Source organism: Saccharopolyspora montiporae (assembly GCF_015209505.1).
Classification (GTDB): Bacteria; Actinomycetota; Actinomycetes; order Mycobacteriales; family Pseudonocardiaceae; genus Saccharopolyspora; species Saccharopolyspora montiporae.
The window spans coordinates 1-54,046 of record NZ_JADEYC010000003.1; the positions used below are offsets into that span (position 1 = coordinate 1).

Annotated in this window: 53 protein-coding genes; 26 read left to right on the top strand and 27 right to left on the bottom strand. The window is 71.2% G+C overall.

The features are described 5' to 3' along the window. Window positions 1-45: 45 nt before the first annotated feature. Both IQ251_RS01645 and IQ251_RS01650 read right to left on the bottom strand, forming a co-directional pair. The gene (locus IQ251_RS01645) at window positions 46-489 is read right to left on the bottom strand and encodes an SRPBCC family protein (RefSeq protein WP_193926604.1); all 444 of its coding nucleotides are present in this window, start codon (window positions 487-489) and stop codon (window positions 46-48) included. Window positions 490-554: 65 nt separating this feature from the next. Beyond that, entirely contained in the window at window positions 555-1,343 is a 789-nt protein-coding gene (locus IQ251_RS01650) for a metallophosphoesterase family protein (protein ID WP_193926605.1), read from the bottom strand. 258 nt (window positions 1,344-1,601) lie between these two features. Here IQ251_RS01650 and IQ251_RS01655 point away from each other — a divergent pair, with 258 nt between their 5' ends. Further along, window positions 1,602-3,407 carry an AMP-dependent synthetase/ligase gene (locus IQ251_RS01655; RefSeq protein WP_193926606.1) on the top strand — a complete coding sequence of 602 codons (1,806 nt, stop codon included), beginning with the start codon at window positions 1,602-1,604 and terminating at the stop codon, window positions 3,405-3,407. Window positions 3,408-3,451: 44 nt separating this feature from the next. Here IQ251_RS01655 and IQ251_RS01660 read toward each other — a convergent pair whose 3' ends face one another. From IQ251_RS01660 to IQ251_RS01670, 3 genes are all read right to left on the bottom strand, one after another. Beyond that, window positions 3,452-4,759 carry a peptidase MA family metallohydrolase gene (locus tag IQ251_RS01660; RefSeq protein WP_370591140.1) on the bottom strand — a complete coding sequence of 436 codons (1,308 nt, stop codon included), beginning with the start codon at window positions 4,757-4,759 and terminating at the stop codon, window positions 3,452-3,454. Between the two features lie 153 nt (window positions 4,760-4,912). Beyond that, the gene (locus IQ251_RS01665) at window positions 4,913-5,917 is read right to left on the bottom strand and encodes a C40 family peptidase (RefSeq protein WP_193926608.1); all 1,005 of its coding nucleotides are present in this window, start codon (window positions 5,915-5,917) and stop codon (window positions 4,913-4,915) included. Between the two features lie 411 nt (window positions 5,918-6,328). Further along, window positions 6,329-7,696, bottom strand: coding sequence for an NYN domain-containing protein (locus tag IQ251_RS01670; RefSeq protein WP_370591141.1), 1,368 nt, complete (start codon window positions 7,694-7,696; stop codon window positions 6,329-6,331). A 102-nt stretch (window positions 7,697-7,798) separates the two neighbouring features. Between IQ251_RS01670 and IQ251_RS01675 the strand changes: the two genes are divergently transcribed. Next, window positions 7,799-9,517 carry a DEDD exonuclease domain-containing protein gene (locus IQ251_RS01675; RefSeq protein WP_193926609.1) on the top strand — a complete coding sequence of 573 codons (1,719 nt, stop codon included), beginning with the start codon at window positions 7,799-7,801 and terminating at the stop codon, window positions 9,515-9,517. A 4-nt stretch (window positions 9,518-9,521) separates the two neighbouring features. Here the strand turns inward: IQ251_RS01675 and IQ251_RS01680 are convergent, their stop codons facing one another. The 5 genes from IQ251_RS01680 to ctaE all read right to left on the bottom strand — a co-directional run bounded on the left by IQ251_RS01680 (window position 9,522) and on the right by ctaE (window position 14,334). After that, window positions 9,522-9,947, bottom strand: a complete 426-nt coding sequence (locus tag IQ251_RS01680) for a PPOX class F420-dependent oxidoreductase (protein WP_193926610.1) — start codon at window positions 9,945-9,947, stop codon at window positions 9,522-9,524. Between the two features lie 116 nt (window positions 9,948-10,063). Next, window positions 10,064-11,716 carry a cytochrome bc1 complex cytochrome b subunit gene (qcrB, locus tag IQ251_RS01685; RefSeq protein ID WP_193926611.1) on the bottom strand — a complete coding sequence of 551 codons (1,653 nt, stop codon included), beginning with the start codon at window positions 11,714-11,716 and terminating at the stop codon, window positions 10,064-10,066. Continuing rightward, window positions 11,713-12,858: a cytochrome bc1 complex Rieske iron-sulfur subunit gene (gene qcrA, locus IQ251_RS01690; protein ID WP_193926612.1), complete on the bottom strand. Its 1,146-nt coding sequence runs from the start codon at window positions 12,856-12,858 to the stop codon at window positions 11,713-11,715. The genes qcrB and qcrA overlap by 4 nt, the downstream gene beginning before the upstream one ends. Then, window positions 12,855-13,661: a cytochrome bc1 complex diheme cytochrome c subunit gene (qcrC, locus tag IQ251_RS01695; protein WP_193926613.1), complete on the bottom strand. Its 807-nt coding sequence runs from the start codon at window positions 13,659-13,661 to the stop codon at window positions 12,855-12,857. Before qcrC ends, qcrA begins: the two co-directional genes overlap by 4 nt. 64 nt (window positions 13,662-13,725) lie before the next feature. Then, window positions 13,726-14,334, bottom strand: coding sequence for an aa3-type cytochrome oxidase subunit III (ctaE, locus tag IQ251_RS01700; RefSeq protein ID WP_193926614.1), 609 nt, complete (start codon window positions 14,332-14,334; stop codon window positions 13,726-13,728). Between the two features lie 118 nt (window positions 14,335-14,452). Here ctaE and IQ251_RS01705 point away from each other — a divergent pair, with 118 nt between their 5' ends. The 4 genes from IQ251_RS01705 to IQ251_RS01720 all read left to right on the top strand — a co-directional run bounded on the left by IQ251_RS01705 (window position 14,453) and on the right by IQ251_RS01720 (window position 17,294). Beyond that, window positions 14,453-14,857 (top strand): hypothetical protein, encoded by a 405-nt coding sequence (locus IQ251_RS01705; RefSeq protein WP_370591142.1) that lies wholly within the window; start codon window positions 14,453-14,455, stop codon window positions 14,855-14,857. A 139-nt stretch (window positions 14,858-14,996) separates the two neighbouring features. Further along, a complete protein-coding gene (locus tag IQ251_RS01710) occupies window positions 14,997-15,404 on the top strand; it encodes a response regulator (protein ID WP_193926615.1) in 408 nt (135 codons plus the stop codon). 93 nt (window positions 15,405-15,497) lie between these two features. Then, entirely contained in the window at window positions 15,498-16,553 is a 1,056-nt protein-coding gene (gene trpD / locus IQ251_RS01715) for an anthranilate phosphoribosyltransferase (RefSeq protein ID WP_193926616.1), read from the top strand. 108 nt (window positions 16,554-16,661) lie between these two features. Further along, complete coding sequence (locus IQ251_RS01720) at window positions 16,662-17,294, top strand: acetate uptake transporter (protein ID WP_193926617.1); 633 nt, start codon at window positions 16,662-16,664, stop codon at window positions 17,292-17,294. Window positions 17,295-17,304: 10 nt separating this feature from the next. Here IQ251_RS01720 and IQ251_RS01725 read toward each other — a convergent pair whose 3' ends face one another. From IQ251_RS01725 to ctaC, 3 genes are all read right to left on the bottom strand, one after another. Continuing rightward, window positions 17,305-17,589, bottom strand: coding sequence for an Lrp/AsnC family transcriptional regulator (locus tag IQ251_RS01725; protein WP_193926618.1), 285 nt, complete (start codon window positions 17,587-17,589; stop codon window positions 17,305-17,307). A 142-nt stretch (window positions 17,590-17,731) separates the two neighbouring features. Further along, window positions 17,732-18,130, bottom strand: a complete 399-nt coding sequence (locus tag IQ251_RS01730; protein WP_193926619.1) for a cytochrome c oxidase subunit 4 — start codon at window positions 18,128-18,130, stop codon at window positions 17,732-17,734. A gap of 62 nt (window positions 18,131-18,192) precedes the next feature. Continuing rightward, a complete protein-coding gene (gene ctaC, locus IQ251_RS01735; protein ID WP_193926620.1) occupies window positions 18,193-19,107 on the bottom strand; it encodes an aa3-type cytochrome oxidase subunit II in 915 nt (304 codons plus the stop codon). A 268-nt stretch (window positions 19,108-19,375) separates the two neighbouring features. Here ctaC and asnB point away from each other — a divergent pair, with 268 nt between their 5' ends. Together asnB and mmuM are read left to right on the top strand one after the other, a co-directional pair. Beyond that, complete coding sequence (asnB, locus tag IQ251_RS01740; protein ID WP_193926621.1) at window positions 19,376-21,304, top strand: asparagine synthase (glutamine-hydrolyzing); 1,929 nt, start codon at window positions 19,376-19,378, stop codon at window positions 21,302-21,304. 114 nt (window positions 21,305-21,418) lie between these two features. Beyond that, a complete protein-coding gene (mmuM, locus tag IQ251_RS01745; protein ID WP_193926622.1) occupies window positions 21,419-22,318 on the top strand; it encodes a homocysteine S-methyltransferase in 900 nt (299 codons plus the stop codon). 13 nt (window positions 22,319-22,331) lie between these two features. On the opposite strand, the gene IQ251_RS01750 is transcribed toward mmuM, so the two are convergent. After that, window positions 22,332-23,267 (bottom strand): carbohydrate kinase family protein, encoded by a 936-nt coding sequence (locus tag IQ251_RS01750; RefSeq protein WP_193926655.1) that lies wholly within the window; start codon window positions 23,265-23,267, stop codon window positions 22,332-22,334. Window positions 23,268-23,406: 139 nt separating this feature from the next. Here IQ251_RS01750 and IQ251_RS01755 point away from each other — a divergent pair, with 139 nt between their 5' ends. Next, window positions 23,407-23,619 carry an RNA-binding S4 domain-containing protein gene (locus IQ251_RS01755; RefSeq protein WP_193926623.1) on the top strand — a complete coding sequence of 71 codons (213 nt, stop codon included), beginning with the start codon at window positions 23,407-23,409 and terminating at the stop codon, window positions 23,617-23,619. 79 nt (window positions 23,620-23,698) lie between these two features. Here the strand turns inward: IQ251_RS01755 and IQ251_RS01760 are convergent, their stop codons facing one another. Then, the gene (locus tag IQ251_RS01760) at window positions 23,699-24,064 is read right to left on the bottom strand and encodes a HesB/IscA family protein (protein WP_193926624.1); all 366 of its coding nucleotides are present in this window, start codon (window positions 24,062-24,064) and stop codon (window positions 23,699-23,701) included. Between the two features lie 225 nt (window positions 24,065-24,289). Between IQ251_RS01760 and IQ251_RS01765 the strand changes: the two genes are divergently transcribed. From IQ251_RS01765 to cobS, 5 genes are all read left to right on the top strand, one after another. Continuing rightward, window positions 24,290-24,925: a DUF3043 domain-containing protein gene (locus IQ251_RS01765; protein WP_193926625.1), complete on the top strand. Its 636-nt coding sequence runs from the start codon at window positions 24,290-24,292 to the stop codon at window positions 24,923-24,925. A gap of 49 nt (window positions 24,926-24,974) precedes the next feature. Next, window positions 24,975-25,961 carry an aldo/keto reductase family protein gene (locus IQ251_RS01770; protein WP_193926626.1) on the top strand — a complete coding sequence of 329 codons (987 nt, stop codon included), beginning with the start codon at window positions 24,975-24,977 and terminating at the stop codon, window positions 25,959-25,961. A gap of 64 nt (window positions 25,962-26,025) precedes the next feature. Continuing rightward, on the top strand, window positions 26,026-26,571 hold the full coding sequence (gene cobU, locus IQ251_RS01775; RefSeq protein ID WP_370591145.1) for a bifunctional adenosylcobinamide kinase/adenosylcobinamide-phosphate guanylyltransferase: 546 nt from the start codon (window positions 26,026-26,028) through the stop codon (window positions 26,569-26,571). A 19-nt stretch (window positions 26,572-26,590) separates the two neighbouring features. After that, window positions 26,591-27,724, top strand: coding sequence for a nicotinate-nucleotide--dimethylbenzimidazole phosphoribosyltransferase (cobT, locus tag IQ251_RS01780; RefSeq protein ID WP_228045964.1), 1,134 nt, complete (start codon window positions 26,591-26,593; stop codon window positions 27,722-27,724). Further along, window positions 27,721-28,458 (top strand): adenosylcobinamide-GDP ribazoletransferase, encoded by a 738-nt coding sequence (cobS, locus tag IQ251_RS01785; RefSeq protein WP_193926629.1) that lies wholly within the window; start codon window positions 27,721-27,723, stop codon window positions 28,456-28,458. The genes cobT and cobS overlap by 4 nt, the downstream gene beginning before the upstream one ends. A gap of 44 nt (window positions 28,459-28,502) precedes the next feature. Here the strand turns inward: cobS and IQ251_RS01790 are convergent, their stop codons facing one another. The 3 genes from IQ251_RS01790 to IQ251_RS01800 all read right to left on the bottom strand — a co-directional run bounded on the left by IQ251_RS01790 (window position 28,503) and on the right by IQ251_RS01800 (window position 31,135). Next, entirely contained in the window at window positions 28,503-28,781 is a 279-nt protein-coding gene (locus tag IQ251_RS01790; protein ID WP_193926630.1) for a MoaD/ThiS family protein, read from the bottom strand. 20 nt (window positions 28,782-28,801) lie between these two features. Next, window positions 28,802-29,890 carry a WD40/YVTN/BNR-like repeat-containing protein gene (locus IQ251_RS01795; protein ID WP_193926631.1) on the bottom strand — a complete coding sequence of 363 codons (1,089 nt, stop codon included), beginning with the start codon at window positions 29,888-29,890 and terminating at the stop codon, window positions 28,802-28,804. A 141-nt stretch (window positions 29,891-30,031) separates the two neighbouring features. Then, window positions 30,032-31,135 carry a branched-chain amino acid aminotransferase gene (locus IQ251_RS01800; RefSeq protein ID WP_193926632.1) on the bottom strand — a complete coding sequence of 368 codons (1,104 nt, stop codon included), beginning with the start codon at window positions 31,133-31,135 and terminating at the stop codon, window positions 30,032-30,034. A 157-nt stretch (window positions 31,136-31,292) separates the two neighbouring features. Here IQ251_RS01800 and IQ251_RS01805 point away from each other — a divergent pair, with 157 nt between their 5' ends. Further along, window positions 31,293-31,604, top strand: coding sequence for a hypothetical protein (locus IQ251_RS01805; RefSeq protein ID WP_193926633.1), 312 nt, complete (start codon window positions 31,293-31,295; stop codon window positions 31,602-31,604). 7 nt (window positions 31,605-31,611) lie between these two features. Here IQ251_RS01805 and IQ251_RS01810 read toward each other — a convergent pair whose 3' ends face one another. Then, window positions 31,612-32,247: a ribonuclease FAU-1 family protein gene (locus IQ251_RS01810; protein WP_193926634.1), complete on the bottom strand. Its 636-nt coding sequence runs from the start codon at window positions 32,245-32,247 to the stop codon at window positions 31,612-31,614. After that, window positions 32,244-33,512: an APC family permease gene (locus IQ251_RS01815; protein WP_193926635.1), complete on the bottom strand. Its 1,269-nt coding sequence runs from the start codon at window positions 33,510-33,512 to the stop codon at window positions 32,244-32,246. The genes IQ251_RS01810 and IQ251_RS01815 overlap by 4 nt, the downstream gene beginning before the upstream one ends. A gap of 216 nt (window positions 33,513-33,728) precedes the next feature. Between IQ251_RS01815 and IQ251_RS01820 the strand changes: the two genes are divergently transcribed. Together IQ251_RS01820 and IQ251_RS01825 are read left to right on the top strand one after the other, a co-directional pair. Then, a complete protein-coding gene (locus tag IQ251_RS01820) occupies window positions 33,729-35,222 on the top strand; it encodes a leucyl aminopeptidase (protein WP_193926636.1) in 1,494 nt (497 codons plus the stop codon). A gap of 94 nt (window positions 35,223-35,316) precedes the next feature. After that, the gene (locus IQ251_RS01825; protein WP_193926637.1) at window positions 35,317-35,835 is read left to right on the top strand and encodes an OsmC family protein; all 519 of its coding nucleotides are present in this window, start codon (window positions 35,317-35,319) and stop codon (window positions 35,833-35,835) included. Window positions 35,836-35,862: 27 nt separating this feature from the next. Here IQ251_RS01825 and IQ251_RS01830 read toward each other — a convergent pair whose 3' ends face one another. Continuing rightward, on the bottom strand, window positions 35,863-36,222 hold the full coding sequence (locus IQ251_RS01830) for an oxidoreductase (protein WP_193926638.1): 360 nt from the start codon (window positions 36,220-36,222) through the stop codon (window positions 35,863-35,865). A gap of 252 nt (window positions 36,223-36,474) precedes the next feature. Here IQ251_RS01830 and lpdA point away from each other — a divergent pair, with 252 nt between their 5' ends. From lpdA to lipB, 4 genes are all read left to right on the top strand, one after another. Next, window positions 36,475-37,845 (top strand): dihydrolipoyl dehydrogenase, encoded by a 1,371-nt coding sequence (lpdA, locus tag IQ251_RS01835; RefSeq protein ID WP_193926639.1) that lies wholly within the window; start codon window positions 36,475-36,477, stop codon window positions 37,843-37,845. Window positions 37,846-37,901: 56 nt separating this feature from the next. Beyond that, a complete protein-coding gene (gene sucB, locus IQ251_RS01840; protein ID WP_193926640.1) occupies window positions 37,902-39,686 on the top strand; it encodes a 2-oxoglutarate dehydrogenase, E2 component, dihydrolipoamide succinyltransferase in 1,785 nt (594 codons plus the stop codon). A gap of 116 nt (window positions 39,687-39,802) precedes the next feature. Then, window positions 39,803-40,690, top strand: a complete 888-nt coding sequence (locus IQ251_RS01845; protein WP_193926641.1) for a TIGR01777 family oxidoreductase — start codon at window positions 39,803-39,805, stop codon at window positions 40,688-40,690. A gap of 28 nt (window positions 40,691-40,718) precedes the next feature. After that, window positions 40,719-41,465, top strand: coding sequence for a lipoyl(octanoyl) transferase LipB (gene lipB / locus IQ251_RS01850; RefSeq protein ID WP_193926642.1), 747 nt, complete (start codon window positions 40,719-40,721; stop codon window positions 41,463-41,465). A gap of 62 nt (window positions 41,466-41,527) precedes the next feature. Here the strand turns inward: lipB and IQ251_RS01855 are convergent, their stop codons facing one another. Both IQ251_RS01855 and IQ251_RS01860 read right to left on the bottom strand, forming a co-directional pair. After that, the gene (locus IQ251_RS01855; RefSeq protein ID WP_193926643.1) at window positions 41,528-42,472 is read right to left on the bottom strand and encodes an LLM class F420-dependent oxidoreductase; all 945 of its coding nucleotides are present in this window, start codon (window positions 42,470-42,472) and stop codon (window positions 41,528-41,530) included. 62 nt (window positions 42,473-42,534) lie between these two features. After that, window positions 42,535-43,134: a TetR/AcrR family transcriptional regulator gene (locus tag IQ251_RS01860; protein ID WP_193926644.1), complete on the bottom strand. Its 600-nt coding sequence runs from the start codon at window positions 43,132-43,134 to the stop codon at window positions 42,535-42,537. A 114-nt stretch (window positions 43,135-43,248) separates the two neighbouring features. Between IQ251_RS01860 and IQ251_RS01865 the strand changes: the two genes are divergently transcribed. The 4 genes from IQ251_RS01865 to IQ251_RS01880 all read left to right on the top strand — a co-directional run bounded on the left by IQ251_RS01865 (window position 43,249) and on the right by IQ251_RS01880 (window position 46,668). Then, the gene (locus IQ251_RS01865) at window positions 43,249-43,746 is read left to right on the top strand and encodes a hypothetical protein (RefSeq protein ID WP_193926645.1); all 498 of its coding nucleotides are present in this window, start codon (window positions 43,249-43,251) and stop codon (window positions 43,744-43,746) included. A 52-nt stretch (window positions 43,747-43,798) separates the two neighbouring features. Then, the gene (locus tag IQ251_RS01870; protein ID WP_193926646.1) at window positions 43,799-44,737 is read left to right on the top strand and encodes an oxidoreductase; all 939 of its coding nucleotides are present in this window, start codon (window positions 43,799-43,801) and stop codon (window positions 44,735-44,737) included. 74 nt (window positions 44,738-44,811) lie between these two features. Continuing rightward, complete coding sequence (lipA, locus tag IQ251_RS01875) at window positions 44,812-45,813, top strand: lipoyl synthase (protein ID WP_193926647.1); 1,002 nt, start codon at window positions 44,812-44,814, stop codon at window positions 45,811-45,813. A gap of 126 nt (window positions 45,814-45,939) precedes the next feature. Beyond that, window positions 45,940-46,668: a DUF4191 domain-containing protein gene (locus IQ251_RS01880; RefSeq protein WP_193926648.1), complete on the top strand. Its 729-nt coding sequence runs from the start codon at window positions 45,940-45,942 to the stop codon at window positions 46,666-46,668. Window positions 46,669-46,803: 135 nt separating this feature from the next. Here IQ251_RS01880 and IQ251_RS19570 read toward each other — a convergent pair whose 3' ends face one another. Then, window positions 46,804-47,274, bottom strand: a complete 471-nt coding sequence (locus IQ251_RS19570; protein ID WP_370591143.1) for an RDD family protein — start codon at window positions 47,272-47,274, stop codon at window positions 46,804-46,806. Window positions 47,275-47,473: 199 nt separating this feature from the next. Between IQ251_RS19570 and glnA the strand changes: the two genes are divergently transcribed. Then, entirely contained in the window at window positions 47,474-48,898 is a 1,425-nt protein-coding gene (gene glnA / locus IQ251_RS01890; protein ID WP_193926650.1) for a type I glutamate--ammonia ligase, read from the top strand. A 114-nt stretch (window positions 48,899-49,012) separates the two neighbouring features. On the opposite strand, the gene IQ251_RS01895 is transcribed toward glnA, so the two are convergent. The 3 genes from IQ251_RS01895 to IQ251_RS01905 all read right to left on the bottom strand — a co-directional run bounded on the left by IQ251_RS01895 (window position 49,013) and on the right by IQ251_RS01905 (window position 53,918). Then, on the bottom strand, window positions 49,013-49,900 hold the full coding sequence (locus IQ251_RS01895; protein ID WP_370591144.1) for an SMP-30/gluconolactonase/LRE family protein: 888 nt from the start codon (window positions 49,898-49,900) through the stop codon (window positions 49,013-49,015). Between the two features lie 157 nt (window positions 49,901-50,057). After that, window positions 50,058-53,099: a bifunctional [glutamine synthetase] adenylyltransferase/[glutamine synthetase]-adenylyl-L-tyrosine phosphorylase gene (locus IQ251_RS01900; protein ID WP_193926651.1), complete on the bottom strand. Its 3,042-nt coding sequence runs from the start codon at window positions 53,097-53,099 to the stop codon at window positions 50,058-50,060. Window positions 53,100-53,153: 54 nt separating this feature from the next. Further along, on the bottom strand, window positions 53,154-53,918 hold the full coding sequence (locus tag IQ251_RS01905; RefSeq protein ID WP_193926652.1) for a type 1 glutamine amidotransferase: 765 nt from the start codon (window positions 53,916-53,918) through the stop codon (window positions 53,154-53,156). Window positions 53,919-54,046: the final 128 nt, after the last annotated feature.

The following is a 54,046-nucleotide window of genomic DNA, read 5'->3' on the forward strand; positions in this document are numbered from 1 at the left end:
CTCCCTTTCCGGTGAACAGCAGAATGCGCAACGGGCTCCGTTCGGCTAGCGGTTGCCTTCGACCTGGCGCTTGAGCTCCTTGAGCGCCGTGTCCATGATCATCTTCTCCGCCTTGCGCTTGAACATCCCGATCATCGGGATGGCCAGGTCGACCGCGAGGCTGTAGGTGACCTCGGTGCGCTCGTCGGACAACGGCTGCAGGCGGTAGCTGCCCTCCTGCGCCTTCTGCACCTGCCCTTCCACGAGCGACCAGCTCACCGACAGACCGTCACCGGCCCAGTCGTAGACGTTGGTGTAGGTGTCCTTGACCACACCGGCATCCAGCACGAAGCGCACCTTTTCGGCCGCACCGGAGTCGGTGTGCTCCAGCACCTCCGTCTCCTTCACCGCGTCCGCCCACTCCGGATAGGCGGAGAAGTCGGCGATCACGGACATGATCCGCTCCGCGGGGGCCTCGATCACGATGGACTGGGTGGACTGATCGACCATGTGCGGCAGGTTACCGCTTCCCCTCGCCCAGGTGGGCGCAGGAGCCGCGGCACGAAGAACGGCGCTCACCAGCTGATCGCGTACGGGCGCCCGGTGCGTTGGAAATGCCCGACGTTGACGCATTCGGTGCCGCCGACGCGCACCCGCTGGGACAGCGGCTGGTGCACGTGCCCGAACAGCGACCACCGGGGCCGATCGGTGCGGATCCGCTGCAGCGCGCCCGCCGAGCCGTACTCGGAACGGCGCGCCACGACGTCGTAGGTCAGCTCGGGCACCGCGGGCGGCAGGTGCGTGCACAGCACGTCCAGCGGCGGCAGCGCGGCCAGCGCCTCGTCGTACCGCTCCTCCTGGCGCAGGTAGGGCACCCAGGCAGCGTGCTTGCGCAGGGTCGCGCCGGGCGGCAGCAGCGTTCCGCCGAGGAAGCCGAACCGCAGCCCGCCGATCTCGGCGCTGTCCCCGTCGAGGATGTGGATGCCCGCGCGGGCGAACTCCGGCCACAGGTGCGGCGCGTCGACGTTGCCCGGGGTCGCGTAGGTCGGGGCGGTCAGCGCGCCGAACAGCTCCGCGTACTGCTCGCGCACCGCGTCGTCGACCACCTTCGCCGGATCGGACAGGCTCTCCCACAGCGACCGCGCGTAGGCGCCGAACTCGGGTCCGCGCTGCCCGCGCCGCAGTTCGGCGAACCGGGCCACCTTCTCCGGCCCGAAGATCCGCCCGAGGATGCCGCGCCCGTGGTCGTGATAATCGACGAAGTCGACGAGGTCGCCGAGCACCACGAGCGCGTCGGCCCCGTCACCGGCCCGCTTGAGGTCCTCGACGTTGCCGTGGACGTCCGAGACGACGTGGACGCGCAAACCGACTCCCAACCGCTGTGCGAATTCTTCCCATCCTCGAACCTAATGCCACGTGGACGCCGGAACGCACCGCCCGTCGGACGCCGCGGTGTGCGCTGGCCGCGGGGCGGATGTGACGCACGGGACGGCCCGCACAGGCACTAGCAGGAGGAGAATTAGGCTCAAGACGATTGCGGCGGGCCGACAGGGACTACCGCTCGGTAACTATCAGCGTTACGTTATGGCCCACTCAACGGCGTGTTTTCGGAGGTTTCGAACGTGCGAGAGTTCAGCGCACCCGCCACCACGGCGGTGGCCGAGGACGAGAACCTCACCGACATGGTGTGGGCCAACGCGGAGAGGTTCGGAAGCACAGTGAGCTTCCGGCGCCGCGTCGAGGGCACCTGGGTGGACGTGACCGCCGCGGAATTCGCCGCGCAGGTACTCGGGGTGGCCAAGGGGCTCATCGCGGCCGGGTTGCAGCCCGGCGACCGGGTCGGGCTGATGTCCCGGACGCGCTACGAGTGGAGCCTGTTCGACTTCGCCATCTGGACGGCCGGATGCGCGACGGTGCCGGTGTACGAGACCTCCTCCGCCGATCAGGCCGAGTGGATCCTCGGCGATTCCGGGGCCAAGGCCGTCATCGTGGAGAGCGATGCCAACCGCGCCGAAGTGGACAAGGTCCGCGACCGGCTCGACGAACTGGGCAACGTCTGGCAGATCGACGCGCCCGAGGGCGAGAAGGGCGCCGTCGACGAGCTCACCGGACTCGGCGCGGGCGTGGAGGACCACGAGGCGCACGAGCGGCGCCGCGGGGTCGGGGCCGACGACCTGGCGACCCTGATCTACACCTCGGGCACCACCGGGCGACCGAAGGGCTGCGTGCTCACGCACCGCAACGTGCTCGCCGAGGTACGCGCGGACATCGAGGCTTTCCCGCAGCTGACCCAGCAGGGCAACTCGATGCTGATGTTCCTGCCCATGGCACACGTGCTGGCCCGGGCCATCGCGGTGATGTCGGTGTACGCGCGGGTCACCCTGGGCCACACCAGCGACATCAAGGACCTGGTCGAGGACCTGGGTTCGTTCCGCCCGACGTTCGTGCTCGCGGTGCCGCGCGTGTTCGAGAAGGTCTACAACACGGCCAAGCAGAAGGCGCACGCGGACAGCAAGACCAAGGTGATCTTCGACAAGGCCGAGGACACCGCCGTGGCCTACAGCAAGGCGCAGGACGAAGGCGGTCCCGGGCTGGGCCTGAAGGTCAAACACGCGGTGTTCGACAAGCTCGTCTACCACAAGCTGCGTTCCGCGCTCGGCGGCCGCTGCATCGCGGCCGTCTCCGGCGGTGCACCGCTGGGCGAGCGGCTGGCGCACTTCTTCCGCGGCGTCGGCGTCCCGGTCCTGGAGGGCTACGGGCTGACCGAGACCACCGCCGCCGCCGCGGTGAACGTGCAGGACGGCTTCAAGATCGGCACCGTCGGCAAACCGCTGGCCGGCACCACCGTCCGCATCGCCGACGACAACGAGGTGCTGGTCAAGGGCGATGTCGTGTTCAACCGGTACTGGAACAACGACGACGCCACCGCCACGTCGCTGGAGGACGGCTGGTTCCACACCGGCGACCTCGGCTCGCTGGACGACGAGGGCTTCCTGCGGATCACCGGCCGCAAGAAGGAGATCATCGTGACCGCGGGCGGCAAGAACGTCGCCCCGGCGGTACTGGAGGACAGCCTGCGCTCGCACCCGCTGATCAGCCAGTGCATGGTCGTCGGCGACCAGAAGCCGTTCATCGGCGCCCTGGTCACCCTCGACCCGGAGTTCCTCCCGTCCTGGCTGGCCAACAAGGGCCGCGACCAGAACACCACGGCGGCGGCGCTGGTCGACGATCCCGAGCTGCGCGCCGAGGTGCAGGCCGCCGTCGACGACGCCAACGAGGCGGTGTCCAAGGCCGAGCGGATCAAGCAGTTCCGCATCCTGCCCGAGGACTTCACCGAGGCCACCGGGGAGATGACCCCGAGCATGAAGCTCAAGCGGAACAAGGTCGCGGAGAACCACTCGGCAGAGATCGAGGCCATCTACTCCTGATGCGCCCGTCCCGGCGGGCTCGGCGCCCGCCGGGACGGAGCGGATCAGCCGAACTCCCGTTCCAGCGCAGCACCCCAGTCCGCGAGCAGCCGGCCCCGGTCGGTGCCGAGCACCTCGCGCAGCGCGGTTTCGACCTCGTCGGCATCGCCGGTCGCGGCGATCCGGCGGTAGAGCTGCACCACCCGCTCCGGGCCGAAGCGCTGCGCGAGGTAGTCCACGAACGACCAGGACTGCTGGTAGGCGAGGTCCAGATTCCGCCCGGCGCTGTGGAAATCGCCGTCGTCCGGCAGGGCGCCCGGCGGGCCCGAGATGCGGACCTGGCGGGCGAGGTCCGGCGCCAGGTGCGCCCCGGAACCGGGATTGTCCCGATAGCCCACGTAGTCGGCGAACCCCTCCAGCAGCCACATCGGGGATCCGTCCACGGTGTCCGGTCGCGCCGCGATGTGCGTGACCTCGTGGACCAGCACCGAGCGCAGCGAGCTCTCCGAAAGACGTTGCGCCGTGCGCGGATTGAGCACCACGCGCTGCCCCTCCACTCGGCGCTGCGCGTGGTCGACCCGGTCGGCGATGGCCACCGCCGCGATCCCGTCCACCGAGAACTCCGGCCCGACCAGCTCGCTGAGCTCCTGCGGCGACTCCGGCAGCAGCACCCCGACCCGCTGCGGCCACCGCACGCCCCAGACCCGGTTCACCTCGGCGACCGCCTCGTCCAGGTGCGCGGCGACCCGCTCCGTCTGCGCCCGGTTCTCCCGGTGCCCGATGACCAGACCGCTGCGGGTGGCGACCGGGTGCAGCTCCGAGAAGTCCCACGGCCCGCGCCAGGTCCGGCGGGCCGGCTCGTCCGGCACCTCATCGGCCGCCAGGTACCAGTCCGCCCCGCGCCGCACGAACACGTAGCCGAGCCCGCGAGTGGTCGGCGCGCTGTCCACCCCGTGCAGCGCGTAGCGCAGCGACACCCGCGGCGACCAGGTCTCCGCCGCCCCGGCCGTCTCCGGCACGTCCACCACCGAGCGGCCGTCGACCCGGTAGTCCCAGGCGGCGAACGGCACCATCGCGAGGTTGCGGTACAGCCGCCGCTGCCCCTCGCGGAACTCGGCGGGCGCGGCGGGATCCACCGAGGCGAGGAACGCGGCCTCGTCACGCTGGCGCACCGCCTGCGCGCGCTGGTCCAACACCGCCCGCACCGCGGCTTCCCGCGATTCGGGCGCCGCAGCATTCCCGGCGGGCCCCACCGCCTGCTGAACCCGCTCGGACGAGCGCTGCTCGGGCAGCGACACGACCGCCAGCCCGACCAGCACCGCCGCAGCGGCGGCCGCGGCGAGCCACCCGCGGAACCCCCTGGAACCCGGCACGCGGGGAATCGTAGGGCGGCACCGCAGCGCGCACCGGCTGGACATCACCCGGTGCGGCGGGCACCGCGCGCACGCGAGCGGGGACGGCACACGATGGTGCCGCCCCCGCTCGGGCGTGCGATCGACCGGTACCGGACGGCACCGGTCGCCGGATCAGCCCGCGACCCGCCGGATGTCGGTCACGTCGCCGATGCTGTCGTAGTCGGTGACCTTGACGACGTCACCGGAGGTCGGGGCGTGCACGGCCTTGCCGTCGCCCACGTACATCGACACGTGGCTGACCGGGCTGTAGTAGAAGATCATGTCGCCCGGCTTGAGCTCGCTGGCCGACACGCTCTCACCCTCGGTCACCTGGGACTTCGTCGAACCGCCGATGCTGACACCGGCCTGCTCGTAGGCCCAGTACATGAGCCCGGAGCAGTCGAACTCGCTCGGGCCCTTGGCGCCCCAGACGTACGGTGCGCCCTGCACGCTCAGCGCCGCGTTGACCGCCTCCACGGCAGCACCCGCGCCGGCGATGGTGCCCACATCGGTGGAACCGTCGCTGACCAGCGAGTCCTGCTCATCGGCGCTGAGCTCCTCGTAGCGCTGCTCGACCTGGGCGATCTGCTGGTCCATCGCCGCGGTCTTGTCCTTCAGCTCGCCGGCGATGCGCGCCGAATCGGCCTCGGCACGGGCCGCTTGCGCCCGCGCCTCCTTGGCCTGCTTCTCGGAGGACTCGGCCTGGTTGGTGGCATTGGCCAGGCTGGTGATCGCCTCGTTGTTGTCCCGGGAGAGCACGTCCAGCGCCGCCGCGCGGTCGAGGTACTCCTGCGGCTGCTCGCTGACCAGCAGCGCCGAGAGCTTGTTCAGCCGCGCGCCCTGGTACGAAGCGGTGGTGAGCTGGTCGACGCGGCCGCGGAACCGATCCTCCTCGGTGCGCGCCTGCTCGGCCACCTGCTCGGACTGGACGGCCTTCGCGGTGGCCCGGTCGAGCTCCTCGCGCTTGGCCTGGTGGTCTTCCTCGGCCTTCTTCTTCTCCTCGGTGAGCTGCTCCGCCCGATGCGAGAGGTCGCGCACCTGCTGAGCCGCGTCCGAGGCGTTGTCGGGAAGGGGTGGGTCTGCGAAAGCCTGTCCGGAGGTGACGCCGACGACGGCGGCGACCGCCGTAGCGGCCATGGCTCCACGCAGAGAACGCTTGAGGTCGTGCGACGCCACGTCGCGCACTGCTCCTTCTGCTTCTCCGACCGCTCACCGGGACCGAGCGCTCCGCTCGCTCCGGCGCGGCTCCCCGACAAGCCGATCCAGCGGTGCCCCGCGGGCCGCCCGGTTCAGGCGGCTGATCACCGCGAAGTCCGAGCCAGATTACGAAAGGTGAGCCGATGCGTCCAGAAGCGGGGGTCGGTTTTTCCTCCGCAGCGGCCGGAGGTCTCTCACGGAGGAGAGTCGTGCGCTCACCGTGATCGGAGAGCGGTCCTGGCACGTCCGTTTCAGCGAGGCCCGAACGCCACCCGGGCGGAGACGCAGCGCACCCGGGTTACCGGTTATGAGATCGGCCACCGGGATGAATCGGCCACGTTCCCGCGGCGGTCAGACCCGAGCCATCCGCTCCAGCAGCACCGGAGAGGGCACCGCGTAGGCCCCCCGGTGCCGCACCGAGGTCGCCACCGCCCGGTCCGAGGTCACCACCACCAGCTGCCGACCGGGCGGCTCCGCCGACACCAGGTCGCGGATGACGTCGTCCGCCTGCACACCCGGCTCGCTGAACAGCACCCGCACCCCGCGCGGGCCCGCGGACGGCACCGCGAGCACGTCGGCCCCGTCGAAGACGACCGTCACCTCCGCGCCGGTGCGCGCCGCCAGCGCCGCCATCTGGTGCGCCAACCGCTCGCGCTGGTCGGCCAGCGGCAGCTCCGGATAACCGCTCTTGGTGACGTTGTAGCCGTCGACGATGAGGTGCACCGCGGGCAAGGCCAGCAACCTGTCCAGCGCGGCGGCATCCGGCACTTCACCGGTCGTCCCGGAGTCCGCCCGCACCCGCTGCACCACATCGCCCGGGCGCGGTCCCGCGCCGCCCGCGGCCAGTTCGCGCCGCAACCCGCCGACCGCGCCTTCCACCGTCTCCAGCAACAGCGCCAACCGGACCTCGTCGCCCTGCCTGGCCTCCCGCGCCGACTGCCGCGCGACCTCGACCTCGGCCCCGGCGCGCTCGGCCCGGCGCTGCTGCTCGTCGGCGCGCTGCTTGTCCCGGTCCCGCTCGGCGGCCATCTCCGCGATCCGCGCGTCCGCGTCGGTGCGCGCCTGCTGCGCCTCGTCCGCGGCCCGCGCCGCCGCGTCTTTGGCCTCCTTGAGCCGCACGCCCTGGTCGCGCAACCGCTTGCGCAACCGGTCGGCCTCGGCGCGGTCGCCCTCCCCGGCGCGGTCGAGCGCCTCCCGCTCGCGCGCCAGCTCCGCGCGCAGCCGCTCGGTCTCAGCGGCGAGGCGCTCGGCCCGGGCCACCGCCGAATCCCGCTCACCCCGCAGACCGCCCTGCTCGGAGCGGTGGCCGATCAGCTCGGTGTAGTGCGCGGCGACCGGCGACTCCAGCAGCAGCGCGGCCGCGGCCACGACCACGGCGTCCGGATCGTCCAGGGCCAAGGCCTCGGGGCGGTGCTTGCGGCACCACTCCGCCACCGCAGCGCGGAACACACCGGAATCGCGCAGCGCGCCGAGCAACGCGGACATCCCCAGCTTCGCGCGCTTGGTCGGTGCGAAGCGCACCACCGGGCGCAGCGATACCGGCACGTCACCGGCGCGCATGTCACCGAGCGCCGCAGCGGCCAGCTCGGCCAACCGGGTGCGGATCGGCGCGGGCAGCTGCGCCCAGTCCGCACGTCCCGGACCGGTCCGCCGGACACCGTCCACAGCGGACTCGTCGGGGTGCGCGGAATCGTCCCGCTCCGGTGTCGGTGGTACCACCCCCACAGGCTAATCCGTCACCGCCGGAGCGGTCGCCCACCCGGCGAAGCGCGCGTGTGCCGGGCCGCCGGCTGTCAGGGGACCGCCGTAGCGTCACCGCCGATGTCGCACCCCCAGCTCTCCTTCGACGCGATCGCCACCGACGAAGACATCCCGCTGCACGAGGTCACCTTCGTCGTGGTCGACCTGGAGACCACCGGCGGCGACCGCGAGCAGGACCGGATCACCGAGATCGGCGCGGTGAAGATGCGCGGCGGCGAGATCCTCGGCGAGTTCGGCACGCTCGTCGACCCCGGCTGCCCGATCCCGCCCGCGGTCGTGTCCATCACCGGCATCACCGAGGCGATGGTCACCGGTGCACCGAGCCTGGACACCGTGCTACCGGCCTTCCTGGAGTTCTGCCGGGGAACCGTGCTCGTCGCGCACAACGCGAGCTTCGACACCGGTTTCCTGCGCGCCGGCTGCGCCCAATCGGGCCTGGACTGGCCGAAACCCCGCGTTGTGGACACCGTTCGGCTCTCCCGCCGGGTGCTCACCAAGGACGAGACACCGAACCACAAGCTCGGCACGCTGGCCCGGGTACTGCACGCGCGCACCGAGCCAGTGCACCGCGCGCTGGACGACGCCCGCGCGACCGGCGACGTGCTGCACGCGCTGCTGGAACGGCTCGGGCCGCTCGGCGTGCGCACCCTGGAGGACCTGCTCGGCCACCTGCCGGACGTCACCCCGCAACAGCGGGGAAAGCGGCACCTGGCCGACGAGCTGCCCAACGCGCCCGGCGTGTACCTGTTCCGCGGTCCCGGCGACGAAGTGCTCTACGTCGGCACGGCGACGGATCTGCGCAGGCGGGTGCGCCAGTACTTCACCGCGGGCGAGCGGCGCAGCCGGATCAAGGAGATGGTCGCCCTCGCCGACCGGGTCGACCACGTGCGCTGCGCGCATCCGCTGGAGGCGCACGTCCGCGAGCTCCGGCTGCTCGACGCGCACCAACCCCGCTACAACCGCCGCGCCAAGTTCCCGCGGCGCACCTGGTGGGTGGCGCTCACCGATGAACCATTCCCCCGGCTATCGGTGGTGCGCACTCCGCGCGCTGACGCGTTCGGCCCGTTCAGCTCGCGCCGCGCGGCCGCCGACGCGGTGGACACCCTGCACGCCGGATCCCCGGTGCGCCGCTGCACCGAGCGCATCCCGGCCGCGAACCCGAGCGGACGCCCCTGCGCGCTGCACGAACTGGGCAGGTGCGCCGCGCCCTGCGCAGGACTGCAGGGCACCGAGGACTACGCGGGCACGCTGCTCCCGCTGCGCGAGGTCGTGCGCGGACGTTCGGACGCGCTGCTGCAGCGGCTCGACGACGACCTGACCCGGATGGCGTCGGAACAGCGCTTCGAGGACGCCGCCGCGCAACGGGACCGCCTAGCCGCGCTGGTGCGCTCGCTGGACCGCGCACACCGGCTCCGCGCGCTGACCGCGGTGCCGGAACTGGTGGCCGCCCGCCCGGACGGCGCCGGTGGCTGGCACCTCGCGGTGGTGCGACACGGCAAGCTCGCCGCGGCGGGCACCGCTGCCGCCGGGCGCCCGCCGATGCCCGTGGTGGGCGCGCTGCGGGAATCCGCCGAGACCGTGCTCCCCGCCGCAGGCGATCCGCTGCACGGGACGACGGCCGACGAGGCCCAGGCCGTGTACCGGTGGCTCACCACCGGCGGCAGCAGGATCGTGCGCTGCGACGACCCGTGGTCAGAACCGGCGGGAGCGGCGGGATCCTGGCTTCCGTGGCTGGAGCGGGCCACCGGCGCGCGCAGCCCGTACGCCGCAGCCGACTGAGCCCTCAGGCCACCATGTCGAACGCGGCGAGCACCTTCGACGGGCGCAGCCGCACCACCAGCTCGCCCGGAACCCCGTTGCGGCGCCCGAATTCCTCGGCCCGATCCCGGCCCATGTACCGCTCGGCGATCCTGGTCGCGGTGCGCAGCAGCTCGTCCGGATCCGCCGACATGCGCACCGAACCCTGCACCTGGACGAAGGCGTAAGGCGGTTCGGGCAGGTCCACGGCTACCGAGATCCGCGGATCACGCGCGAGGGAACGGCCCTTCGCGGTGTCCTCGCCCGTGTTGAACACGAGCTCGTCGCCGTCCAGCACGAACCACACCGGGGCGGCCAACGGGCGGCCGTCGGTTCCGGTGTAGGCCACCGTCCCGGTGCGGGTGCCTGCTTCGAGGAATTCGCGGACCTGCGGATCTGCGATCGTCGTCATGGCCACCACCGTAGGGCGCACCGGGCACGGCGGCGATTCCGCACACGCGCGAAAACCGGGCCCCGGCATCGCGCGGATGCTCGGGGCCCGGTTTCAACAGCCTGCGGCCAGCGGGTTCACTCCCGGTCGGAGTCCTTCCCGCTGAGCTCGGCCCGTTCGTCCTGCTCGCCGTGCTCGGCCTGCTCGTGGCGGGCCCGTTCGAGCGCAGCGGTCTCCTCCGGCGGGTCCGGGGTGAGCAGGCTGCCTGGAACCGGCTGGCCCGCCGCGCCGAGCTTGTTCATCTTCTTCGGCACCGGAGCACCCTGGTAGGGCAGCTCCTCCGGGTGGCCGTGGTCGTCGACCGGGCCGAGCGGCTGGTGCACCTCGATGAACTCGCCGTGCGGCAGCCGCTTGATGATGCCGGTCTCCACACCGTGGTCCAGCACCTCCCGGTCGCTGTGCTGCAAGCCCAGGCAGAGCCGGTAGGTGAAGTAGTAGGCGATCGGCGGCAGCAGCAGCAGCCCGATCCGGCCACCCCAGGTCATCGCGTTCAACGAGATGTCGAACTGGAACGCGACGATGTCGTTGACACCCGAGATCATCAGGATCATGAAGAAGGTGATCGCCATGACCCCGAGCGAGGTGCGCACCGGAACGTCCCGCGGCCGCTGCAGCAGGTTGTGGTGCGCATCGTCCTTGGACAGCTTCCGCTCGATCATCGGATACATGGCCGCGACCGTGAAGATCATGCCCATGAACAAGACCGTCGGGAAGAACACGGCCGGGATGGTGAACGGCCCGAGGTAGACCTCCCACGCCGGCCACAACCGGCTGGAACCGTCCGTCCAGATCATGTACCAGTCCGGCTGCGAGGCCGCGGAGACCTGCGAAGCGATGTAGGGCCCGAGGTTCCAGATCGGGTTGATCTGGAAGACGCCGGCCATGATCGCGCACACGCCGGTGACCATCGCGAAGAAACCGCCGGCCTTGACCGCGAACACCGGCATGATGCGCACACCGACGACGTTGGTCTCCTTGCGCCGCACGCCCGGGAACTGGGTGTGCTTCTGGTACCAGACCAGTGCCAGGTGCACCGCCACCAAGCCGAGGATCAGCCCCGGCAGCAGGAACACGTGGAACATGTAGAACCGCGGGATCAGGTCGGTACCGGGGAATTCGGCACCGAACAGGATCCAGTGGACCCAGGTGCCCACCACGGGGATGGACATCGCGATGCCGGAGGCGATCCGGACACCGGTGCCGGACAGCAGGTCGTCCGGCAGCGAGTAGCCGGTGAAGCCCTCGAACATGCCGAGCACGAACAGCCCGATGCCGATCGTCCAGTTCGTCTCCCGCGGGCGCCGGAACGCACCGGTGAAGAAGATCCGGAACATGTGGGCGACCATCGCCGCCATGAACAGCAGGGCCGCCCAGTGGTGCAGCTGACGGGCGAACATGCCGCCGCGGACTTCGAACGAGATGTCCAGCGCGCTCTCGAAGGCCCGGGACATCTCCACACCGCGGAGGTTCTCGTAAGCGCCCTGGTACTCGACCTCGGTCATCGACGGGTCGAAGAAGAACGCCAGGTAGGTCCCGGTGACCAGCAGCAGGATGAACGTGTACAGCGCGATCTCGCCGAGCAGGAAGGACCAGTGCGTCGGGAAGACCTTGTTCAGCTGCCGCCGGATGCCCGGGGCCATCCGGTACCGCGAGTCGAGTTCGTCGGCCGCGGTCGCGGCCCTGGTGTACAGGGCGCTTTCTCCCTTCGTGGGAGTTGTGATTGAACTCATGACCTACGCTCCCAGTACGCCGGTCCGACGGGCTCGATGAAGTCGCGTGTCGCCACGAAGTAGCCGTCCTCGTCCACCGTGATCGGCAGCTGGGGCAGCGCGCGCGTGGCCGGACCGAACACGGGCTTGGCGTACGTGTTGATCACGTCGAACTGCGACTGGTGGCAGGGGCACAGCAGCCGACCCGTCTGCTGCTCGAACAACGAGGTCGGGCAGCCCAGGTGGGTGCAGATCTTCGAGTAGGCGTAGAAGTCGCCGTAGTTGAAGTCCTCCTGGCCCTTGCGCTTGACCGGCATGGCATCCGGCCGCAACCGGATCAGCATGACCGGGGCGTCGCCCTTGCGCATCGAGCTGATCAGCTCTTCCTCGTCGTGGCGCATGGACTCCCGGAACGGGAACACGGTCTCGAAACCACCCGCGTCGATGTCCTCGGGACGCACCAGCGAGACGTCGTGCGCGTCGCCGGTGTCCCGGCGCAGGTAGGTCTTCTCGCCTTGCTCCGGCGCCCACCCGGTGTGCAGCAGCGACTCCTGGCCCTCTTCGCCCCACGGGTCGCGCACCAGACCGCCGAGCGCGTACACGCCCGCACCGGCACCGAAAGCGCCCACGCCGAAGCCGGCCGTGCGCTTGATCATCGACCGGCGGGCGATCCCGCTGCGCGAACCGGCGTCGGCCAGCAGCGCCGCGGTGGTCTGCCGGTCCACCTCGTCCGACCCGTGCCCGTCGTGCCGCTGCTGGACGGCGACTTCCTCCGGGATGAACTTCTTCTGGTACAGCACCACGCCGACACCGACCGCGAGGATCGACAGCCCCAGGAAGAAGCCGATCAGCGGGTTGTACAGCGAGTAGATGAAGTGCGCCTGCTCGTCGTCCGGCGACTGGTACTCCCAGGGCCAGAAGAGGAACACCGCGATGAACGCCAGCGCCGACAGGCCGGCCAGCGCGAACCAGGCGGCCACCGCCCGCTCGGCCCGGCGTTCGGCGCGGGTGCCCTCGACCGGCCAGCGGTCGTGGTACTCGGCCAGCTCGACGTCGTCCAGGGCCAACCCCAGCCGCATCTTCTCGTCGCGGCTCATCTCCGCGAGTTCGGCCTCGGTGTACTCGCGGCGCGGCTCGTGGTTCTCGTTGTTCTGCTCACTCATGCCCTGGCTCCGATCCACAGGGTGAGGCCGATCAGCGCGCCGAGCCCGACGACCCACACGATGACCGTCTCCGGACCCGGTCCGTAGCCGCCGAGGTTGTTGCCGCCCGGGTTGTTGTTGCCATCGGTGACCGACTTGACGTACGCGACGATGTCCTGCTTCTCCTCCGGGGTCAGCTGCCGGTCGGAGAACTTCGGCATGTTCTGCGGGCCGGTCTGCATGGCCTCGTAGATCTGCTGCTCGGAAGCCTCGTCGAGTTCCGGCGCGTACTTGCCGGAGGACATCGCGATGCCGCGGCCGGTGAAGTTGTGGCAGGACGCGCAGTTGAGCCGGTAGAGCTCGCCGCCCCGGGCCGGGTCCTCACCGCGCAGTGCCTGACCGGACTGCTCCGGCGACTCCGGCCCGCCGCCGTAGGTCGCCACGTAGGCGGCGAGCGCGTCGGTCTGCTCCGCGTCGAACTTCGGCGGCTTGCGCGACGCCTGGGCCTCCTGCCGCACCATCGGCATGCGGCCGGAGGAGACCTGGAAGTGCGTGGACGCCTCGCCGACACCCACCAGGCTCGGCCCGCGGTCGTCGACGCCCTGCAGGTTCGAGCCGTGGCACGAGATGCAGGCGTTGTTGTAGAGCTGTTCGCCCTGCCTCACCAGAGCCGGGTCCGCACTGGCGTGCGCGGTCTGCGGCTCTGGGGTCAGCGCGGTGTAGAGCGCACCGGCCCCCACCAGCGCGACGCCCAGCGCCAATGCACCGGAGAGCCGCCGCCGAAGCTTCGAGCCCGCGCGGTTCCGTTTCTTGTTGGTGGTCATGAGTGCGGCAACCCTTGCTGTCCGGTTCGGGATGTTCGGGTACGACCTCGGCTACCGAAGCCGATCATGGGATGAGGTAGATCACGGCGAACAAGCCGATCCACACGATGTCCACGAAGTGCCAGTAGTAGGACACCACGATTGCTGCGATGGCCTGCGATGGCGTGAACTTGCTGAGCTTCGTCCGGATGATCAGGAAGATGAAGGCGATCAACCCGCCGATGACGTGCAGCCCGTGGAAGCCCGTCGTCATGAAGAAGACCGTGCCGTAGGCCGACGAGGCGATGGTGGTGCCGCTGGTGATCAGCTCGACGTACTCCCCGGCCTGACCCGCGACGAAGATCGTTCCCATGATCAGGGTGACGATGTACCACCGGCGCAAGCCGTAGACATCTCCGCGCTCGGCCGCGAACACGCCCCACTGGCAGGCGAACGAGGACGCCACCAGGATGACCGTGAACGGGAGTGCGTACGGGAGGTTCAGATGCGTGGGCGGTGGGGGCCACTCGCCCTCGTTCTGTGCCTTCACCGTGAAGAACATGGCGAAGAGCCCAGCGAAGAACATCAGCTCGCTGGCCAACCAAACGATGGTGCCCACGCTGACCATGTTGGGCCGGTTCAGCGAGTGCACGCGTTGACTGATTGAGGGCGCTGCCGTTGTCACGCGACGCATTATGTCTTGCGAGTTTTCCGCTCGCGCCCTCGGGTCCGGAGGTCAGCCCGGAGGTGATCAGATCGCGATCTGGAGGTAACGCAGGGTGAGAAGTTTTGCGTCGCGATGGCTTTCCCGAGTGATCGGCCGCGCCCGACCGAACGAACCGCTGATCAGCGCGAACGACCCGGATCTGGAGGTGGTGGTGACCGCTTTCGACGAGGCGGAGGCCGCATCGGCCGCCCTGGACCGCAGCGGTACGTGGCGACCGGATCAACCTGCGGTGTTGCGCCAGCACCTCGCGCTGCCGCCGGCAGCCGTCGAGCCCGCGCGCGACGTGCTCGCCGAGGACGGATGGCACGTGGAGCCCGGCGGCCGCGGCAGCGAGCACGCGCGCCCGGAGCTGACCGCGCTGATCGCGCACCGTGTTCAGAAACTCGATGCGTTGCATTGCTCACAGGAAGCGTCCCGGATGGCCGGACTGGCGCAGCGCCGCGACGGGCAGGTCTTCGGTTGGGACGCCCTGCAGAGCCCGCCGGGCTGACCGACCACCGACCGGACCGCCGACCGCGGAAACGGGGGCGAATCGGGCGGGCCGCTACTGTTCACCCCCTCGGGCCGGATAGCATGCGGGGTCATCCGGCGTCCACCCGCCGTCCGCGCCGACCAGCGAGGAGCCTGGAATGAGCACACCGGCCACGAACGTCCTGGTGTTCAGTCACCGCCCCGAGGTCCGTGAGGCGATCATCACAGCGATCGGCAGGCGTCCCGCGCCCGACCTCGGCCGGGTGCACTACACCGAGGCCGACAACGTCGCCGACGTGCTCACCGATCTCGACGCCGGCCGGGTGGACCTGGCGATCCTGGACGGCGAAGCGCAACCCACCGGCGGGATGGGCGTGTGCCGCCAAGTGAAGGACGAGCTGGCCGACTGCCCACCCATCGTGGTGACCGTCCGCCGCAAGGACGACCGATGGCTCGCGACGTGGTCGCAGGCCGAGGCGGTGCTGGTGCATCCGCTGGACCCGCTGACCGCGGCGGAGACGGTCGCCGAGGTGCTCCGGGCCGGCAGGCCCGCGATCCCGGCGTAGCAGGGCAGTGCCGGGTGCGGCTCGCCGACGGCGGGCCGCGGACGAACGCGCGCCGCACCGACGAGCCGCGCGCAGTGGACGGAGCGAAAGATCGTGGAGACCGTGGCGGGAAGCTGGGCCGGACTACTGGGCAGCCTGGTGGCGGGCAACGACCTGTCCGCCGAGGACACCGCCTGGGCGATGGACCTCATCATGGCCGGGGAGGCGACCCCGGCCCGCGTCGCGGCCTTCGTCGTCGCGCTGCGGGCCAAGGGCGAGACGCCCGAAGAGATCCGCGGGATGGCCGACGCGATGCTGGCGCATGCCGTGCCGCTGGACATCGACCGCCCCGCGGTGGACATCGTCGGCACCGGTGGCGACCGCACCGGCAGCGTGAACATCTCCACGATGGCATCGGTCGTGCTGGCGGCATCCGGGGTGGCCGTGGTCAAGCACGGCAACCGCGCGGCCTCGTCCAAGTGCGGCACGGCTGACGTGCTCGAATACCTCGGCGTGGCCATCGACCTGCCTCCGGAGCACGTCGAGCGCTGCGTGTCCGAACTGGACATCGGGTTCTGCTTCGCGCCGACCTTCCACCCCGCGATGAAGCACGCAGCGGCCCCGCGCCGCGAGATCGGCATCCCCACGGCGTTCAATGTGCTGGGCCCGCTCACCAACCCCGCCCGGCCGTCCGCGGGGCTCATCGGGTGCGCGGACGAGCGGATGGCCCCGGTGATGGCCGAGGTCTTCGCCGCCCGGGGCGGTTCGGCCCTGATCGTGCGCGGCGACGACGGGATGGACGAGATCACCACCGTCGGCGACACGGCGGTGTGGGCGGTGCACGACGGGCAGGTCCGCGGCGACCGGATCCGGCTGGCCGACCACGGCGTGCCGCGCAGCACGGCCGAGGACCTGCGCGGTGGGGACGCCGCGGTCAACGCCGAGGCGGTGCACCGGCTGCTGGCCGGCCGGCACGGGCCGGTGCGGGACGCGGTCCTGCTCAACGCAGCCGGCGCCGTGGTCGCGCACGAAGGACCCGGTGAGGACCTGCGCGCCCAACTGGACTCCGCGTTGGAGCGCGTCGCCCGCACGGTCGATTCCGGTGCGGCCGCCGACCTGCTGCAGCGGTGGGCCGCGCGGTCGGCCCAGCTGCGCGCCGCGCACACCTGACGGACTCCCGGCGCGCGCTGCCGCGCCGCCCCGCCGCGCGCTCGATGTGCGGGCGAGCCCTCCCGGATGGAAAGTCGTCGCAAGACGACCGAGGACCGAGGAGGAGACATGACCACGGTGTCGAGAGATTCCGACCTGGACGGACCTGGCAACGGCGCGCCCGCCGAACCGGCCTCCGCACCGGCATTCGGGGATCCCGCTCCGCTCGGCATGGGGGCGTTCGCCATGACCACGTTCGTGCTGAGCGTGTTCAACGCGGGCCTGATGAACATCGAGCTGCAGACGGTCGTGCTCCCGCTGGCCCTGTTCTACGGTGGACTGTCCCAAGTGCTCGCCGGGATGTGGGCGTTCCGCGTGGGTAACACGTTCGGCGGGCTGGCGTTCACCTCTTTCGGTGCGTTCTGGCTGTCCTACGCCACCTACGCGCAGTTCTTCGTCGAAGCGCTCGGCGCCGGGGCGGACGCCGCAACCTCGCTGTTCCTGTTCGCCTGGGCGATCTTCAGCGCGTACATGACGGTGGCCGCGGTGCGCACCACTCCGGTCGTGCTCGGGGTGTTCGTCCTGCTGACCATCACCCTCGTGCTGCTCGGCGCGGCCTCGGCCAGCGGGGCCGGAGCGCTCACCATGGCGGGCGGCTGGGCCGGTCTGCTCACCGCGCTGGTCGCCTGGTACGGCTCGGCCGGCGGGGTGATCAACCTCGTGTGGGGACGCGACCTCCTGCCGGGCAACGCACCCCGCTGAGCCGGCGGGCTCACCCCTCGTCGAGACCGAGCGAGAAGGTGGCTTCGGTGTCCTTGCGGGAGTACGAGCGGAACGCGATGTGCGTGTCGGTGTCCAGGACGCCGTCCACCTTGTTGATGCGGGCGGGAACGATGTCGGCCAGCTCGTCGTGCCGCGAGACGCGCAGCAGGGCGATCAGGTCGACGTCCCCGGCGCACGAGTACACCTCGTCGACGCCGTCCAGATCGGCGATCTCCTGCGCGGCCTCGGTGAGCCGGTCGGCTGCGGTCTTGATCAGCACGATGGCGGTGATCACGGGAACCTCCTGGTCGATCCTGCGCGAACGGTGAAAATACCCGGCAACCGGCGGCTTCGGGTCGGCGCCGCACCGGAGAAGCGAAACAGGCCCCGGGTCCGGCTGGAAAGCTCGGACCCGGGGCCTGTTCGATGCGCGGTTCTCAGTGCTGGCTCGGACCGGTGTGGTACTCGAAGACCAGGCCCGCCACGGTGATCAGCACGAGCGCGGTCGCGATGACGATCATCCACACGTGGAAGAAGGCCAGGGACACACCGGCGAACGCGCACGCCGCGGCCACACCGACCGGCCAGTAGCTGCCCGGGCTGAAGAAACCGAGCTCGCCGGCACCGTCGCTGACCTCGGCGTCCGGGTTGTCCTCCGGGCGCTCCTCGATCCGCCGCGCGACGAACTGGAAGTACGTGCCGATCAGCAGCGACAGCCCCCCGACCAGGGTCAACGCCACCGTGCCGACCGGTTCCCGCGCCCAAAGCCCGTACACGACCGCGGATAGGAAGAAGAAGATGGTGATGTAGTTGAAGATCTTCGCTTCGACCTTCATGGAGTCCTCGCTCTCACGCCCTGCGCCCCGTCGAGGGCACCACTACTCGTTGCCCCGCTGGTTCACGACGGAACGCCGCCGGTGCGTTCGGTGCTGAACTGCTCGCTGGTCACCGCCGTGGGGCTGCACAGCTCACCGCAGTCCATCGCGCTGAGCGCTTCGGCAGCGTTGTTGGGCTCGCCGGTCCGCGGGTTGATCTGCGTGCGCAGCTGCATGTACTGATCGAACTTGTCCGGCGAGAGCGCCCGAACTTCGAAGTTCATCATCGCGTGGTAGGTGCCGCACAGCTCGGCGCAGCGACCGATGAACGAGCCCTCGCGATCGATGACGTTCTCGAAGACGTTGTCCTGGTTGTTCTTGTCCGGGTGCGGGAAGGTGTCCCGCTTGAAGTGGAACTCGGGGACGAAGAACGAGTGGATCACGTCGGTGGAGCTCAGGTTGTACTGCACCGTCTCGCCCACCGGCAGGACCAGCAGCGGCACCTCGTTGCTGGTACCGACCGTGCGGACCGGTTCCCCGTCCGGGGTGCGGTAATCGGGGTAGTTGAACTCCCAGTTCCACTGGAAGGACACCACGTTCACCGTCTCGTCGGGTTCCTCCGACTTGGCGAGCACGTAGTTCTGGCTCACCGCAGTGAAGTAGAACAGCACGACCACCAGCACGAACGGGATCGCCGTGTAGACGAGTTCGAGCGGGACGTTGTATTGGAACTGACGCGGCAGCTCCTCGCTCTTCTTCCGGTGGAAGGCGACCGACCAGAAGATCAGCCCCCACACGAGCACACCGACCGCGAGTGCCGCGATCACCGACCAAGTCCACAGCTGCCGCATTGATTCGGCCTGCGGGGTGACACCTTCCGGCCAGCCGAACCGCAGGACCTCGTCGGTCGTGCAGCCCGTTGCCGCGACACCAACCAGGCCGATCAGCCCAGCGACCTTGACCAGCCGTGGCACTCGGGTCCCCTCCTTCAGGCCCACTCCGCGACGCCTCCTCGCGCAAAACTCACCGCTGCGGCTTCCCCGACCCGATCACCCACCCCTGTTCGGGTGAGCCGCCGGATCTACCGCCGGAATCCTGCGCAGAGCCTAGCCCAGGTGTAGCCACGATACTGTTTCGGGGGCTGCCTATCCGGGCGAACTTCTCCCCGACGGTGGTCACGCCACCCGCGCGTGCACGTCGACCGGCGAGCCGGGGCATACTGGACCGACCCAGACGACACCGCCGATCGAGAGGTGCACGAGACGCGTGTGCGGCCTACTTGGACTGATCAGTCCCACTGAACACGACGCCGGATCCGCGGTGAACGCGGTGGCCGACGCGCTGCCGTGCCAACGGCACCGCGGCCCCGACGAGAGCGACACCTGGCACGGCGGCGAGGTGGTCTTCGGCTTCAACCGGCTGTCGATCATCGACTTGGAGCACTCCCACCAGCCGTTGCACTGGGGCCCGCCGGAATCGCCGGAGCGCTACACCGTCCTGTTCAACGGCGAGATCTACAACTACCTCGAACTGCGCGCCGAGCTCATCGAGAAGTTCGGTGCGACCTTCGCCACGGATGGCGACACCGAAGTGATCGTCGCCGCCTACCACTACCTCGGCAGCTCGATGGTCGGCCGGCTGCGGGGCATGTTCGCGTTCCTGGTCTGGGACAGCGAGCGCAAGGTCGTCTTCGGCGCGCGCGACCCGTTCGGTATCAAGCCGCTGTTCTACGCGACCGGACCCGGCGGTGTGGCCTTCGCCAGCGAGAAGAAGAGCCTGCTGGCCCTGGGCAGCACGCTGCGCATGAACGACGAGCTCGACCACCGCGCGTTCCAGCACTACCTGGTGCTGCAGTACGTGCCCGAGCCGGAATCGCTGCACCGGGCCGTGCGGCGGATCGAATCCGGCACCTCGTTCACCGTCTCCCCCGGCGGCGAGGTCGTCACCGAGCGCTACTTCCACCCGACGTTCACCGCCCGCCAGGTCAGCAGCGACGGCGAGGCCAAGCGGCTGCAGGACGAGATCGCCGACGTCATGCGGGACTCGGTGGCCAAGCACATGCGCGCGGACGTCACGGTGGGCGCCTTCCTGTCCGGCGGCATCGACTCCACGGCGATCGCCGCGCTGGCCAAGGAGCACAACCCGAACCTGATCACCTTCACGACCGGGTTCGAGCGGCAGGGCTACTCCGAGGTCGACGTGGCCGCCGAGTCCGCCGCGGCGATCGGGGTCAAGCACGTGGTCCGCACCGTCTCCGCCGAGGAGATGATGGAGACGCTGCCGCTGATCGTCTGGTACCTCGACGATCCGGTGGCCGACCCGGCGCTGGTCCCGCTGTGGTTCATCGCCCGCGAAGCGCGCCAGCACGTGAAGGTGGTGCTGTCCGGCGAGGGCGCCGACGAGCTGTTCGGCGGGTACTCGATCTACCGGGAACCGCTGTCGCTGGCCGGTTTCGAGCGGGTCCCCGGCGCCGTGCGCAAGGCCATGGGCAAGGTCTCCACCGCGATCCCGGAAGGCGTGCGCGGCAAGGATCTGCTGCGGCGCGGTGCGCTGAACCTGGAGGAGCGCTACTACGGCAACGCGCGGATCTTCCGGGACGACCAGCTCAACAGCGTGATGCGCGGGTTCGACCCCGGGGTGTCGCACCAGGACGTCACCGCCGAGGCGTACCGCCGCTCGCAGGGCTGGGACCCGGTGACCCGCATGCAGCACGTCGACCTGTTCACCTGGCTGCGCGGCGACATCCTGGTCAAGGCGGACAAGACCACGATGGCCAACTCGCTGGAACTGCGGGTGCCGTTCCTGGACCCCGAGGTGTTCCGGGTGGCCAGCACGGTCCCGCAGGACCAGAAGATCACCCGGGAGACGACGAAGTACGCGCTGCGCCAGGCGCTGCACCAGATCGTTCCCGAACACGTGATCAACCGCCGCAAGCTCGGCTTCCCGGTGCCGATCAAGCACTGGCTGCGCGACGAGATGCACGACTGGGCGCGCAACATCATCCAGCAGTCGCAGACCGACCACCTGCTCGACCGGTCCGGTGTGCTGCAGCTGCTGGAGGAGCACCGCTCCGGCGTGCTCGACCACAGCCGCAGGCTCTGGGCGCTGCTGGTGTTCATGATCTGGCACGCGATCTTCGTCGAGGGCCGGATCACCCCGCAGGTCCCCGAACCGCAGTACCCGGTCCGCCTCTGACCGTCCCGGGCGGGGCGGTCGCAGCCGCGGCCGCCCCACCCGCGTGCGTGCCCCCGGGTGATCGTGGGCCCGCAGCACGAGACGGATGGACCTCCGTGCCCTTACCCTGACCACGTGGACGGGACCGCATTCGGTACCGGACCGGTCGTGCTCGACGGCGGTCTGGCCACCGAACTTGAGGCGCAGGGGCACGAGCTTACCGACCGGCTCTGGTCCGCGCGCCTGCTCGAAACCGCTCCCGAGGAGATCGTGGCCGCGCACGCCGCGTTCTTCCGGGCCGGCGCCGCGGTGGCGACCACGGCCAGCTACCAGGCCAGCTTCGAAGGTTTCGCCGCGCACGGCATCGAGCGCGGCGACGCGGAGCGCCTGATGCGCCGCAGCGTGGAACTCGCGCGGCTGGCGGCCGACATCGAGTCCGGCGACCGCCGCTGGGTCGCCGCGTCGATCGGCCCCTACGGCGCCGTGCTGGCCGACGGGTCGGAATACCACGGTCGCTACGGGCTGTCCCGCAAGCAGCTGCACGACTTCCACCGCCCGCGGATGGAGGCGCTGGCCGCGTCCGGTCCCGACCTGTTCGCGCTGGAGACGGTGCCGGACGTGGCCGAGGCCGAGGCCATGCTGGACGCGCTGGAGGGCGTGGGGATCCCGGCCTGGCTGTCCTACACGATTTCCGGCCGGCACACCCGGGCCGGGCAGCCGTTGGACGAGGCGTTCGCACTGGCCCGGGACAACGACGCGGTCCTGGCCGTCGGAGTCAACTGCGCCGATCCGGACGAAGTCACCGAGGCGGTCACGACCGCCCGGGAAGTCTCCGGCAAACCGGTGATCGCCTACCCGAACAGCGGCGAGGACTGGGATCCGGCGACGCGGCGCTGGGCCGGCCCGAGCAGATTGTCGATGTCGCAGGCCGCACAGTGGCGGTCGGCAGGAGCCCGGTTCATAGGCGGATGCTGCCGGGTCGGCCCCGCCGACATCTCCGCGCTGGCCGCGGCGCTGGCCGAACTCGACTCCTGAGCGCCGGGCGGGTTCAGCGCTCCGGCAGCAGCGCCCCGATCTCGGCGGCCGAATCCGCACCGCAGGCGCGCCGCAGCCGGTCCAGCGCCCGGTCGCGATCCAGGGTCCACTCCTGCGTCCCGGTCACCTCCAGCACGTGCGCCGCCACCAGCGCGCCCAGCTCGGCCGCGCGCCTGCTGGACAGCCCGCCGTGCACCCCCGCGAGGAATCCGGCGCGGAACCCGTCCCCCACGCCGGTCGGGTCGAGTTCCCGCAGCGCGGGCACCGCCGGAACCCGCAGCCGCGTCCCGTCCGGTTCGACCACCAGCGCCCCTTCCGCGCCCGACGTGGTCACCCGGGTACCGACGCGCCGGGCCACGTCCTGCTCGGTCCAGCCGGTCTTGTGCAGCAGCAGTCCCCACTCGTAGTCGTTGCTGAACAGGTATTCGGCCCCGTCGACCAGAGTGCGGATCTCCGCGCCGGTCAGCCGGGCCAGCTGCTGGGAGGGGTCGGCGGCGAACCCGAACCCGCGCTGCCGGCACTCCGCGGCGTGCCGCAGCATCGCCGGCGGGTCGTTCGGGCTGATCAGCACCAGGTCGCAGCCGGTGGCACGCACCACCGGGGCCAGCTCGATGTTGCGCGCCTCGGCCATCGCCCCGGTGTAGAACGAGGCGATCTGGTTGAGGTCTTCGTCGGTGGTGCACACGAACCGGGCCGTGCGCCGCATCTCGGACTCGTGCACGCCCGCGCAGTCCACACCGCTGCGCTCCAGCCAGGCGCGGTAGTCGGCGAAATCGGCACCGACCGCGCCCACCAGGACCGGGTGCGCACCGAGCCGGGCCATCGCGAACGCGATGTTGGCGGCCACCCCGCCGCGACGCACCACCAGGTCGTCGACCAGGAAGCTCAGCGACACGCGGGCGAGGTTCTCGGCGACCAGTTGGTCACCGATCCGCCCTGGGAAGTGCATCAGGTGGTCGGTGGCGATGCTTCCGGTGACGGCGACGGGCACGGCTGCGCTCCTGACCCCTGGGTGTCCTGCCGATCACCGAGCGTACCGCCGGTGCGGGCCCGCGACCCGCCCGCGACGGCGGGCGGACAATGGCGGGATGCGCGATGTGGAGATCCGGGACGCGACGATCCGACTGGGCCAGCTGCTGAAGCTGGCCGGGCTGGCCGAGCACGGCGCGGAGGCCAAGGAACTGCTGGCCGAGGGCGAAGTGCTGGTCAACGGCGAGGTCGAATCCCGGCGGGGCAGGCAGCTCACCGACGGCGACCAGGTCGAACTCGGTGACGAAGTGGTCACCGTCGTGACCGGGTGACCGGTGCTCAGGAGCGCACCCGGACAGCAGAACGGCCGGTGCCCGCGGGCACCGGCCGTCGGTCGGATCGGCGACCGCGTCAGTGGAAGGAGTCGCCGCAGGCGCAGGACCCGCCCGCGTTCGGGTTGTCGATCGTGAAGCCCTGCTTCTCGATCGAGTCCACGAAGTCGATGACGGCGCCCTGCACGTAGGGAGCGCTCATCCGGTCGACGACCACGCCGAGGCCGTCGAAATCACGGCGCGCGTCGCCGTCGAGCGCGCGCTCGTCGAAGAACAGCTGGTAGCGCAGGCCGGCGCAGCCACCCGGCTGCACGGCGATGCGCAGGTGCATGTCATCGCGACCCTCCTGGTCCAGCAGGGCCTTGGCCTTCGAAGCCGCCGAGTCGGTCAGCGTGACACCGTGGGCGGGCGCCTCGCTCTCGGTCGTGGTGTTCGGCGCGGTCATGGACTCTCCCTAGAGGTCTCGCTCATCCGATTCCGGCGCGCGGTACAACCCGCGCGCGGCCCCGGTCTATTCCCGCCGGCCCCCGCGCTCCGAGTGCGGGCCCGTCGGGCACATCCATCGTCCATGGTGGCACACCTGCGCGCCGAACTGGTGTGATGTGCCCGCCCCGCACTCCGGCGACCGGTCGCTTCCGGCGGCGCTCGCGGCGTCGAATACCCTGGAGGTGTGAGGTTCCTTCGTCGCAACAGCGCTGAGCAGACCGCTACCACCGATCAGGACGAGCAGGCGGGTCTGCACGAGGAGCATGCTGCCGGCCACACGCCGAAGAAGGGCAAACCGACCCCGTCGCGCCGCGATGCCGAGGGCCGCCGCCGCGGCCCGGTACCGCCGCCGCCGAAGACGCAGCGCGAGGCCGTCAAGCGTGCCCGCGGCAACAAGGAGGAGCGGCGCAGCGCGGCCAAGGAACGCCGGGAGCGGATGATGGCCGGTGACGACCGGTACCTCATGCCCCGCGACCAGGGGCCGGTCCGGGCGATGGTGCGAGACATCGTCGACACCCGCCGCAACCTGATGGGCCTGTTCATGCCGCTGGTCCTGGTCGTGTTCGGCGGCACGATCGTGCAGAACATCGTGGTGCAGCAGTACGTGACGCTGCTGTGCCTGGTGGTGCTGGTGACCATGATGATCGAGGGCGTGCTGCTGGGCAGGCACGTGAACAAGCGGGTGCGCGCGAAGTACCCGGAGGCGAAGGACCGCCCGCTGGCACTGGGCTGGTACGCGTTCACCCGCGCCATGCAGATCCGCAAGTTGCGCGTCCCGCGTCCCCGGTACACGCCCAAGGACGCCCACCGCATCGGCTGAGCCCGCGCGGGTCTCGGCAACCGCCGCCGCCCGAGCATAGAGTCGGGCCATGGAGTTCCGGCGCCTCGGCCACAGCGGCCTGTCCATCAGCGAGATCGCCTACGGCAACTGGCTCACGCACGGTTCGCAGATCGAGGAAGACCGGGCGCACGAGTGCGTCCGGGCCGCGCTGGACGCCGGGATCACCACCTTCGACACCGCCGACGTCTACGCGGGCACCCGGGCGGAATCGGTCCTGGGCCGGGCGCTGGCGGGTATCCGCCGGGAGAGCCTGGAGATCTTCACCAAGGTCTACTTCCCCACCGGGCAGGGACCCAACGACCGCGGACTGGGCCGCAAGCACGTCATGGAGTCCTGCACCGCCTCGCTGCGCAGGCTCGGCACCGACTACGTGGACCTTTACCAGGCGCACCGGTTCGACGACACCGTGCCGCTGGAGGAAACCATGTCGGCCTTCGCGGACCTCGTGCGCCAGGGCAAGGCCCTCTACATCGGGGTCTCGGAGTGGACCGCCGAACAGATCACCCGCGGCGCCGAGCTGGCCCGCGAACTGTCCGTACCCCTGATCTCCAACCAGCCGCAGTACTCGATGCTGTGGCGGGTGATCGAGTCCCAGGTGGTGCCCGCCTGCGAGCGGGAGGGGCTGAGCCAGATCGTCTGGTCGCCGATCGCGCAGGGCGTGTTGACCGGCAAGTACCTGCCCGGTCAGCAGCCCCCCGAGGGCTCGCGGGCCACCGATGCGGGCGGCGGTGCCGACACGATCGCGCACCTGATGCGCGATGAGGTGCTGCGCGCCGTGCAGCAGTTGGAGCCGATCGCCGCCGACCTCGGGCTGAGCCGGGCCCAGCTGGCCGTGGCCTGGGTGCTGCAGAACCCGAACGTCTCGGCGGCCATCATCGGCGCCTCGCGCCCCGAGCAGGTGGCCGACAACGCGGCCGCGGCCGGGGTGCAGCTGCCGCAGGACGTGCTGACCCGCATCGACGAGATCCTCGGCGGCACCGTGACCGGCGATCCCCGTCACACCGCCTCGCACTGACCGGTCGCCGCGATCCGGGCGCCGGGTAGCGTCACGGCCGCACGACGACCGGCGGAGGTGGATGGTGGCTGCCCGCACGCTCGTCCTCGGCGGGGCCCGCTCCGGCAAGTCCGCGCACGCCGAGGGCCTGATCGCCAGGGCCGACCCGGTGACCTACGTCGCCACCGCGCGCCGCGATCCGGACGACGCGGAATGGGCCGAGCGCATCGCCGCGCACGTCGCTCGCCGCCCCGCGCACTGGCGCACCGCCGAAGCCCCCGCCCCGGAGCAGCTGCCCGCGGTCCTGACCGGCGCCGACCCGGCCGAGTCGGTGCTCGTCGACGACATCGCCACCTGGCTGACCGGGCTGCTCGACGACACCGGGGCCTGGGACCGCGACCCGGCCGCGCTGCAGCGCACCCGCGAGCACCGCGAGCGGCTGGCCGAAGCCACCCGCCGCTGCGGCTCGCGGCTGGTGCTGGTGTCCGCCGAGGTCGGCCTCGGGATCGTGCCCTCGACGAGGTCTGGAAGACTTTTCCGCGACGAGCTCGGGGCGCTCAATGCGCAGCTGGCCGAGGAGTGCGACGAGGTCGTGCTGCTCGTCGCCGGGGTGGCGCTGCAGCTGCGCTGAACGAACACGGAGGTATCGCTTGTCCACCGACCCGAACCCGGCGACCGGGCACGGCTCCGCAGACGGCGCGGTCGCGTTCCCGGCCGTCGCCAAGCCCGACGAGCAGTCCCGCAGGCTGGCCGTGGCCAGGCAGGACCTGCTCACCAAACCCGCGGGATCGCTCGGCCGGTTGGAGGAGCTCGGCGTCTGGGCGGCATCCCGGCAGGCGGCCTGCCCGCCGCGGCCGTTCCACCGAGCCCGCGCGGTCGTGTTCGCCGGGGACCACGGCGTCGCCGGGCGCGGCGTGTCGGCCTACCCGCCCGAGGTCACCGGGCAGATGGTGCGCAACTTCCTCAACGGCGGCGCCGCGGTGAACGTGCTCGCGGCCAATGCCGGGGCCACCGTCCGGGTCGTGGACATGGCCGTGGACGCCGAGACCCCGTCGGTGGTCGGTACGCACAAGGTGCGGCGCAGCTCGGAACCGATCGACCTGCGGGACGCGCTGACCGCCGAACAGGCCCGCACCGCGCTCGAAGCCGGCCGCACCATCGCCGACGAGGAGATCGACTCCGGGGCGGACCTGCTCATCGCCGGGGACATGGGCATCGGCAACACCACCCCGGCCGCCGTGCTCATCGCCGCGCTCACCGGGGCCGAACCGGTCGCCGTGGTCGGCCGGGGCACCGGCATCGACGACAACACCTGGATGCGCAAGACGACCACCATCCGCGATGCGCTGCGCCGGGCGCGGGCGGTCGTCGGGGATCCGGAAGCGCTGCTGCGCACCGCGGCCGGAGCCGACATCGCCGCGCTGGCCGGATTCCTCGCCCAAGCCGCCGCCCGCCGGACCCCGGTCCTGCTGGACGGGGTCGTGGTGGGTGCGGCCGCGCTGGTCGCCGAGGAACTGGCCCCCGGCGCCCGGCAGTGGTGGCTGGCCGGGCACCGCTCGGCCGAACCGGCGGGGGCCCTGGTGCTCGATTCGCTGGACCTGCAGCCGGTGCTGGACCTGGAGATGCGGCTCGGCGAAGCGTCCGGGGCGCTCACGGCGCTGCCGGTGCTCAACGCCGCGGTCCGGCTGCTGGCGGAGGTGGCGACGTTCGAGGAGGCCGGAGTGGGTGGCCCCACGGCGGACGAGGCCACCGGTCCGGCCACCGACTCCGCCGCCCGGCTGTGAGCGCACCGGACGGACTGCGGCTGGCCGTCTCCTGGCTGACCGTGCTGCCCTGGCACGCGCGCACCGTGGACGAGCGCACCTGCCGGCAGGCGATCGGCTTCGCGCCGCTGGTCGGCGCGCTGGTCGGCGCGTTCGGGGCGGTGCTGCTGTGGGCGCTGACCGCGCTCGGCGCACCCGGGCTGCTGGCCGGGCTGCTGGTGGTCGGCGCGTTCACCCTGGTCACGCGGGGCATGCACGTGGACGGGCTGGCCGACGCCGTCGACGGGCTGGGCTGCTACGGACCACCGGAGCGCGCGCTGGGCGTGATGCGGGACGGCTCCACCGGACCGTTCGCGGTCACCGCGCTGGTGCTGGTACTCGGGATCCAGGCCGCCTCGCTGGCCGAACTGGCGCAGTCCCCGCTCGCGGTGGTGCTGGCTTGCGCAGCAGGCCGGGCCGGATTCGTGCTGTGCTGCCGGGCCGGGGTCCCCGCGGCCCGCCCGGAGGGGATGGGAGCGCTGGTCGCCGGGACGCAGCCGCGGTGGCGGGTCGCGACCTGGTGGGCGGTGCTCGCGGCGGCCGGACTGCTCGTCGCCGGCTGGTACGGGCTCGGCGGCGTGTTGGCGACCGGGCTGGTGCTGCTGGTGCTCACCCGGCACGTGCGGCGCCGGTTCGGCGGGATCACCGGCGACGTGCTCGGCGCCGCGTCCGAGTTCGGCACGACGATCGTGCTGGCCTGCTGTGCCCTGGCGTAAGCAATCCGGGCGCCTGGCGTGAGCAACCCGGGCACCCGGCGGGATCACCCGCCCGCCACGGACGGGATGATGCGGACCTCGGTCCCCGCCCGCACCTGCGCACCGGCCCCGCCGAGACCGCGGCACTCCTCGTCACCGAGGTAGAAGTTCACGTGCCTGCGCAGCACGCGCTGCTCGTCGCGCAGCCTGCGGTCCAGCCCGGGGTGTTCGGCGGCCACGACGTCGAGCACGTCGGCGAGGGTGGCCCCGTCGGGGACGTCGACGAACAGCAGCGACCGGCCGCCGGCATCGGCGCGCAGGACCTGCGGCAACCGCACGGTCACCGGGCCCCCTCCGGCGGCGGTCACGGCAGGCTCGCAGCGCGCACCGCGAGCACGTCGGGCAGGTGCGAAGCCACCTGCTGCCAGGTGCCGCCCTCGTCCGCGCTCGCGTACACCTCGCCGGACCGCGAGCCGAAGTAGACACCGGCGGGTTCGGCATCGTCGAGCCACAACGCGTCGCGCAGCACCGCTGACCAGAACCCGTCCGGGAGCCCGGATTCCAGCGCCGTCCAGGTGTCCCCCGCGTCTTCGCTGCGGTAGACGCGGCAGCGGCCGTCCGGCGGGTAACGGCGCATGTCGGCGTCCAGCGGAAAGGCGTACACGACCTCGGGACGGTGCGGGTGCACCGCGATCGGGAAGCCGAAATCGCTGGGCAAGCCGTCGGCGATGGACCGCCAGGTGCCTCCGCCGTCGGTGCTTCGGTACACGCCGTGGTGGTTCTGCAGGAACATCCGCTCCGGGACCTGCGGGTGGCGGGCGATCTTGTGCACGCACTGCCCCCACTCCGGCGCCGGATCAGGCAGGAAGTGCGCGCCGACCCCGGTGTTGGCCGGGTTCCACGAGGCACCGCCGTCCACGGTCCGGTACACGCCCCCGGTGGAGACCCCGACCGCCAACCGCTGGTGATCACGCGGGTGCGGGATCACGGTGTGCAGCGCCTGGCCACCGCCTCCCGGCGGCCACTGGGCCCGGTGCGGGTGCTCCCACAGGCCGCGCACCAGCTGGAAACTGCGCCCCGCGTCCTCGGAGCGGAACAGCGCGGCTGGTTCAGTCCCGGCGTAGACGACGTCCGGCTGGTCCGCCGGTCCCGGGGTCAGCTGCCAGACCCGCTGCAGAGCGGCCGCGGTGTCCTCCGGGAACGCGATGGGCGGCACAGCGGGCTCCTGCCAGGTCTGCCCGAGGTCGTCGCTGGTCACCACGCTGGGCCCGAAGTGCGAACTGGACGCGCCGACCAGCAGGCGGGGGCGCCCGCCGCGGGTGTCGATTGCCGCGGCGCAGACCTCGGCCATGGGCAGGTGTGGACCGGTCACCTCCCAGCTGCTCCCGCCGCGTCCGCTGGCCAGCCACAGCCCCTTGCGCGTGCCGATCAACAGCAGCACTCGATCCGTCATCTCGCCCTCCCGGGTTCGGCCATTCCCCAGCATCGACCCGCCGCAGGCGAGAAGGGCACCGGCGACGCCACCGAGTTCACCCGGATGAGCGAAAGAAGCAGCGCCGGTGCCCCACGGGAGCACCGGCGCTTGCGGGACAGATCAGATCAGCGTCGACATCCAGCCGTGCGTGTCCTCGACCGCGCCCTTCTGCAGGCCGGTGAGCCGCTCGCGCAGCCGCATGGTGACCTCGCCCGGCTCGCCGCCGGCGATGTCGAACTCGCCGTCCCGGTGCTTGACGTGGCCGACCGGGGTGATCACGGCAGCCGTGCCGCACGCGAAGACCTCGGTCAGCTCACCGCTGCGCGCCTTCTTCTCCCACTCGTCGGTCGTGATCCGGCGCTCCTCGACCTGCATGCCCAGCTCCGCGCCGAGCTCCAGCAGCGACGAGCGGGTCACCCCCGGCAGCAGGCTGCCACTGAGCTCCGGGGTCACCAGCTTGGCCTCGGAACCCGAGCCGAAGACGAAGAACAGGTTCATCCCACCCATCTCCTCGACCGCGCGGCGCTCGACGCCGTCCAGCCACACGACCTGGTCGCAGCCCTGCTCCACGGCCTCGGCCTGGGCGACGAAGGAGGCCGCGTAATTGCCGGCGAACTTGGCGGCACCCGTCCCGCCCGGAGCGGCGCGCACGTAGTCCTGGCTCCACCACACCGACACCGGCTTGACGCCACCGGCGAAATACGACCCGGCCGGGGAAGCGATCAGCACGTACAGGTAGGCGTCGGCCGGGTGGTTGACCCCGAGCCCCACCTGCGTGGAGATCATGAACGGCCGCAGGTACAGCGAGCTCTCCGCACCGTTCGGGGTCCACGCCGCGTCGACGGCCAGCAGCTCGCGCAGCGAAGCCAGGAACAACTCGTCCGGTAGTTCCGGCATCGCGATGCGCTGCGCCGAACGCCGGAACCGCGCGGCGTTGGCCTCCGGCCGGAACGCAGCGATCGACCCGTCGGGCTGCCGGTACGCCTTGAGGCCCTCGAAGATCGCCTGCGCGTAGTGCAGCACCGAGGTGGCCGGGTCGAACTGCAGCGGGGCGTAGGGCTCGACGCGCGCATCGTGCCAACCGCGGTCCGCGGACCAGCGGATGGTCACCATGTGATCGGTGAAGTGCTGCCCGAAGCCCGGGTTCGCCAGTACCTCCGCGCGGCGCTCGTCATCGGCCGGTCGCGGGTTCTGGGTCCGGGTGAAGGACAGCGCTTCGTTCATGCGCACACCGTATCGCGCGGCGCAGAGCAGTAGAAACCGGATCTGCGGAGGTCGGTCGTCCGAGTATCGCAGCGCGTCGGGCCGGCCACGCACCGCGAATCCGCGGACTGGGCGAAGAGCCCACCACCGCGCGGGGGCCTGCCCTTATGATGTCGACATGGCTCACCTCGACAACTCCGCCGGAGCGCAGCCCGCGCCGAGCGGCCCGACCACCAAGTCGCAGGACGTGCTCGCGGGCGTGTTCGCCGGACTGCTCCCGCTCGGCGGCGGGCTGCTGGTGCTGGCGGGGTGGGCTCTGCTGCAGAGCGCGTTCGGCGCGATCCTCGGCGGCATCGGTGCGATCGCCTGGGCCGTGTGGTGGCGCAACAAGCACCAGTCGTTCTTCCCGACCCACCTGCAGGGCGGGTCGGTGGGCGGTGTCGCGGCGCTGACCGTGCTGGCAGGCCTGGTGTTCTGGCTGTCGCTCTGACCGCCGATCAGCCGAGCAGTTCCGCGGGCAGCTGCGGCAGCGGCCAACCCGGATCGGGGCGCGCATCGCAGTAGCTGCCGTCGAACGGGAACTCCCCCGCGGCTGCCAGCGCGATCATCCGCTCGCCCTCGTCCCGGAGCCTGCGCAGCTGCGGTTCGCGCAACCGGCCTGCGGACAAGGCCGGGACGAGCTCGTCCTCGTCCTTCCAGGACCACCGGCCGTCCGGGAACACCTCCACGTCGAGGACGCCGTCGATGCGCTCCACGCCGCAATCGGTGCGTCCGCCGGGTACCTCCAGGTTCACGTACCAGTTGCGGAACCGGCCCTGCGCGTCGAAGAACCACCACACCGACGACCAGCGGCGCTCGTGCACCAACCGCAGCGTCGAGGTCCCGCGCCAGGTCGAGCGGGCCGGGATCCGCCCCAGCGCGAACCGCTCGTCCAGCGGCATCTCGCGCGGCATCCGGCCCCGAACGTCGGTGGTGACCCGGATGTCCGTGCCCGCCAGCACCCAGCACAGCAACCGGTCGCCGTCGTCGGAGACCACCCGCGCCGGATGCACCGTGCCCAGCGAGCCGTCCGTCCGGCGGAACCGGTACTGGATCTCCTCACCGGGCGAGAACCGCCGCGCGGACCGGCTCATCGGGACTCCGCGGCCGTCCGCGCGCCGAACGTCGCGATGCCGGTCAGCCCGGCCGCCGCCAGCGCGACCACCGCGAGCGCGCCCAGCATCGCCGGCACCGGCATGCTCACCACCAGCACCACCGACAGGCCGGTGCCCAGGCAGGCCAGCTTCGGCGACCAGGTGCGATCGCCGTCGAACAGCGAACGCGTCGCCGCGTTGGCCAGGATGAAGTGGATGAGCACCGCGCAGGCGGCGAACGCCAGCGCGGGCAGCGGTTCGACCAGCAAGACCACCACCACGGCCGCGAGCCCGGTACCCAGGTCGAGCAGGTAGGCAGTACCGCCCCCGCCCGTACGTCCGAGCGCCCGCGGCAGCTCGCCGTCGGCGACCAGTGCCGCGGAAGTGGAGCGCGCCGATTCCAGCGCCGCAAGCAGCACCGGCAGCAGCGCGACCGCGACACCCACGCTGACCAGCGGGGTGAGTTCGGCAGCCGCCGAAGCCACGAGCACGTCCTGCACCGGCGAGGTCGTGAGACCGAGCCGCTGCCAGCCGAGCTGGTGCACCAGGGCCGCGGTCAGCAGCGCGACCACCCCGGCGGTCACGAGCAGTGCGGCCGCCGTCCCGCGCCGCACCTGCGTCCAGCCGTACCTGCGCTGCTCGGCGTCCGGGGCGGTGAGCCGCTCGAATCCGAGGAAGGCGAACAGCAGCACCCCGGCCGCGCCGGTGATACCGACCGCCGAATCGGGTGCGGCCGAAGCGTGCGCGATCGCGGGCGCGGGCTCGATCGCGAAGCACACCACGACGATCAGCCCGAACACCGCCGCGGTCAGCGCCAGCCACAACCAGGCCGCCGCGCCGGCGATCCGCAGTCCGGCCGTGGCGGCGAGCACGACGAGCAGGATGGCGCCCGCACCGATCCGGCCCGCCCCGTCCGGGAAGAAGAATCGGCCGGCGGTGCCTGCGACCGCGGCGATCCCGGCGATCTGAGCGGCGAGGTGGGCACCGGCCGCGATGCGCCCCGGCAGCACGCCCAGCGATCCGCGCACGCACGCGTAGGAGGCTCCGGGGCCACGGTAGGACTTCGAGTGCTGCGCGCTGCTGAACGCCGAGCACCCGGCGGCGATCAGCGCCAGGAGCAGTCCGAGCGGCGCCCACGGTCCGGCCGCCGCAGCGGCCGCCGCGGGCCCGAGCAGCACACCGGCACCGAGCATGCCGCCCAGGGCGAGCACCGCAGCACCGGCCGAGGACGCGCGCCGGGTAGGCGACTCAACCTGCTGGGCCACTCGATCACCTTCGCAGAAACCGTCCGCGCATTGCAGCCGCCTGTCGATGGATACCGCGATCGCGGCGGCCCGGTGCGAGCGTAGCCGCGGCTCGGCCGGCCCCGGCACGCCCGTCCGCCACCGGCGGCGGGACCGGCTCGGGCCGGGCGTTCTAGAGTGCGGGCAGCAGCGCACGTCCACGCGCGAGCACCGTTGCGAAACCGGAGGATGACGCCCGTGACGACCCCGAAACTCGCCCTCACCGACACCGCGCCCGCCAAGCTGGCGGTGGACGCCCTGGTCATCGGCACGGTCCAGGGTGCCGATGGCCTGGAACTCGGTCCCGGCGCCGAGCAGGTCGCGTCCGCGTTCGACGGTGATCTGCGCCAGGTGCTGAGCTCGTTGGGCGCGAACGGCAAGGCCGACGAGGTCATCAAGCTCCCCGCCGGCGGCAAGCTCAAGGCCGCGCTGCTGGTGGCCACCGGGCTGGGCAAGCCCGCGGCGGACGGGTCGGTCAGCGCCGAGTCGGTGCGCCGGGCCTCGGGGGCCGCGGCTCGCGCGCTCACCGATGTCGAGCACGCCGCCAGCACGCTGGCCGCCGCCGATCTGGCCGCGGCCGTGCAGGGAACGGTGCTCGGCTCCTACTCGTTCGCGGAATACCGCTCCAAGCCGGGTTCCGCGGCGGTCACCGCCGTCGACTTCGCGGTCGCCGACACCAAGGATTCCGCGGCCGCCTCCGCGCTCAAGGGCGGCACGGCCATCGGCGAGGCGGTCAACACCGCGCGCGACCTGATCAACACCCCGCCGAACGACCTGTTCCCCGCGTCCTTCGCCGACCGCGCGAGCGAACTGGCCCGCGCGGCCGGGTTGGACGTCGAGGTGCTGGACGAGCAGGCGCTGCGCAAGCACGGTTACGGCGGGATCCTCGGCGTCGGCGAGGGCTCATCGCGCCCGCCGCGCCTGGTGCGCATCCGGCACAAGGGCCCCAAGTCGGCGAAGAAGGTCGCGCTGATCGGCAAGGGCATCACCTTCGACACCGGCGGCATCTCGCTGAAGCCGGGTGCGGGCATGGACGAGATGACCTCGGACATGTCCGGCGCGGCGGGCGTGGTGGCCACCATGGTGCTGGCCGCCAAGCTCAACTACCCGCTGGACGTCACCGCGACGGTGCCGATGGCCGAGAACATGCCCTCGGGCACCGCCTACCGGCCGGGCGACGTGCTGCGCATGTACGGCGGCAAGACCGTCGAGGTGCTCAACACCGACGCGGAGGGACGGCTGGTGCTGGCCGACGCCATCACCCGCGCCATCGAGGACGAACCGGACTACCTGGTGGAGACCTCCACGCTCACCGGCGCCCAGGTCGTCGCGTTGGGCAAGCGCACCCCCGGTGTCATGGGCAGCGACGAGTTCCGCGACCGGGTCGCCCAGCTCTCCCGCAACGCCGGCGAGGGTGCGTGGCCGATGCCGCTGCCGGAGGAGCTGCGCGGCGAACTGGACTCCAAGCTCGCCGATCTGGCCAACGTGACCGGGAACCGGTGGGGCGGGATGCTCGCGGCCGGGATCTTCCTGCGCGAGTTCGTCGGCGAGTCGACCGCGTGGGCGCACATCGACATCGCCGGGCCCGCGTACAACTCGGGGTCGCCGTGGGGCTACACGCCCAAGGGCGGGACCGGGGTCCCGGTGCGCACCATGGCCGCGGTGCTGGCCGACATCGCCGAGCACGGCTGAACCGGTTCCGCGTCGCACCCGGCGCTCCGGGTGTGACGCGGAACGCGCCGGAAAGGCTCATTCGAACGGGTCGGCACGGTGCCAGGATGGGGCGATGAGCGACTCGACTCCGGCGGCCGAGCCCGCTGCACACGACTCCCCCACCGGCCGGCACGACTACGACGTGGACGTGGTCTGGACCGGCAACACCGGCCAGGGCACCGCCACCTACCGCAGCTACGGGCGCACGCACGAGGTGCGGGCCGCGGGCAAGGACGTCATCGGCGCCTCGGCCGATCCGGTCTTCCTCGGCGAGGCCGACCGGTACAACCCGGAGGAGCTGTTGGTCGCGTCGCTGTCCCAGTGCCACATGCTGTGGTTCCTGCACCTGGCCGCCGAGGGCGGTGTGGTGATCACCGGCTACCACGACCAGGCCCGCGGGGTGCTCACCGAGAACCCGGATGGCACCGGGCAGTTCGAAGAAGTGCTGCTGGCCCCGGAGGTCACCGTCGCGGACCGCGCCAACCTGGAGGTCGCCGAAGCGCTGCACGAGCGCGCGGCCGAGCTGTGCTACATCGCCAAGTCGGTGACCTTCCCGGTCACCTGCACCCCGCGCACCCGCATCGCCAACTGACCAGCGGCCGTTCCGCGGAGTCCCGCGTCAGCCGGACGACCGGTCGTCGAGATCGCGCTCGCGCGAGCGCTTGCGCATGATGCGCTGGCGAGCCTGGTAGTCGCGCATCCGCTGCGGGTAGCCGACCTTGGCGACCTCATAGCAGGGGATCCCGATCTTGCGGGTGAACTTGAAAGCGGCTTCCGGCCCGTCCACCCGCCTGCGGGTCCACTCGCCGTCGTGCGCGATGAGCACCAGAGTGGTCTCGGTGACGTTCGTGCGCGGTTCCAGGAAACCCTCGACACCCCTGCGCTGCTGCGCCCACCCGGTCAGGTGATCGACATCGGCGGAGTCGGCCGAGCGCACCCCGCTCGCCCGCCGCCTGCGGAGCCGATCGAACAGGCCCACCGGTCATCGCCTCCTGCCCTCGCGTCCGCTGAACGTCCTCCTCGGCGATAATGCCATTTCGGGCACGCCGAGGTCCCGTGCCGACGATCACGAACCGCCCGGAATCCGGGTGCGCCCGCCCTTGGTGCAGCACACATCACCAGGCCCACATCGCGTCCGCACATCGCGTGGTGACAAGATGGTCTGCGGGCGCCCGTGACCAGTTGGTCCGGTCGTCATCAGCTGGACAACATTGCCTTCGAGGAGTGTGAAGTGACCGACACGTCCGCCGATCTGGTCATCCTCGGCGGCGGTTCGGGCGGCTATGCCTGCGCCTTCCGCGCGGCCGAGCTGGGCCTTTCCGTCGTCCTCATCGAAAAGGACAAGCTCGGTGGGACCTGTCTGCACCGAGGGTGCATTCCCACCAAGGCTCTCCTGCACGCCGCGGAAGTCGCCGACTCCGCTCGCGAAGGCGACCAGTTCGGGGTGAAGTCCTCCCTCGAAGGCATCGACATGGCCGGTGTGAACTCCTACAAGGACGGGATCGTCGGCAACCTCTACAAGGGCCTGCAGGGCCTGGCCAAGGCGCACAAGGTGACCATGGTCGAGGGCTCGGGGTCACTGGTCGACGCCAACACCGTCGAGGTCGACGGCACCCGCTACACCGGCAAGAACGTGCTGCTGGCCACCGGTTCCTACTCCAAGAGCCTGCCGGGCCTGGAGCTGGGCGGCCGGGTCATCACCAGCGAGCAGGCGCTGAACCTGGACCACGTCCCGGACAAGGTCGTGGTGCTCGGCGGCGGGGTGATCGGGGTCGAGTTCGCCAGCGTGTGGCGCTCGTTCGGCGCCGAGGTGACCATCGTCGAGGCCCTACCGCACCTGGTGCCCAACGAGGACGAGTTCGCCTCCAAGCGCCTGGAGCGCTCCTTCCGCAAGCGCGGCATCACGTTCAAGACCGGCGTGAAGTTCACCGGTGTCGAGCAGTCCGAGTCCGGCGTCTCGGTCAGCCTGGAGAACGGCGAGCAGCACGACGCCGACCTGCTGCTGGTCGCCGTCGGCCGCGGCCCGAACACCGCGGGGTACGGCTACGAAGAGGCCGGCGTGCAGCTCGACCGCGGTTTCGTGCGCACCGACGAGCGCCTGCGCACCGGTGTGCCCGGCGTGTACGCGGTCGGTGACATCGTGCCCGGTCTGCAGCTGGCTCACCGCGGCTTCCAGCAGGGCATCTTCGTGGCCGAGGAGATCGCGGGGCTCAACCCGCAGGTCATCGACGAGTCGGGCATCCCGCGCGTGACCTACAGCCACCCGGAGGTCGCCTCGGTCGGGCTGACCGAGTCCGCTGCCAAGGAGCAGTACGGCTCGGTGCAGACCTTCACCTACGACCTGGCCGGCAACGGCAAGAGCCAGATCCTGAAGACCTCCGGCGCGGTGAAGCTGGTCCGCGCCGAAGACGGCCCGGTGGTGGGCCTGCACCTGATCGGCGATCGCGTCGGCGAGCTCATCGGCGAGGCGCAGCTGATCTACAACTGGGAAGCACTGCCCGAGGACGTGGCTCCGCTGGTGCACGCACACCCGACCCAGACCGAAGCGCTGGGTGAGGCGCACCTCGCCCTCGCCGGCAAGCCGCTGCACGTGCACGGCTGACGTCGGCGCCCAGTCAGCCAGCACCCCGCCACACCCCCACGAGGAGTCAGCAACCGATGGCCTTCTCCGTTCAGATGCCGGCACTCGGCGAGAGCGTCACCGAAGGAACGATCACGCGGTGGCTCAAGCAGGTCGGCGACACCGTCGAGGTCGACGAACCCCTGCTCGAAGTCTCCACCGACAAGGTCGACACCGAGATCCCGTCCCCGGCTGCGGGCGTTCTGCAGCAGATCGTGGCGCAGGAGGACGACACCGTCGAGATCGGTGCCGAGCTCGCGACGATCGGCGACAGCGCGGCCGGCTCCGCCCCGGCCGCCGAGGAGCAGCCCGCCCAGGAACAGCCCGCCCAGGAACAGCCCGCTGCCGCGGAGCAGCCCGCTGCCGAGCCGGCCCCGCAGCAGTCCGCTCCGGAACCGGCGGCCGCGCCGTCCGGCGGTGCCGCGCAGGGCTCGGACGTGCACATGCCGGCGCTCGGCGAGAGCGTCACCGAAGGCACCGTCACCCGGTGGCTCAAGCAGGTCGGCGACACCGTCGCAGTCGACGAACCCCTGCTCGAAGTCTCCCCCGACAAGGTCGACACCGAGATCCCGTCCCCGGTCGCCGGCACGCTGCTGGAGGTCACGGCCGGTGAGGACGACACGGTGGAGGTCGGCGGCAAGCTGGGCGTGATCGGCGAGCAGGGTGCCGCCCAGGCCCAGCCGCAGCAGCCCGAGCCGCAGCCCGAACCCGCCCAGCAGCCCGAACCGGCTGCGCAGGCACCCGCGCAACCTGCGCAGGAAGCCCCTGCCCAGCAGCAGGAACCCGCCCAGGAAGCCCCTGCCCAACCCGCGCAGGCCCCGGCCCAGCCGGCCCAGCCGGCGCAGCCCGCGCAGCAGCCGGTGGCCGAGGAGCAGACCGCGGGCGGCGCCCCGTACGTCACGCCGCTGGTGCGCAAGCTGGCCAACGAGCACGGCATCGACCTGACGAAGGTCCAGGGCAGCGGGGTCGGCGGCCGGATCCGCAAGCAGGACGTGCAAGCGGCCATCGACGCCGGTCAGACCACTCCGGCCGCCTCCGCACCGGCCGCGGCCGGTGCTCCTGCGGCTGCGGCGCCGGAGCCCTCCGAGGAGGCCCAGGCGCTGCGCGGCACCACGCAGAAGATGTCCCGGCTACGCCAGCTGCTGGCCCGCCGCATGGTCGAGTCGTTGCAGACGGCCGCGCAGCTCACCACGGTCATCGAGGTCGACGTGACCCGGATCGCCCGGCTCCGCGACCGCGCGAAGGGCGGGTTCGAGGCAGCCGAGGGCGTCAAGCTGTCCTTCCTGCCGTTCTTCGCCAAGGCCGCGTCCGAGGCGCTCAAGCTGCACCCGAAGCTCAACGCCTCGGTCGACGAGGAGAGCAAGGAGATCACCTACCACGGTGCCGAGCACCTCTCGATCGCGGTGGACACCGACCGCGGCCTGGTCTCGCCGGTCATCCACGACGCCGGGGACCTCAACCTCGGCGGGCTGGCCCGCAAGATCGACGATCTCGCCGAGCGCACCCGGACGAACAAGATCAAGCCGGACGAGCTCTCCGGCGGCACCTTCACCATCACCAACACGGGCAGCCGCGGCGCGCTGTTCGACACCCCGATCCTGAACCCGCCGCAGGTGGGCATGCTGGGCACCGGTGTCGTGGCCAAGCGGCCGGTCGTCGTCGCCGACGAGAACGGCGGCGACACCATCGCGATCCGGTCGATGGTGTACCTGGCGCTGTCCTACGACCACAGGCTGGTCGACGGTGCCGACGCGGCCCGCTTCCTGAGCACGCTCAAGCAGCGGCTGGAAGAGGGCGCGTTCGAGGCCGACCTCGGCCTCTGAGCCGACGAGCAGCCCGACCGGCGGGGCCGTCCGACCGCATCGCGGTGGACGGCCCCGCCGTCTTTTTCGCGGTGAACGCCTCGCACTCGTCCGGCCGGTGCGGCACGATCTGGGCCATGCGCGTCGTCGTCGCCGGCTCCTCCGGGTTGATCGGCACCAGCCTCGTCCCGGTCCTGCGACAAGCCCGGCACGACGTGGTTCGCCTCGTGCGCGGCCGGCCGGAGGCCCCGGACGAGCGCGGCTGGGATCCCGAGCGGGGTGTGCTGGATGAGGACGCGCTGGAGGGCGCGGACGCGGTGGTCAACCTCTGCGGCGCCGGGATCGCGGACAAGCGCTGGAGCGCGGAACGCAAGCAGCTGCTGCTGCGCTCGCGCGTGCACCCGACGCGGGTGCTGGCCGAGGCGGCCGCCAAGCGCGGAGTCCCGGTGCTGGTCAACGGCTCGGCGGTCGGCTACTACGGCGACAGCGGCCCGCAACCGGTCACCGAGGCCGCCGCGCCCGGTACGGACTTCCTCGCCGACCTGTGCGTGCAGTGGGAGTCGGCGACCGCTCCGGCCGGCGAAGCCGGGGTCCGCGTCGCCCACCTGCGCACCGGTCTCGTGCTGTCCCCGTCCGGCGGGATGCTGGGGCGGTTGCGCCCCCTGTTCTCCGCGGCGCTGGGCGGCAGGCTCGGCGACGGAACGCAGTTCATGCCGTGGATCTCGCTGGATGATCACGTCGCCGCGGTGCGCTTCCTGCTGGAGAACCCGGACTTGTCCGGACCGGTGAACCTGACCGGACCGGCGCCGGTGACGAACGCGGAGTTCACCCGCGCGCTGGCCGAGGTGCTCGGCCGTCCCGCGCCGTGGGTGGTGCCCGCGTTCGCCATCCGGGCGGCTCTCGGCGAGATGTCGGTGATGCTGCTGGGCGGTCAGCGGGCGCTGCCGACGGTGCTGGAGGCGGGCGGGTTCACCTTCCAGCACCCGTCGGTGGGTGCTGCGTTGGCAGCAGCCGCGGGCCGCTGAGCGGAGAGCTCGGCGTAATCTGTCCTCCGTGAGCCCCGCCGACAACCCCTGCCGCGCCTGGACCGAGCCGGTCGAGGTACGCGAGCTCGGGACCATCGAGTACCTGGAAGCCTGGGAGCTGCAGCGCGAGGTCGCGACCGCGCGCAGCGAGGACCGCGGACCGGACACCCTGCTGCTGCTCGAACACCCGTCGGTGTACACGGCGGGCAAGCGCACCGAGCCGGAGGACCGCCCGCAGGACGGCACGCCCGTCGTCGACGTCGACCGCGGTGGGAAGATCACCTGGCACGGCCCGGGCCAGATCGTGGCCTACCCGATCATCGGCCTGACCGACCCGATCGATGTCGTGGACTACGTCCGCAGGCTGGAGCAGGCGCTGATCGCGGTCTGCGACAGGTACGGCCTGGCGGCCGGGCGCGTCGAGGGGCGTAGCGGGGTGTGGCTGCCCGCGGAATCCGGCAAGCCGGAACGCAAGATCGGTGCGATCGGCATCCGGGTGCAACGCGGCGTGACGATGCACGGCCTGGAACTCAACTGCAACGCCGATCTGGGCGAGTTCGACCGGATCGTGCCGTGCGGGATCCGGGACGTCGGCACGACCTCGCTGACCGCGGAGACCGGGCGCGATGTGCCGGTGGCCGAGGTGCTGCCGCTGGTGCGCGATGCCGTGCTGGCCGCGTTCAGCGGCGAGCTCCCGGTCACCGAGCGGGACATCCCGCGGGCCGAGCCGAGCGCCGCGGGCGTGACCCTGGCGCTGGACCCGGACCTGCGCTGACTCCTGCGCCGCGTGCGGAACCCGGGCAGGGGGCAGGCACCGGCCCGCCCCTGCCCGTCGGATCACAGCTGCGGCGCGACCTCCGAGGCCACCAGCTCCACGTGGTCGAGATCGGCGAGGTCCAGCACCTGCAGGTACAGCCGGGTGATCCCGGTGCGCTCACGCCAGGTTCCGATCTTGTCCACGATCTCGGCCGGCGTTCCGGCGAGGCCGTTGCTGCGCAGCTCGTCCACGTCGCGGCCGATCGCCCCGGCCCGTCGGGTGATCTCCGCCTCGTCACGCCCGGCGCAGAGCACCAGCGCCGCGGAGCGCACGATCTCGGCCGGGTCGCGGCCGATCTCCGAGCACGCGGCCGAGACCCGCCCGTACTGCTCGACAGCGCTGTCGATGTCCACGAACGGCAGGTTGAACTCGTCGGCGTAGCGCGCGGCCAGCCGCGGGGTGCGCTTCTTGCCCGCGCCGCCGATGAGCACCGGCGGCCGCGGCTGCTGGACGGGCTTGGGTAGCGCGGGCGAATCGGTCAGCACGTAGTGCTCGCCCGCGTAATCGAACGTCCCGCCGGGCGGGGTCTCCCACAGACCGGTGATGATGTCCAGCTGCTCGGCGTAGCGGTCGAACCGCTCCTTCAGCGAGGGGAACGGGATGCCGTAGGCGGCGTGCTCCTGCTCGTACCAACCGCTGCCCAGACCGAGCTCGACCCGGCCGCCGGACATCTGGTCGACCTGCGCGACCGAGATCGCCAGCGGACCCGGCAGCCGGAACGTCCCGGCGCTCATCAGCGTGCCGAGCCGGACCCGGCTGGTCTCGCGGGCCAGCCCGGCCAGCGTGAGCCAGGCGTCGGTCGGCCCGGGCTCACCGGTGACCGAGCCCATCTTGAGGTAGTGGTCCGATCGGAAGAACGCGTCGTAGCCGGCGTCCTCGGTCGTCCTGGCCATCCGCAGCAGGTCGTCGTAGGTGCCGCCCTGCTGGGGTTCGGTGAAGATCCGCAGCTTGAAGTTCTCGTCCACGCCCGCCGAGGCTAATCTCGCCCGGCGGCGCAGGCCGAAGCGGCCGCGCGACCGATCGGGTGTCAGCGGCGGCGCAGGCCGTCGAGCACGTGCTCGATGCACTCGCCGATCTCGGCGCGGGACCGCTGCGGCTCGGCCGATCCCGCGATCGCGGTGGCTCCCGCCGACAGCGCGCCGAACACGACACGCGCGAGGGCGTCGACGGGCAGCGGTTCGATCTCCCCGGACTCGACCAGCCCGGCGACCGCACCGCGCACGACGCCGAACGCGTACGCCTCCTCGGCATCGCGCCACCGCTGGGTGCCCATCACGGCGGGCCCGTCCTGCACGACGATGCGCTGGTAGGACGGCTCCAGACAGACCTCCATGAACGCGCGTAGTCCGGCGCGGGCCACGTCCCAGGCGCTGCCCGGTCCGGAGACCACCGCGTCCAGCCGGCCCATGAGATCGGCCTCCACCGCGTCGAACGCGGCCTCGAACACGGCCTGCTTGCCGCCGAAGTGGTGGTAGAGCGCGCCCTTGGTGACCCGGGAGCGCCGAGCTATCTCGTCCAGCGACGTGTTCGCGTAGCCGTGCTCGGTGAACAGCTCCACCGCCGATTCCACCAGGGCCTGCCTGGTGCTTTCCGAATACTCCACGCGCCGGGACCGGACTGTAGCCATGCTCACAAGCCTAAGTCATACCGTCGGTACGCATCCGTGCTACCTTGATCATGGGACATACTCCCGGTATGGCGCACACGGCGGGGACGGCCCCGTCCGACCTGGGGAGCGCACATGAGCTGGACCGACCATTACCAGCGGCAGGCAGCCATCCGAACGGTTCTCGACGACGCGCACCGCGACCCGGCCTCCGCGTTGACCACCGTCCCGACCCCGTTCACCGACCGCGCGCAACTGCTACGCGCACTGCACTACAAGTGGAGCCAGGTGCTCACCGGCCACCTCGAAGCGGCCGTGGCCGACAGCGCGAGCACCGAAGACGGGCACGTGCAGGCGGTGACCGCCGCGCACCAGCGCGCCGCGGCGACCTGCCCGGCGCTGCGCGCGCTGCTGGACCACCACCGGGACGACCCGGCGCTGCGCGAGTGCCTGCAGCGGGAGCAACAGCTGCTCGCGCTGACCGCGGGCCTTGCCGAGCCGGACGAACCCACCCCGGAGATCACCCGGGTCGGCTCCGCGCTGCAGCAGCTGCTGCGCTCCGGCCGACCGGAACCCGAACGACCGCGCACGCGCCCGTTCGGCCAGCTGCGCAAGCTGATCCCCAGCCGCTGAACGGGGGGAATCGGCGCCCGCACCGGTTTACCGGCTAGTAAGTTGGTCGGGGATGACTAGCTGGAGCACCTCCGACATCCCCGACCAGACCGGCCGCGCAGTGCTGATCACCGGCGCGAACTCCGGCCTGGGCAAATACACCGCCCGCATCCTGGCCGAACGCGGCGCCCGGGTGCTGCTCGCCTGCCGGGACACCGCCCGCGGCGAGCAGGCCCGGGACGAGGTCGCCGACGTCGCGCCGATCCGCCCGGAGCTGGTCGAGCTCGACCTGGCGGACCTGAAATCGGTGCGCCGCGCAGCAGCCGACGTCCGGGAACGCACCGGCGACGCGCTCGACGTACTGATCAACAACGCCGGCGTGATGTTCGTGCCGCACCGCAGCACCGCCGACGGCTTCGAGCTGCAGACCGGCACCAACCACCTGGGCCACGCGGCGCTGACCTGGTTGCTGATGCCCGCGCTGACCACCCGCCCGGCCGCGCGCGTGGTCACCGTGTCCAGCATCGCGCACCGCGGGCACGGGCTGGACGCCGAGGACCTCGATTTCAAGCGCCGCACCTACAACCCGATGCGCGCCTACAGCCAGTCCAAGCTGGCCAACCTGCTGTTCGCGCAACAGCTGCAGCGCGCCGCCGACGCCGCCGGGGCCGACCTGCGCAGCATCGCCGCGCACCCGGGCATGACCAGCACCAACCTGACCGCCAACTCGTCGAAGATGCTGGGCCTTCCCCGCGCGGTCGATGCGGTGGTGGCGCTGGGCACCCGGGCGGTGACCCAGCCGGTCGAGCAGGGCGCGCTGCCGCAGCTGTTCGCCGCCACCGCCCCCGGCGCGCGCGGCGGGGACTACATCGGCCCGAGCGGGTTTCGCGAGATCCACGGCGCACCGAAGCGGGCCTCGATGATCCCGGCGGCCCGCGACGAACAGCTCGCGCGGCGCCTGTGGGAAGTCACCGCGGAGAAGACCGGGGTGGACCCGGCGCCTCAGGCCTGACCGCGCCTCGGGCCACCGCAGGTGAGCGTCCGCACGTTTCGGTGCGGTGGCCCCGAGGGCGTAGCCTGGGGCGCGTGAGTGTCGCGCCGGAGGGGCGGAAGATGCTGCGGCTCGAAGTCCGCAACAGCCAGACCCCGATCGAGAAGAAGCCTTCCTGGATCCGAACGCGTGCCCGGATGGGCCCCGAGTACACCGAGCTCAAGAGCCTGGTGAAGCGGGAGGGCCTGAACACCGTCTGCGAGGAAGCCGGTTGTCCCAACATCTTCGAATGCTGGGAGGACCGGGAGGCCACGTTCCTCATCGGCGGTGACCAGTGCACCCGCCGCTGCGACTTCTGCCAGATCGACACCGGCAAACCCGCCGCCCTCGACGTCGAGGAACCGCGCAAGGTCGCCGAGTCGGTGCAGGCCATGGGTCTGCGCTACTCCACGGTGACCGGTGTGGCCCGCGATGACCTCGACGACGGCGGTGCGTGGCTGTACGCGGAGACCGTCCGGCAGATCCACGGGCTCAACCCCGGCACCGGCGTCGAGCTGCTCATCCCGGACTTCAACGCGGACCGGGACCAGCTCGCCGAGGTGTTCAGCTCCCGGCCCGAGGTCCTCGCGCACAACCTGGAGACGGTACCCAGCGTGTTCAAGCGGATGCGCCCCGCGTTCCGCTACGACCGCTCGCTGGAGGTGCTGACCCTGGCTCGGGAAGCCGGCCTGGTCACCAAGTCCAACCTGATCCTGGGGATGGGCGAGACCCCGGACGAGGTGCGACCCGCGCTGCAGGACCTGCACGACGCCGGGTGCGACATCATCACCATCACCCAGTACCTGCGGCCCAGCGCCCGGCACCACCCGGTGGACCGCTGGGTCAAGCCGGAGGAATTCGTCGAGCACACCAAGGCCGCCGAGGAGATCGGCTTCCCCGGTGTGATGGCCGGCCCGCTCGTGCGCTCCAGCTACCGCGCCGGACGGCTCTTCGCCAAGGCGACGGTGCACCGCGGGATGCCGCTGCCGGAGAACCTGGCGCACCTCGCGCAGGCCGGTAGCGCGGCCCAGGAAGCCAGCAACCTGCTGCAGCGCTGACCTCCCCGCCACTGCCGACCCGACCGGCGGGTCGGCAGCGGCCGGCGGGAGGCGGAGCTCACGGCTCAATCACGGCACCGGTACCGCGCCTGCACGCGGCGACGGGACGGCCGTATCCTGAGGGTTATGGCCAAGCAGGACAAGGCAGCCAAGAAAGCGGCGGCCAAGCAGCGGCGGCAGGCGTTCGGGGCTCGCATCAAGCAGATCTTCGACGCGTTCAAGATGCAGCGCCGGGAGGACCGGCTGCTGCTCCCGTTGATGCTCGGAGTGTTCCTCGGCGTCACCGCCGTGGCGTTCCTGCTGGGCATGATCTGGGGGTTGCACTGGGTCTTCCTCCCGGTGGGCCTGGCGCTGGGCGTGCTCGGCGCCGTGATCGTCTTCGGCAGGCGGGTGCAGAGCACCGTCTACCGCAAAGCCGAGGGCCAGCCCGGGGCCGCCGGGTGGGCGCTGGACAACATGCGCGGCCGCTGGGTGCTCAGCCAGGCCGTCGCGGGGACCGCGCAGCTCGACGCCGTGCACCGCCTACTGGGTCGGCCCGGTGTCGTCCTCGTCGGCGAAGGCGCTCCGCACCGGGTGAAGTCGCTCATGGCCCAGGAGAAGAAGCGGATCGCGCGCCTGGTCGGCGACACCCCGATCTACGAGATCATGGTGGGCAACGAGGAAGACCAGGTTCCGCTGGGCAAGCTGCAGTCCAAGGTCACCCGACTGCCGCGCAACATCAGCGCCGCCCAGGTCAACCAGCTGGAGAACCGGCTCTCGGCCCTGGCCAACCGCGGCAACGCCATGCCCAAGGGACCGGTTCCGCAGGGCGCCAAGACGCGCAACGTGCAGCGGGCGATGCGCCGGGCCAAGTGAACCGCGGGGAAACGACGTGGACGGCGGGGGTCCGGATCATTCCGGGCCCCCGCTGCCGTGCTTCCACCGCGATCCCGTCTCCGCAGCGGCGGGTGATAGCCGCGCACGAGCCCGTGCGCGGCACAGCCCGCGGGATCAGCGGTTGAGGACGAGGGTTCCGGTGAGCCGGTCGTGCCAGGAGCGCCCGTCGAGGTTCCACACCACCGCGGGGATCACCAGGAAGGACAGCAGGCAGCGCACGATCGCGCGCCAGGGACCGACGAATGTGGCGCCGTCCACGCGCGCCACCCAGATCCGCAGCAGCATCATCCCCGGCGTGGCCCCGGCCAGGCTGACCGGCACCACGGTGATCACGAACCAGCCGATGACGCTGTAGTTGCCGGGCACGTCCGGCGCGGTGAACGCCCAGGTCACAAGCCCGGCGAGCAGGATGTCGACCAGGAACGCCAGCGCGCGGCGACCGGTCGGCGCCGCCGAACCGGACCCGGAGGCCGGCAAGCCGAGCCCCTCCCCGCGCCACTGCGGCCGCTCGTCGTCCGCGTGCTCCCGCGCATCGTTCAACGCCGCTTTCGGGCCGTCCAGCCACGAACCGATGACTCTTCGCACGTCACCCAGGGTACGTGCCGCCGTCGGGGGATCACGGTCGGCCGTGCCGCACAAGCAGCACCACCCGATCAGGGGCCATTTAACGCCGGTGAAACATCGGGGTGAACTCGGAGCAATACCGGTGTCATAGCGTGATGTTCCGAGCCGGCGGGATGGTGTGGTGCCGGTGAGCTGGACGAGTGCTGAAGGAGCCACCAGGTTGTTCAAGAATCCAGACGAGGTCCTGCGCTTCATCTCCGACGAGGGAGTGAAGTTCGTCGATGTCCGGTTCTGCGACCTGCCGGGCGTCATGCAGCACTTCACGATCCCCGCGAGCGCGTTCGACGCCGACACGTTCACCGACGGCCTGGCCTTCGACGGCTCCTCGGTGCGCGGCTTCCAGTCGATCCACGAGTCCGACATGCTGCTGCTGCCGGACCCGTACACGGCGCGGCTCGACCCGTTCCGGATCGAGAAGACGCTCATCCTGAACTTCTTCGTGCACGACCCGTTCACCCTGGAGCCCTACAGCCGGGACCCGCGCAACATCGCGCGCAAGGCCGAGCAGTACCTCCGCGAATCGGGCATCGCCGACCTCTGTTTCTTCGGCGCCGAGGCCGAGTTCTACCTGTTCGACTCGGTCCGCTTCGGCGAGGGCCCGAACCGGTCGTTCGCCGAGGTCGACTCCGTCGAGGGCTGGTGGAACACCGAGCGCGAGGAAGAGGGCGGCAACCGCGGTTACAAGACGCGGATGAAGGGCGGCTACTTCCCGGTCCCGCCCTACGACCACTTCGCCGACCTGCGCGACAAGATCTCCACGCAGCTGATGGCCTCCGGCTTCACCCTGGAGCGGGCGCACCACGAGGTCGGTACCGGCGGCCAGGCCGAGATCAACTACAAGTTCAACACGCTGTTGCACGCTGCTGACGACCTGCAGCTGTTCAAGTACATCGTGAAGAACACGGCCTGGGAGCACGGCAAGACCGCTACGTTCATGCCCAAGCCGCTGTTCGGCGACAACGGTTCCGGGATGCACGCCCACCAGTCGCTGTGGAAGGACGGCAACCCGCTGTTCTACGACGAGGCCGGGTACGCGGGCCTGTCGGACACCGCGCGGCACTACATCGGCGGCATCCTGCACCACGCGCCGAGCCTGCTGGCGTTCACCAACCCGACGGTGAACTCCTACCACCGCCTGGTCCCGGGCTACGAGGCTCCGGTGAACCTGGTGTACTCGCAGCGCAACCGCTCGGCCTGCATGCGCATCCCGATCACCGGTGCGAACCCGAAGGCCAAGCGCATCGAGTTCCGCTGCCCGGACCCGTCCGGCAACCCGTACCTCGGTTTCGCCGCGATGCTCATGGCGGGCCTGGACGGCGTGAAGAACAAGATCGAGCCGGCCGAGCCGATCGACAAGGACCTCTACGAGCTTCCGCCGGAAGAGGCCAAGAACGTCCCGCAGGTGCCGGACAGCCTGGCCAAGGTCATCGACAACCTGGAAGCCGACCACGACTTCCTCACCGAGGGCGGCGTGTTCACCCCGGACCTCATCGAGACCTACATCAACTTCAAGCGGGAGAACGAGATCGACCCGATCCGCGTGCGCCCGCACCCGCACGAGTTCGCGCTGTACTTCGACGTGTGATCGCAGGACACGTCCGCAACGGGGCCGGTGACCACGGGGTCGCCGGCCCCGTTGCCGTGCGCACCCCGGCACCGCCGAGTGGTATCACCGACTGGTCCGCGCGGATGCTTCCATTCAAACGCCCTGCCACGGTGCCAGTTTCGCTCCAACGGGTCCGGGCCGGAATCGCAGCAGCGCACCGGCGTAGGGATCCTGGCCGAACGCGGGCTCGTCGTAGCCGAAGCAGGCCGAGGTCACGTACATCTCCTCCAGCCGCGTACCGCCGAACGCCAGCCCGGTGACCCGCCGGGTCGGCGCCCACAGCACGGTTTCCAGCCCCCCGTCCGGCGCGTAGCGGTGGATCCGCCCGGTCCAGTGCATCGCGACCCAGACGCACCCGTCGGCGTCCACCGCCAGCCCTTCCGGAACGCCTTCGGACTCCGCGCACGACACCCACTGCCGCCCGCCCATCGCGCGGCCGCGCTCCACGTCGTAGTCGTAGATCCAGATGCTGCCCACGTCGACGAGATACATCCGGCCGCCGTCCGGGCTCCAGCCGACTCCGCCACCGGTGGTCATCCCGTCCACCAGCAACCGCGGGCGCTCGCCGTCCAGCACGTACAGCGCACTGCCGCGCGGTCGGCGGGACAAGGTCACCGTGCCGGCCACGAACCGTCCCCGCGGATCGCAGCCGCCGGCACTCATCCGGTCACCGGGGCCGTTGACCGGCACCACCGGTTCCAACGCGGCACGCCCCTGATGCACGCGGACGAACCCGTCCGCCGCCGCGGCGATGAGCTGACCGTGCCGAGTGGCACCCAGCGCGCTGATCACGCCCGGCAGCACCCGCACCTCGTCGGTCCCGGCCTCCCTGCTGTAGGTGTGCAGCTCGCGGCGCAGCACATCGACCCAGTAGACGCAGTTGAGCGCGGACATCCACAACGGGCTCGCACCGCACAGCGCTTGCCGGTGCACGAGAAGCTCGAAGTCCCCGGACATCGCCAGTCCCCTATCGCCGACCACGCGCCCACGATGCCGGGCAGGCTACGGTCCCGGTCCCGGCGCACGGGACCGCCGGTCGGGTTCCGCTGCAGCGCAGGGCGATCGAGCGAGCCGGATACGACCCGTTCGGCGCAACGCGCTGCACCGCCCGCGAACGGGCTGATCCGGGCCGGGCCGATCAGGACTCGTAGAAAACCCGCTCCACGACCGCGCGCGCTCGCCGGGTCACGCGCATGTAGTCATCGACGACCTCCCCGGTGTCCACCGAGCTCGGGTACCCGAGTGCCGCCGCGACCGCGCTGAGCTCGCGTGCCTTCGTGGGCAGCTGGTCGCCCGGCTTCCCGCGCACCAGCATGACGGCGTTGCGCACGCGCATGGCCAGCGTCCACGCCGCCACCAGCTCCTCGGCCTCGTCCTCGTCGAGCAATCCCGCACGCACCGCAGCCCGGAGACCATCCACCGTGGAGGGTGTGCGCAGCTCCGGGTACCGGTGGGCGTGCTGCAGCTGGAGGAGCTGAAGCGTCCACTCGACATCCGCGAGCCCGCCGCGACCGAGCTTGGTGTGCGTGGCCGGATCGGCACCGCGCGGCAGGCGTTCCGAATCGACGCGGGCTTTGATCCGCCGGATCTCCCGGGCTTTCGCCTCCTCCAGCCCGCCGTCCGGATAGCGCAGCCGGTCGATGCTGCGGCAGAAGCGTTCGCCGAGGTCGGGGTCACCGGCAACGGGGCGGGCGCGCAACAGCGCCTGGAACTCCCACACGTCGCCCCACCTGTCGTAGTAGGTCAGGTAGGAGTCCAGCGTGCGCACGAGCGGACCTTGCCTGCCCTCGGGACGCAGGTCGATGTCCACCTCCAGCGCCGGATCCTGGCTCGGGGCGCCCAGCAGCCTGCGCACCTGCTCCACCACCGAGGTGGCAAACCGCACGGCCGTCGCGTCGTCGGCGTCGCCGACCGGTTCGCAGACGAACAGCACGTCGGCGTCGGATCCGTAACCGAGTTCGGCGCCGCCGAGCCTGCCCATGCCGATCACCGCGATACGCGCGGGCGGCTCGTCTCCGGTGCGGTGTTGCAGAGCGCGCACCGACACGTCCAGCGCGGATTCCAGCACGGCAGCCCAGATGCTGGACAACGCGCGGAAGACCTCGACCGGCGGGACGAGCCCGAGCAGGTCACCGCAGGCGATGCGCAACAGTTCGTGCCTGCGCAGCGAACGTGCCGCTGCGGCAGCGCGTTCCGGATCGGAGTACCGGGATACGGTGGCGCGCAACGAAACCGCGGCTTCACCCGGTTCCCGCCCCGCCAGTGCCGGGGTGTCGGCCAGCAACCGCAGGACCTCGGGCGCGCGGACGAGCAGCTCCGGGACCAGTTTGGACGTGCCCAGCAGGTGCGCCAACCGTTCGACGACCACGCCCTCGTCCCGGAGCAGCCGCAGGTACCACGGGGTTTCGGCCAACGCCTCGGAAATCTTGCGGTACGCCAGGAGACCGCCGTCCGGATCGGGTGTGCCGGCCAGCAGGTCCAGCAGCATCGGCAACAGCGTGCCCTGGATGCTGGCCCGCCGGGATACCCCGGAGGTGAGCGCACCGATGTGCCGCAGCGCCCCGTCCGGCGCGCTGAAACCGAGCGCTGCCAACCGTTCCGACGCCGATGACGTGGTCAGTCGCAGCGCGTCGGTGGGCACCTTGGCCACCGAGTTCAGCAGCGGGCGATAGAACAACTTCTCGTGCAGGCGTCGAATCCGGTTGCTGTGCCTGCGGTAGTCCCCGACCAGCAGCTGCGCGGCGCTGCTGCGCCCGGTGGCGCGCACCCCGCTGGCCCGGGCCAACACGTGCAGGCTCTCCCGGTCGTCGAACTCCGGGAACAGGTGGGTACGGCGCAGCCTGCGCAGCTGCAGGCGGTGTTCGAGAGTGCGCAGGAACCGGTACGAGTCCACCAGGTCAGCGGCGTCGCTGCGGCCCACGTAGCCGCCCTCGCCCAATGCGCGCAGCGCTTCGAGCGTGGCGGGCGAGCGCAACGTCTCGTCGCCCCGCCCGTGCACCAGCTGCAGCAGCTGCACGGCGAACTCCACGTCCCGCAGCCCCCCGCGACCCAATTTGAGCTCGCGTTCGGCGAGCTCGTCCGGCACGTGGTCCTCGACCCGCCGACGCATGGAACGCACATCGGAGACGAACCCTTCGCGTTCGGAGGCCGTCCACACGAGCGGCTGCACGGCGTCCAGGTAGCGCCGACCCAGATCGGCGTCCCCGGCGACGGGGCGCGCTTTCAGCAGCGCCTGGAACTCCCAGGTCCTGGCCCACCTGCGGTAGTAGTTGAGATGTCCGTCGAGGGTGCGCACCAGCGCCCCGGCTTTACCTTCCGGGCGCAGCGCCGCGTCCACGTCGAAGAACGCCGCGCCGGCAATGCGCATCAGCGTGCTGGCGAGTTTGGTGGCGGCCTGCAGGTCGTCTTCGCCGTCGGCGACGAACACCACGTCGACATCGCTGACGTAGTTGAGCTCCCGCCCCCCGCACTTGCCCATGGCGATCACGGCCAGGCTCGGCACGGTGTCCGAACCGGATTCGCGCAGTTCGGCCGCCGCGACGGCGAGCGCCGCGCGCAACGCGGCGACGGCGGCGTCCGACAGCGCCGCGACGATCTCTTCGTAGCTGGGTTCGGGGAGCTCGGTTTCGACGACGTGCCCCATGTCGCGGCCGGCGATTTCGAGCAGCAGCGCGCGGTATTCACCGCGCAACGCGCTGATGGCGGCGTCTCCGCGCAGCGCGGGTTCCGGTCCGCCCGGTGTCCCCGGTTCTTCCCCGGTCTCCTCCGCCTGCACCGCGTTCAGCAGCGCCGCGGTGAACGCGTCCAGCGAATGCGGCCGGTGCGGTCCGCTGCGCATCCGCCGCCAGTCCTGCGCGTGCGCGACGAGGTGATCGGCGAACGCGGTGGAGGTACCGAGCACACCGAACAGCCGTCCGCGCAATCCGGGATCGGCCAGCAGTTCCGCGGCCAGTTCTGCCCAGTCAGCGCCGAGGACGTCGTGGAACCGGTCCAGGGAGTGCAGCGCCAGGTCGGGATCGGGGCTGCGGGACAAGGCGTTGAGGACCGGTTCGGCTCCTTGCGGTCCGTGGTCGGACCACCAGCCCGCGCGACGCAGCTGAGCCTCGGCCCGCTCGACGTCGCTGAACCCGTAGCGCGCCGGGGACGGTACCGATCCCGTGCGGGACGCACTGTTCACCATGTCCGAACCGTAGTCTCCCTACCGCCGTGCGCAGAACGGACCCGGCCGGGGCGATCAGTCGTCCGCGAGCGGCAGCATCCGGTTCGGATTGCGCCGCCCCGGCGGTGTCGCCGCCACCCGCGCGAACCGCTGCACGAACGGGCGCCAGGTTTCGTCGAGGTCGGCGTGGAACTCGTCGAGGTGCGCCGGGTCGAGCTGCCCGGTCCGGATCGTGCTGATGGCCTCGTCGGCGTCGAGCTGATCGGCCCAGGTGCGCACCATGTCCGGCGTGGTCTCGATGTGGAATTGCAGGCCGTAGGCCCGCGCACCGACGCGGAACGCTTGGTTCTCGCACTTCGGCGATGCGGCGAGCTGCTGGGCGGATGGCGGCAGCTGGGTGACCTCGTCATCGTGGAACTGCAGAACGTCCGGGAGCAACGGCAATGGACCGAACAGCGGATCCTCGGCCGCGGCATCGCGTTTCGCCACGAGCAACGTCCCGCGCTCCGGCCCGCCGGCAGCGGCGCGCACCTGACCACCGGTGGCCACGGCGAGCAAGTGGGCTCCCAACCCGATCGCCAACACGAGTTCCTCGCGGGCTACGGCCGAGCTCAACAGCCCCCGCACCGCGGACAGCCACGAGTGGTGGAGATCATCGTAAGCACCCGCCTCGCCACCGAGGACGACGAGCGCATCGTGCTGGTCCAGCGAAGCAGGCACTGCGCCGCCAGCTACGTGGACGACATCGAGCTCGACCCCCTCGTCGCGCAACCAGGCGCCGAGCCGGGCAGGCGGGTCGAGGTCGGAGAGCTGAACGCAGAGAACCCGTGCTCCATCCATACCGCGACACTACGTCGCACAGGACGCGCAGATCACCCTCGGTGCCACATCAAGCACGCTCGACCACCACAACCCGACCCCAACCCAGGGTTCGGGCATAAAAAAAGTGGGGGCCCCACAAAGGGACC

Excerpts from the sequence above, each read along its gene's own strand:
- IQ251_RS01645 (WP_193926604.1), bottom strand. The coding sequence starts at position 489 with ATGGTCGATCAGTCCACCCAGTCCATCGTGATCGAGGCCCCCGCGGAG.
- IQ251_RS01665 (WP_193926608.1), bottom strand. The coding sequence starts at position 5,917 with ATGGCCGCTACGGCGGTCGCCGCCGTCGTCGGCGTCACCTCCGGACAG.
- IQ251_RS01675 (WP_193926609.1), top strand. The coding sequence starts at position 7,799 with ATGTCGCACCCCCAGCTCTCCTTCGACGCGATCGCCACCGACGAAGAC.
- IQ251_RS01680 (WP_193926610.1), bottom strand. The coding sequence starts at position 9,947 with ATGACGACGATCGCAGATCCGCAGGTCCGCGAATTCCTCGAAGCAGGC.
- qcrB (WP_193926611.1), bottom strand. The coding sequence starts at position 11,716 with ATGAGTTCAATCACAACTCCCACGAAGGGAGAAAGCGCCCTGTACACC.
- qcrA (WP_193926612.1), bottom strand. The coding sequence starts at position 12,858 with ATGAGTGAGCAGAACAACGAGAACCACGAGCCGCGCCGCGAGTACACC.
- qcrC (WP_193926613.1), bottom strand. The coding sequence starts at position 13,661 with ATGACCACCAACAAGAAACGGAACCGCGCGGGCTCGAAGCTTCGGCGG.
- ctaE (WP_193926614.1), bottom strand. The coding sequence starts at position 14,334 with ATGCGTCGCGTGACAACGGCAGCGCCCTCAATCAGTCAACGCGTGCAC.
- IQ251_RS01710 (WP_193926615.1), top strand. The coding sequence starts at position 14,997 with ATGAGCACACCGGCCACGAACGTCCTGGTGTTCAGTCACCGCCCCGAG.
- IQ251_RS01720 (WP_193926617.1), top strand. The coding sequence starts at position 16,662 with ATGACCACGGTGTCGAGAGATTCCGACCTGGACGGACCTGGCAACGGC.
- IQ251_RS01730 (WP_193926619.1), bottom strand. The coding sequence starts at position 18,130 with ATGAAGGTCGAAGCGAAGATCTTCAACTACATCACCATCTTCTTCTTC.
- IQ251_RS01750 (WP_193926655.1), bottom strand. The coding sequence starts at position 23,267 with ATGCACTTCCCAGGGCGGATCGGTGACCAACTGGTCGCCGAGAACCTC.
- IQ251_RS01755 (WP_193926623.1), top strand. The coding sequence starts at position 23,407 with ATGCGCGATGTGGAGATCCGGGACGCGACGATCCGACTGGGCCAGCTG.
- IQ251_RS01760 (WP_193926624.1), bottom strand. The coding sequence starts at position 24,064 with ATGACCGCGCCGAACACCACGACCGAGAGCGAGGCGCCCGCCCACGGT.
- IQ251_RS01770 (WP_193926626.1), top strand. The coding sequence starts at position 24,975 with ATGGAGTTCCGGCGCCTCGGCCACAGCGGCCTGTCCATCAGCGAGATC.
- IQ251_RS01795 (WP_193926631.1), bottom strand. The coding sequence starts at position 29,890 with ATGACGGATCGAGTGCTGCTGTTGATCGGCACGCGCAAGGGGCTGTGG.
- IQ251_RS01800 (WP_193926632.1), bottom strand. The coding sequence starts at position 31,135 with ATGAACGAAGCGCTGTCCTTCACCCGGACCCAGAACCCGCGACCGGCC.
- IQ251_RS01805 (WP_193926633.1), top strand. The coding sequence starts at position 31,293 with ATGGCTCACCTCGACAACTCCGCCGGAGCGCAGCCCGCGCCGAGCGGC.
- IQ251_RS01810 (WP_193926634.1), bottom strand. The coding sequence starts at position 32,247 with ATGAGCCGGTCCGCGCGGCGGTTCTCGCCCGGTGAGGAGATCCAGTAC.
- IQ251_RS01825 (WP_193926637.1), top strand. The coding sequence starts at position 35,317 with ATGAGCGACTCGACTCCGGCGGCCGAGCCCGCTGCACACGACTCCCCC.
- sucB (WP_193926640.1), top strand. The coding sequence starts at position 37,902 with ATGGCCTTCTCCGTTCAGATGCCGGCACTCGGCGAGAGCGTCACCGAA.
- IQ251_RS01845 (WP_193926641.1), top strand. The coding sequence starts at position 39,803 with ATGCGCGTCGTCGTCGCCGGCTCCTCCGGGTTGATCGGCACCAGCCTC.
- IQ251_RS01860 (WP_193926644.1), bottom strand. The coding sequence starts at position 43,134 with ATGGCTACAGTCCGGTCCCGGCGCGTGGAGTATTCGGAAAGCACCAGG.
- IQ251_RS01865 (WP_193926645.1), top strand. The coding sequence starts at position 43,249 with ATGAGCTGGACCGACCATTACCAGCGGCAGGCAGCCATCCGAACGGTT.
- IQ251_RS01870 (WP_193926646.1), top strand. The coding sequence starts at position 43,799 with ATGACTAGCTGGAGCACCTCCGACATCCCCGACCAGACCGGCCGCGCA.
- IQ251_RS01880 (WP_193926648.1), top strand. The coding sequence starts at position 45,940 with ATGGCCAAGCAGGACAAGGCAGCCAAGAAAGCGGCGGCCAAGCAGCGG.
- IQ251_RS01900 (WP_193926651.1), bottom strand. The coding sequence starts at position 53,099 with ATGGTGAACAGTGCGTCCCGCACGGGATCGGTACCGTCCCCGGCGCGC.
- IQ251_RS01905 (WP_193926652.1), bottom strand. The coding sequence starts at position 53,918 with ATGGATGGAGCACGGGTTCTCTGCGTTCAGCTCTCCGACCTCGACCCG.